The organism is Paenibacillus sp. CMM36 (genome assembly GCF_053570945.1).
Window position 1 is genome coordinate 173015 of sequence record NZ_JBSEDY010000003.1, and the last position, 57671, is coordinate 230685.

The window sequence follows — 57671 nt, forward strand, 5'->3', positions numbered from 1 at the left end:
GCCGTTAAAGTCATCTACAGCGGTACAGGAGAATGTGCAGCCTTCCACCCAGCCGGATGCGGGCAATGGTAGCACTAGTGCTGGACAAGCCTCTGCGGGTACAGAAAGTGGACAAGCCGACCCAGTGATGGCGTTGCGGAGCCAGAGTGCGCTGCAAGCCACGGTTAAGGAAGAGGATGGAACCGCGATTGTCACCAATGCGACTTCGGATACAGTCGTTGTGAACAAAAAGCGCAGCTTGCCTGTGGGCTATGTCCCAGACGACCTGGTGGAGCCGCAGGTGCAATTTTCCTTCGAGGGACCGCACGAAAAGCGGCATTTGCGTAAGGAAGCGGCAGAGGCACTGGAGAAGCTGTTCGACGGTGCGAAAAAGGACGGCATCGAGCTGCGTGCGGTATCGGGATACCGTTCCTATAAGCGTCAGGTGTCTATTTTCGACAACAATGTAAAGACAAAGGGACAGGAATATGCCTCTAAAGTCAGCGCTGTACCGGGTACGAGTGAGCATCAGACGGGATTGTCCATTGATGTATCCAGCCCAAGCGTAGGTAATGCGCTGGAGCAATCCTTCGGAGCTTCCAAGGAAGGCGAATGGTTGGAACAACATGCACCGGAATACGGATTTATTATTCGTTATATGAAGGGTAAGGAAGATGTGACCGGCTACGTGTACGAGCCTTGGCATATCCGTTATGTGGGAATAGACATTGCGGAGGATGTAGCCAAGCAGGGGATGACGCTGGAGGAATATTTCGACGAGAACAATATCAAGCTGTAGCAGCTAAAATCAAGCCGTAATCCTAGGGATTGCGGCTTTTTGTCGTGTTTTTCTTCCAAATTGAACCTTTTCAAGGTAGAATCTCGTATAGTGATCAACGACAGAAGCGCTTTGATTTGTTGCAAACCTCATGACAGAAGCGTACAGGAAGGGAAGGGAATCATCATTTATTATTCATTAACGTATCGCGAATGGTCGGAAGACACTCAAAAGGAACTGCGCAGCCTGACACGGGAATCCGTATCGGGAGATGAGCTGTTTCTACGCAAGCTTGTAGACGCTACGCGTCTCCATGACAAACTATGGTCGCATATCTCGAATGAAAGTGAGGAACATACGGATCATTCCGTCTATGTGACTGAATTTACAGGGGAACGTGCAAAGCCTTACGGTGCGTCTATCACAGACCTCGTGCTTGCCAGTGAGGGAGGTTACACTTCCACATACAGTGCAATGTACTGGATATGGCATGAACCTGCATTCCGTAGTATGGATCAGCGGGAAGGTTCGGTATTTACTTTGGAGTTGGCCCAACGGCTATTAGATCACTATACAGTACTGGGTGGCAAAACATATGAATTTATATATTCGGTACTGGACCCTCAGCTGAAAAAGGTACATCTGTTTGTGAAGGAGGTCGATCTGTGATGGAGCATTCTTGGGAAAAAATGAAATCCAAGCCCGGCTCTCGTACACGGATGGCGGCCTTTGCCCTGATGTTGGCTGTCCCGGCCGCTCTGACGGGTTGCGGTGACGACGAGTATTATGACTGCGATGAGCTTCCTATATCGGAACAAACGGCGTGTCGGGATTCAGGCAGCAGTGGGTATTACTATGGCGGATCGACTTATTATAGTGGAGGCTCCTCATACCATAGCAGTCGTTCTTCTTCCAGCTCATACCGCAAAAGCTCATCCTCATCTTCCAGCTCACACAGCGGTTTTGGCAGCAGCGGCTCACGCAGCGGCTTTTTCTCTGGGGGTTAAGATGAGCATGCGCACGATTCGGCAATTGCCTTATGAACATGATGAGCTTTTTAAGGGTGAAATCAGCCGTATCATCCCGTATCACCGCATGTATGGCAAGCCCTATTGCGTGCCGGCCTTAACGGTATATCGGGAAAGCGAGCTGGCAGAGCTTCAGGTTGCTTCTGAGGCGGTACATCGTATTTATCGCAAGGTTCAGCAATTCGTTCAGCGCTATATGCCGGATGAATACCTGGTGGAACGGTTGGGGATTCATCCGGGCTTGCTGCGTGCTGCACGTATGGAGGCCGAGCCGGATGGGATAACCCGCCAGGACTGGATTGTGGGGGAAGCGGGTATCAAGTGCATTGAGAATAACACCGATACCCCAACAGGAATTCCCGAGGTGGCTTATCTCGAAGGAAAGCTGCTAGAGGTGCTGAGTAAGGGAGGAATGTCGGAGGATGACAATGCACTACATGGACCCTCAACTGGAATGGACGAGGCGATTCAGTCTGCCTTGACGGAGCTCATTCATTTTTATAGCCGCAAGGGATTAGGGACAAAGGTGTATTTCACTTGCTATGACTGGCACATCGAGGATCAGACGAACACCAAATATATTATGCGTTTATGTGAACAAGCCGGATTCGAAGTCGTTTATGCTCCTTTGGAAGAACTGGAGATTATCCCGAATGAAGGATTGTATCACCGGGGAGAGCAAATCCGCATTCTCTATCGCCTGTATCCGCTGGAGTATCTAATTGATGACCGGGAGGAGAATACGGGGCTTGAGGTGGGGCAGGCGCTAATGGATATGGTGGCAGACGGGAAAATAGGATTAATCAACCCACCGCAGCATATCATTACCCAGAGCAAAGGGTTCACCGCAACCGTTTGGTCACTGTATGAGCGCAATGAGCAGACACCAGAGTTCTGTGGTTTTCGTTTGTTTGACGATCGCGAGCTGGAGGTGATACGAACCTACCTGCTGCCTACGTATTTTGAACCCTCGGTGTTTATGCAAAATAAAGAGCCCTATGTGGCCAAAGGTATATGGGGTCGGGAGGGTAAAGGGACGCACTTGATTGAACATACCGAAGACGAGGAGAGACTAGAAGGTGTCTTGGGAAAGGTTCAAAATGCGAAGACCGACCATCCTGATCTGCTTCACCAAGCTGATGCCCCACGAACGCCTGAGCAGGAGGAAGCCGCACATGTTGCCGCTTATTATGAAGGACAGCCTAAGATTTATCAGCGGCTGTGGCCGATGCAGACCGCAGAGGTACAGACCGAGGAAGGGCTATTTCACGGCTATGTGTTAACAGGCATATTTGTAATTGGGGGGCGTTTTGCGGGTGTCCTGCCGCGAATCGGTGAAAAGGTAACAGGTGATATGGCCTACTATTGCGCCGCCGCCGTTGCCACCGTACATCCTAATCCGCCGGTTGTATAAGCTAAATTGAAAAATATACAATATTCGAACATATCTGTTTCATTTTCACAAGTGAGGATTTTGCAAAATCCTGAAGTATCATAAGGAGGAAAAAAATTGGACTCTCATATCAGTTTGGGCAACGCACTGGGCAATGTAGGTATCGGCCTGCTTATCCTGTTTGCCATCTTAATCGTAGGTTATTTTGTGTTCAGCTTACTGACACGTTATAACGATAATCAAGAAATCGCACACGGCAATGAGGCGGCAGGCATCTATATGGGGGCAAAGCTGCTAGGTCTGTGTATCATCGTGGGGATGGTGTCGTACAGCAGTCATTCATGGCTCGATATGCTGGCCTGGTCGGCTGTGGGCATTGTAGTGCTGTGTCTCGTCTATGTGATTTTTGATCTGGTGACGCCGCGTACCAAGGTGTGCGAGGAAATTGCCAAGGGCAATGTGGCTCTGGCACAGCTGCTGCGTTCAATCATCGTCGGGGTTTCTTTTGTGGTAGGTACATTTTTGATGTAGTCGATATAGAGAAGGAATACCAAGGATCTGCAACACCGGACAACGGAGCTGCAGATCCTTTTTTTATGAGACATTGTATTCACTACCGGCATCGGACTGTTGAATTAAGGGTTGCAACGATCACTTCCTGTGGGGACTATTCTACAAAGCAACGGGTGATACTGCATAGCAAAAGGAATTTGCTACAGAGTTCAAACCAAATTGAAGAGAAGGGAGTTCTGAACATATGAGTACCACCACCTTCCCAACCAAACAAATTCGGATGGGTATCATTGGCCTGGGTCTTATCGCTGAATATCACATGAGATCACTCCACACCATCTCGGGGGTATCTATTGTGGCCGTTAGTGATGTGAATCCCCATCGCCTTCAAGCCATCGGAGAACAATTGCAACTGCCTGCTTCCAAGCGGTACGCCCATTATGAAGCATTAATCCGTGACCCAGAAGTAGATGCGATTCTGTCGCTGACACCCAATGATGTGCATTTTGACATTATTCGTATTGCGCTGGAAAAACACAAAGCTGTACTGGCAGAAAAACCATTGACTCTCACATGGGAGGAAGCGGATCGGTTGAAAAAGCTATATACAGCGAATCCGGTGCCTTTGCTGGTTCACTATAAGCATCGCTACGGCGCGGCCTTCCAATATACCAAGCAACTGCTGGATGAGCAAAAGCTGGGTAAAATCTATAACATTCAATTTCGTTATCTAATGGATGCATTTGCGCCGTATCGTCAGCATCCGTATACTTGGCGTCACAATTTAGCCAAGGCTGGTTCTGGAGTAGTGGGGGATACAGCCTCACATATCATTGATCTGGCCCGTTTTTTGGTGGGTGAATTTAAAAGTGTCGCAGCGCTGCTACATACCATTACACCCGAGCGGCTCGATCCGATCACGGGCCTGCCTGTAAAAGTGGATGTGGAAGATCTCGCTGCCTTTCATGGCATCGTAGGCGACAATACCGTGGGAACCTTTATCACACATAAAAATGCCATCGGCATACGGCACGATATCGAAGTCGATATCTATGGAGAACTGGGTACGCTGCACGCCAGCCTCAGTAATCCGGAAAGTATCCGCATTGTGCTGCGTGACCTAGAACACCCGGATGCCGAATACGAGACTTGGACTGTCCCTGCAATCTATAATCATACGGCCTATGAAGATTTTGTTGAGCTGGCAAGGGGAGAGTCTGTGGATCGTGCCCCCTTATTCGAGGACGGCTACAAAAACCAGTGGGTACTTGAGAAAATACTGCAATCATGGAAAGAGAATGGACGTTTAGTAGAAGTGTAGGGACCCGCAAGAGGGTTCCTTGGAAAGAGCAGCCATCTTGCGGTTTAGCAATTCAATTACCTGTAAAGACATCTTTTTCATCATTTTCGCATCGCAACGCTTATAGGGCCTTCGCCTTCACACTCCTTTACCATCAATTTTGTTCCGCATGCATAGTAATGTTTCATGTGAGCTCCACCCTTGTATCCCATTTTTAAAATTGTAAATGTTACTCTTTATCCCTTTTCTTGCTGCGTTCTTACCCGTCTAGCCCCGATCAGCCGCCAGCCTGTTAACAATGCCGCCACAAGACAGATGGACGCAGACGTCATAAAGACTACATGCATGCCTGCCAGAAAAATTTCTGGATGACCCGGGACCAAGCCGGTGACCCGATAACCAGCCTCTTTACTCATAATATAAAAGAGGATTGATGTGGCCAAGGTGATCCCCACAACCATACCGACGTTGCGAACCAGCGAATTGACGCTACCGGCTGAGCCGAGCTGTGTGCGGGGTACCGTGGACATAATCAGCGAGTTGTTCGGCGATTGGAATAAACCACTGCCAATGCCCAGCATGGCAATCCACAGACCCACGAGCGGGATGGAGCTGCCTGCATGCAGTTGGGCCAATCCAATCTGGGCAATGACCATAACGACCAGCCCGGCGAATGTGAGCAGTTCAGACCCGATTTTATCGGAAAGCGCACCGCTGAGTGGGGCCACAATAACCATAGAGATGGGGAACAACATCAGCAGGAACCCGGCATGAAAAGGCGACAAGTTCAGCATATTCTGCGCATAAAAAGGTGAAATGATGTTAAAGCAAAAGTTAGCGACGAACACCAGAAAAGCACACAAAATACTGAGCGAAAATAACGGATTTTTGAATAGCGCGAGCTGTAGCAGTGGCTGTGGACGACGAAGTTCCAATCGAATAAACATGGCAAAAGCAACTACAGCCATCACCAGCGAAGCAACGATACGTTTGTCGCCATACCCGACCTGTTGTCCCAGCAACAATCCGACGAACAAAGTGAGAATAAAAATAGCAAATACCAAGCTACCGGGAACGTCAATTTTATCGTTCACCTTGATCAAATCCTTCGGCAGAAGCTTCCAGCCAAGAAAGACAGCGACCAATCCTATCGGTACATTGACCCAGAAAATGTACTGCCAGCCGAGCGAGGAGACAATAATACCGCCCAAGCTTGGCCCGGCGATACTACCTAGAGAAACGAAGGTTCCAATGAGGCCAAGTGCTTTGCCCCGTTCATTGGAGGGGAAGACATCTGTCACAATCCCCTGGCTGTTTGCCATGGTCATGGACGCCCCAATCGCCTGAATAATGCGGGAAATCAGCAGCATAGAGAGTGAAGAGCTAAGACCACACAATAGGGAGCCAAGAATGAATACGACTGTGCCGATTTTAAATATTTTGATTTTACCGACGATATCTCCAAGCTTGCCAAAAAATAAAATAGCGGTACATATCGCCATTAAATAGGCGGTTGTCACCCATTCAATCTGTGCTACGGGTAAATGTAATGTGCGAGACAACACAGGAAGAGCGATATTGACGATGCTTCCATCCAATGTGGACATAAATGTAAACAGATTCAAAACAATTAAAATCAGCCAACGTTTCTTCTGGACTTCGATATTCTCTTGATAGGTTGTAGCCGTTGTAGCAGTTGAACTCATCATTACACCTCGTTATCGTTGACAATTTTCATTTAGTTGCACGCGCAACTAAATGAACGGTTCTAGTGTACAGCAAATTAGTTGCGTGTGCAACAATATTATTGTAAACTTTGCTTTGGTCCCAACTGGGGATGTGTCATTTTTAAGCCAATGAGGTGTATTTGATGAGAAGAAAACAACCGATTGGAAAGCTAATTTCCCACCTGTACCGTCGTAATCAAAAAATATTGTCCAAAAAACTGACTCCTTACGGAATCGGCAGTGGAGGACAACACAGCTTTTTAAAGCTCATTTTGCAGCGGCCGGGCATTACACAAGAGCAGTTGACGAATGAACTTAAATTTGACAAGGCAACCACGGCGCGCTCTGTGAAACAATTGGAGGAATCAGGCTATATTGAACGGAAAACAGACCCAAATGACCGCCGTTCCCATCTTTTGTCTCCTACAGCCAAGGCGCTAGAATTTTCCCCTGTCCTACAAGGAATATTGGACGAGTCCAATGTCAGCCTTGTCCACAATCTATCCGAAGAGGAAGAGGACCTTCTGATCGACCTGCTGCAAAAAATTAGTATAGACCCTGACGAATAAACAAATCAGGAACTAGCCAGAGGATCGTGGCAGGTAAAAGAAAAAGCAGCCCTCACAGAGGATACTCTGTGAGGGCTGCTTGATGCCACGTCATTCAGTCCAAACCAATTCCTTTGAACGCATTCATGACTAATTGTCGTACATAGGAGTCGTCTAATGGATAACCGGTTACCAACAATCGATAAAAAACGGGCCCATAAATGAGATCGATACATAATTCAATATCGAGATCCTCCTTCAATTCTCCGCGCTCCATTCCGCGCTCAATAAGAAGCCTGGCCTCAAGTCGCCGAGGGTGGAAATATCGGGTCCGGTATGCCTCTGACAATCCTGAATCAAGTTGCCCTTCGCCTATTAACTCCGTAATGATTTTACCCTCTCGACTTATTAAGAACCGCACTAAATTTGTGGCATGAATGAGAATATCATCTAATACAGAGCCCGTGTCGGGCACGGGCAATCTTGCTATGGTGGCTGACAGGAAACCATCCATCACTACGGCAGCTTTGTTAGGCCACCATTTATAAATGGTGGCTTTGCTAACTTTCGCTCGTTCAGCAATTTTTTCTACCGTAACCGCCCCAAAGCCTTGCTCCAACAGTAAATCATAGGAAGCGTTAAGGATAGATTTATGCGTCTCGACATTACGTGGACGTCCTCTTTTGCTCTGCACTGGAATGCTCACCTTCTTAATAGATATAAGTAACCACAAAAAATAAACTATACGTTCAGTATATCAAATACCATATAAAAATAAAAAGTTGATTTTGCCTATTTACAAAACGAAACGTTCAGTATATTATTTAACTATCGAATTAATGAACTATACGTTTAGTATTTAAATTAATGAGGAGGATTATCATGCAAAGAGAACAACAAGCCTTAGAAAGTAACCGTATCTCAAATTGGATGATGTTTTTGTTAGCAGCCGCATGCGGCCTTATTGTTGCCAACCTGTACTATGCTCAAACCCTTGTAGGACCTATTCATATTGCTATGGGTCTTTCTTCTACAGCCGCGGGCTTCATTGTCACCTTGACTCAAATCGGCTATGTGGTGGGATTGCTATTTATCGTACCGCTCAGCGACATTATCGAAAATCGACGGCTCATGGTCGTATCGCTAATCATTACAGTCTGTGCATTGGTTGTTGCCGCTTTTGCTACCAATGCCCCGTTGTTCCTGACCGCATCCTTGTTCATTGGAATTGGATCTGTGGTAGCCCAAATACTGGTGCCGTACGCCACCTATTTAGCATCCGAAGAGCAACGCGGCCGCGTTGTTGGGAATGTCATGAGCGGACTCTTGCTAGGCATTATGTTCGCACGGCCAGTAGCAAGCTTTATCACCAGCATCTGGGGGTGGCAAGCCGTATTTATTTTGTCAGCCATTGTCTTGACGCTGTTGACGATTCTGCTCTCGCGAGCTCTTCCAGAACGCAAGCCTGTGCCTACGGTATCTTACAGTAAATTGATTTTCTCGTTAGGTACTCTTCTAAAACAAACGCCTGCATTGCGTCGCCGTGCCCTCTATCAAGCCTGCCTATTTGGTGCATTCAGCCTATTTTGGACTGTTGTTCCTCTACGTTTGGCGGATGATTTCGGAATGTCCCAACAAGGGATTGCATTGTTTGCTTTAGTAGGCGTAGGTGGTGCGGTAGCTGCTCCGATTGCCGGGAGATTGGCGGATAAAGGCTGGAGTAAAGTATTAACCGGGTTAGCTATGATCATTGCAGCCTTGTCTTTTTTACTCATCTATCTTTTTCAAAGTCATTCGACGGTTGCACTCGTACTTCTCTTTATTTCAGCGATTACACTGGATATGGCTGTATCGGGAAATCTTGTACTTGGACAGCGTGTGATTTACTCCTTGGGAAGTGAAGCGAGAGGGCGTTTGAATGGATTATTCATGTCTATTTTTTTCATAGGCGGAGCGATTGGATCATCATTAGGTGGTTGGTCGTATGCGTTAGGAGGTTGGAATTTCAGTGCTCTGATTGGAGTCGTCCTGCCTGTGCTGGCTTTGCTGTACTTTTTCACTGAGAAAGAAACGAGTGGAGATGTGCGAAAGAAACAAACCACCTGATAGAGGTCAGCTTTAAGTTATGCCGTACGCAAAAACATAATGATTAAAATGGCTGTTCCCAAGAGAAAGCAAAGGGGCGAATAGAGCACACTGTCCCATTTTGCAAAAACGGTTCCTTTCTTTCTCTTGCAGAACCCTACCCATTTGAAATCTCCTATAGAACGTAAAATAAATACGCACGACAACAAGCCTGCACCGTAGGAATGAAAGGACCTGAAAAACAGGAATTGTGTAACTCCACCTAGTTCTAGGACGAACCAAGCGGCTAAAGCTAGTAAAATGGCAACGGTCGATGTCCCTATTTTGGAGGGTTTAAAGAGTAAATCCGTTCCCGTGCTTGGGATCGCTGCCTTAGCGCCTTTTTGTCCGCCGAATACCCAATATAAATGCATGCCGCTCAGTACCCATAGAATTCCGCCAACTGCCCATGTAAGTAATTCCAACATCCCACATCCTCCTTAATTGGGTTCATTCGAAATCCACTCTGTCCAAATCATGTGAATATGCTGTTGAATGGCTTCGTCACTTAATGTCTCTTGCTTGTGACGCTCATACCAGCCTAAGTAGTAATGGTACAACATCCATGATCTCTGAAAGGCTTTCTCTGCCTGCATTCCCTTCTGTATTAAAAGCTCTTTCATAAATTCCATTCTCATCTGTTCAACTTCATCGAGCAAGGAACGGTAACTATCATCCTTCAATGACAGTTTTCGCAGATAAAACAGAAAATCTCCTCGTTTCGTCTTCCCGAACATCTGGGTTAACAACTCTTTGATCCGCTCATCTGCAGCAGCATGGATGATGGACGCTGCAATCACCTGTTGTGTCGTCTGTTCCTTCCATGTCTCCACAATCTGTCTAATGTAGCTGCTGCGATTGTTAAAATACCAATAAAAACTGCTCTTACTGCACCCCAAAGAAACGGCCATTTTTTCAACTACGAGTTGATCAATTCCACCCTGTTCAAAACGTTCGATTCCTTTCCGAATCCATTGTTCTTCTGTGACAATAATTCTAGGCATCTCTCCTTCTCCCTTTCTGTACGGTGTCGTCTAGATAAGTGTATATTATAGTGTTTTCAGAGCTGTGTAAATATGGATACATAAACGCCCACTTGAAATACCTGCGAATTTGATCTATAATGCTGTAGCATATAGTGATATTCAAGGCATTGACCAAAGACATGATTTCCTTGAAGGGCCGTTCAGAGAGAAAAGACGAGGCTGAGAGCTTTTCCGGCAACCGCATGTGAAGTTACCCCTTTGTAGCCGTGACGTTGAACATGTAGCTGTGCAATCTGGCAGTGACATCAGTAAGCGCCTACCGCTTTATCCCCGTTAACGGATACCAATGGAGGGTCACGCATGTGTGCATGAGCATGTTCCGATGAACATGAATGTACGCACAGGAGCGGGCCGAACTAGGGTGGAACCACGAGCTGAACGCACTCGTCCCTTGAGGGAGAGAGGCGTTTTTTTGCGTTCAATTTTTGATATAGCACACAATTTGAATGGAGGCTTTAATCGTGAGTATTCAAGTGAAATTGCCGGATGGAGCCGTACGCGAGTACGAGCAGGGCGTAACGATCGCCGATGTGGCGGGTTCGATCAGCTCCGGGCTGAAAAAGAACGCCGTAGCAGGTAAAGTGAATGGGAAGGCTGTAGACCTGAACACCGTTTTGGACCAGAACGTTGACCTTGAAATCATTACGCTGGACGGTGCAGACGGTCTGGAAATTTATCGCCACAGTACAGCGCATTTGCTCGCTCAAGCGCTCAAACGCATTTACGGTGAGAAAAACGTGAAACTGGGTATCGGTCCGGTCATCGACAGCGGCTTCTACTATGACATTGATATTGAAAACCCATTGTCCGTTGACGACTTGGCCAAGATTGAGAAGGAAATGACGAAGATCGCACAGGAAAATCTGCCGATTACACGTCGTGTGGTCAGCCGTGAGGAAGCCACTCGTATTTTTGGAGAGTTGGAAGACCCACTGAAGCTGGAACTGATTCGTGATTTGCCGGAAGAAGCGGAAATTACAATTTATGACCAAGGCGAATTTTTTGACCTGTGTCGTGGCCCACATTTGCCATCTACTGGCCGCATCAAAGCTTTTAAACTGTTGAGTGTAGCGGGTGCATACTGGAGAGGCGATTCCAACAACAAGATGCTGCAACGTATCTACGGAACAGCATTCCCGAAAAAAGCACAACTGGATGAGCACCTGCATTTGCTGGAGGAAGCAAAAAAACGTGACCATCGCAAGTTGGGTAAAGAGTTGGAACTGTTCATGTTCTCCGAAGAAGCACCGGGTATGCCGTTCTACCTGCCTAAAGGTATGGTTGTCCGCACTGCATTGGAAGATTACTCCCGTGACATTCAACGTCTGCATGGCTATGAGGAAGTACGTACACCGCTGATGATGAACAACCGGCTGTGGGAACAATCGGGACACTATGAGCATTACAAGGAAAACATGTACTTCTCCGAAGTGGATGAAACTACATTTGCTCTGAAACCGATGAACTGCCCAGGGCATATGCTTGTGTTTAAAAATGAGCTTCATTCTTATCGCGATCTGCCAATTCGTATAGCCGAATTTGGACAAGTGCATCGCCATGAGCTGTCCGGTGCGTTGAACGGTATGATGCGTGTTCGTACATTCTGTCAGGATGATGCGCATATTTTTGTCACACCAGGTCAGATTGAACAAGAGATTTCAGACGTAATTAAGCTGATTAACGAAATGTATAGTGTGTTTGGCTTTGACTTCACAGTGGAATTGTCCACACGTCCAGATGACTTTATGGGCGAGCCAGCACTGTGGGATCAAGCGGAACAAGCTCTGCAAAACGTGCTGGATCACCTGGGCATCAACTACCGTATTAATGCGGGAGATGGAGCATTTTACGGTCCAAAAATTGACTTCCACATTCTCGATGCGCTCAAACGCAGCTGGCAGTGCGGAACGATCCAATTGGACTTCCAAATGCCTGAAAAATTCGACCTCACTTATGTGGGCGAGGACAACCAAAAGCACCGCCCAGTCGTTATTCACCGTGCCATCTACGGTTCAATTGACCGCTTCATGGGCATCCTGACTGAGCATTTTACAGGTGCATTCCCATTATGGTTGGCTCCTGTTCATGCGAAGCTGTTGCCAGTATCCGAGAACTATATCGAGACTGCTAATGAGATACAGGATGCGTTGCTGAAAGCGGGTCTGCGCGTCGAAGTGGATACTCGCAATGAGAAGCTTGGTTATAAAATCCGCGAGGCGCAACTAGAGAAGGTTCCATATATGTTCGTTATCGGGGAAAATGAAAAAACAACCGGTACTGTAGCGGTTCGTAAACGCGGCGAAGGCGATCTGGGATCACTCAGCATTGCGGACATCGTTGAGAAAATCAGCACAGAAATCCGTGAGAAACAGTAATATTTGATCGAAAAAATGTGTAAAAGAGCCATCAAAACCATGATGAACGTGGTTTTGATGGCTCTTTTTTTGTACATTACAGAATTCAGCGTAAGACTGAACCAACGTTTTTGCAGCCTCGACGGAATTCTTAAGTTATCTTACACACAAAAACTTAGCAGGTTTGTGGCCGTGAAGTGGCGTGATCTGCGGGGAGGGAGAGTGTCTTCATGGACGACTCTTCGGATGGTTTCTCCGGGGTTTCTTCCGCATCCTGTTCCTCGCTAAGCGATAAAATTTCGCCGCGCAACTTCAGCATTTTCTGATCCAGCTCGTAGGTTGCACGTGCGGCTTCGGTCAATCCATTAACGACATGTTCAGGCACTTTCTTATCGAACTTATAATACAAAATATGCTCCATACTGGCCCAGAAATCCATAGCCAATGTACGCAATTGAATTTCAACCTTGATCCAACGTGTGCCCTCAAACAGGATCAGTGGAATTTCCACAATGACATGCAGGCTCTGATAGCCGTTGGGCTTAGGATGGGCTATATAGTCCTTGACCTCCAGAATACGAATGTCTTCCCGAGTGTGTAGATGATCCATCAGACGATAAATATCTTTCACAAAGGCGCATACCACACGCATCCCCGCGATATCATGAATTTCACGCAATATATTGTCCAAGGTCACTTCATGCCCTTTGCGCCGAACCTTTTCCACGATGCTGTGGGGCTCTTTGATTCGGGTTTTAATATGTTCAATCGGGCTAAAACCGTCTAACAGCTTCCATTCCGTCTGGATCAGCTTAATTTTATTCTTTAATTCTTCCAGAGCCAGCTGATAAAGGACGGGAATCTTTCTCCACTCCTCTAGTTGCTTGGCGTCAACACTGTTTTGATCCAGCTGTAGCTGAAATTCCTGCAAGGGTAATGGGACAGCATTCAGGTGCTTCCAATCCGGTTCATTCACAGAGCATTCTCCTAAATGAGGCTTATGATGTCCTCGATCTTTTTCGTAAAAATGCATTATCGTATACATTGTACACTATGTCAAAACCTACAGGCAAAGGAGAGACGGACAAAGAAAAAAAGAAATACGACAAGAATTATAGTGGTAAAACCGAGTAATCCGATGTATAATTACAAAAATGCTGATTTGGAGCATTTAATTCTTTGAAAAAAATCACAAATGTAGAGTATCCATCATTAGATTAAAAATATAAATTACAGAAAAGAGGAAAAGAAAAATGGCAAAAGTAGAAAGTTTTCAATTAGATCACACGATTGTAAAGGCTCCTTATGTAAGAGCAGCGGGAGTAGAGCATGACGAAAAAGGAAGCACAGTACAAAAGTATGACTTGAGATTTTTGCAACCCAATGAAGATGCACTTCCGACAGCAGCTGTACATACGCTGGAGCACTTATTAGCCACGTATCTGAGAGATGAAATCAAAGGAATTATTGATATCTCTCCTATGGGATGCAGAACGGGGTTCTACTTGATTTTATGGAATGAACATGAGCCTGAGGAAATTGCACTCGCTTTGGAAAAAACCTTGAAAAGAATTCTGGAAACGACAGAGGTCCCGGCTGTTACTGCTTTGGAATGTGGGAACTACAAGGACCACTCCCTTTTCTCTGCGCAGGAATATGTGAAAATTGTATTGGAAGCAGGCATTAGCCGCGATCCTTTCGAAAGAGTATTTTAAAATCTATGATTTCGATTGACCTATCTCATCAGACAGCGGTAGTGACAGGCGGTAAGTCAGGCATAGGCAAGGGAATTGTAGAGCTTTTCATTCAAAGCGGAGCTAAAGTGATTTCTGCTGATATCTCTTATGAAGAGCCGTATAGAGTGGTCAATCCACAGTTGGTTGAAACTCAATTGGACATATCCAAACCGGATGATATCGAAAGATGGTGCGATTTACTAATCAGCGAAGCGGGAGTTCCTGATATATTGGTGAACTGCGCGGGTACTTCTACGATGGATTATGTCATTGATAGTGAGTTGGCTGATTGGGAGAAAGTATTTTCGATCAATTCAACCGGATTATATGTAACGTCCAAACGTTTTGCCAAAGAAATGGTGGCTGCTCGTAAAGCAGGACGAATTATTCAAATGGCTTCGCAGGCTGGAAAAAATGGATATCGGGCGATGGGCGGATATTGTGCTTCCAAACATGCGGTTCTCGGCTTGACCAAGGTGATGGCCATTGAGCTTGCCCGGCAAAATATTTTGGTAAATGCGGTCTGCCCTGGCATTGTAGAAACGCCGATGAAGCATCGTGAACGGATTGAAGGAGGCGTCATTCGCGGAATGACCGCTCAAGAAATATACGAAGAAGATTGTTCACAGGTCCCTTTGGGGAGAACGGCCGAGGTGGAGGATGTTGCCAATGTAGTGCTGTTTCTGGCAAGTCCGCTCTCTGCATACATGACAGGACAAGCGATTAATGTTACAGGTGGAATGACGATGCACTAGCATACTAGCATGATCTGGGGGAAAACAACATGAGAAAATCGTTCGTTTTACTATTAGGGATTAGTTTATTATTAATTGCCGCAGGATGTGGTACTAAAAGTTCGGACAGCAATGGCTCCGGCGCCGCTTCCGGTTCGGAAACGCAAAAAGTAGTCATCGGATCCATGGGCTCTGACGCCCAGATATGGAAGCATATTGCCCAGTCCCAGGCCGCCAAGGATGCCAAGCTGGACATTGAAGTGAAAGAAATTAACGGTGGAATCGAAACGAACAATGCAACCAAAGAAGGCGAAGTAGACGTGAATGCATTCCAATCATGGGCGTACCTGGTTAGCTATAACAAAGAGAGCAAAGCCGATTTGAAGGCGATAGCCACAACCTATCTGGAGCCGATGGGGATTTATTCGCAAAAATTCAAAAGCATCGATGAAGTGACTGACGGGGCTCTGGTAGCTTTGGCAGATAACCCGGCCAATACGGCAAGAGGTTTGAAGTTATTGGAAGCCTCCGGTTTGATCAAGCTTAAGGCTGACTTTAATGATGCCTTGGGTACAGTCAATGATATTACTAGCAATCCTAAAAACCTGAAATTTGAACTCATTGATGACAAAACAGGCCCACGAGTGATTCAAGATGTAGGCTTGGTGCTGATTGGGAATACGATTGCTTTAGAAGGGGGCCTGAATGTACTGAAAGATTCCTTGTTCCATGAGGAAATCAGTCAGGCAACCAAAAATAATATTAACGTTCTGGTGACTTCATCTGATAAGGCAAATAACAAAGGGCTGCAAAAGTTAGCGGATCTCTATCATAACGAGGATACTCAAAAATTCATTAAAGATGAATTTGGCGGTACCAAAGTAGAAGTTAAAGAGCCGGTTTCTTATTTGGAAGGACAAACTACAACAAAATAAACTTATGAGGTCAGCCAGTTTTTCGGGTTGACCTCTTTTGTTAGTAGTCGGCTTGAGTTTGAGCATGGGTTTCGATTCGATAGTGTTTGGGGGAGAATCCCTTTATCTTTTTAAAAATTTTCGAGAAGAGTAAAGGATCGTTATAGCCGACTGAACGGGAAATATCACCGATCGAAAGTTCAGCGTTTCCCATCATTTCACATGCTTTGTTGATCCTATAGCGAACCAAATAATCCTGAATGCTTGTGTTCACTTGTTGTTTGAATAACGAACATAAATAGCTCCGATTGAGTCCGATAAAATTTGCAATGTGCTCAATGGTAATCTTCTGAGCATAATTCATTTCGATAAAATCCTTCACTTTTTCCACGTAAATTTCCGCCCGGCTTTCCTTTTGTTCAGGAGGTGTTACCGGGCCGAACTCTATAAGCTCCGATAACATTAGGCATAGCAGACCGGTCAGTCTGGTTTCCCGAGCTTTATGGCATCCACTTGATTCGTTCATGAGCTGCAAATACTGATAAATCAAATGGTCTCCTTCAAAGTTGAGGATTGGACGCGTCATCGTTAGGCCTGCTTGCTTGAGGAGTGTTTCTGCCAGTACCCCGTTAAAACCAAACCAGCAATAAGACCAAGGATTCACCACATCGGCTTGATAATAAGTGATGACTTGGGGGCAGATTAGAAACCACTGTCCTTTCCGCAAGCGATAACTGAACCCGCCAACCTCGAAGGTACCCTCTCCGTCCAAAACATAATGGAGCAAATAGTGATCTCTTATCGCAGGTCCAAAAAAGTGACTGGGTATGCATTTCTCTATACCAAACTGAGTTAGATACAATTCAGAGTGCTGTTTACTACGTGGCAAATACTCTATCACGGTAAAATCTCCTTATGTAAATTATCAAGCATTATAACATAAATAGTGAGCACCATGCCATGTACTTCATATCTAAAATTAATATATGATTTCTGTAGAACCTGCTGCTATATTGTTGGATCTTATCAAGCTTTACACCATATGAGCTTAGTTGATGCCTGCTACATAAAGATTCTTCTAAGTGCCTTTTTGGTGTGGATCTCCGATGATTATTATCTAAGAGAGGGGTTATTTTCCCAATGGGTATCATTGTTCAAGAGCAAACGGGGCTGTTTCATCTACAGTCGTCGGGCATGAGTTATATTATTCAGGTTGTGGATGGATTTCCTGTGCATGTATACTGGGGAGATAGGCTGAAGCATCGCGAATCAACGGCCGATCTATTGCCTCACACTTCTGCGACGGCTGGATTGGATCGGCTTCCGCAAGAGTATCCGCAGTATGGGAGTGGAGACTTCCGTACCCCGGCGTATCAGGTAGAACTTGAGGATGGAACTCGTATTACGGAGTTGAAGTACGATGGTTACCGTATCATGAAGGGAAAGCCATCATTAAGCGGACTTCCGGCCGTATATACCGAGAATGAAGACGAAGCGGATACGCTGGAACTGGAATTAAAAGATGCCTTTTCAGGTCTTAAAGTGGTTCTTCTTTACACCGTTTTCGCGGATCGAAACGTAATCGCTCGTTCGGCTCGTTTGAGTAATGCGGGGGAAAAGAATCTTAGGCTCCTTCGTGCACTAAGTGCCAGTGTCGATTTTTCGGGTAAAAGCGATTTGGAATTCATGTATCTTTCGGGAGCATGGGCTCGGGAAGGGAATATTACCCGCAAACCAATTCTTCAAGGTGAAACCCGAATTGATAGTAAAAGGGGCATGAGCAGCCATCAACTCAACCCTTTTACTGCATTGGTCACTCGGGAGACAACGGAAAGCTATGGCGAGGCATTCGGCTTTAGCCTTGTGTATAGCGGGGGCTTTGAGGCGGGAGCAGAAATGGATTCATTTGGCTCCACACGGTTTAACATCGGCGTGAACTCCTTTGACTTTTCGTGGTTACTGAGCCCAGGGGGGAGTTTCCAAACGCCAGAAGCCGTTATGGTTTACTCCGGTCAAGGCCTGGGAGATATGTCGCGGACGTATCATCGCTTGTATCGGACTCGACTTTGCCGAGGGAAATATCGGGACGAAGAAAGACCTATTCTGGTCAACAACTGGGAAGCTACCTATTTTGACTTCAATGCAGATAAGTTGGTATCGATCGCGAAAGAGGGGGCTGAGCTAGGCATCGAACTATTTGTCTTAGATGACGGTTGGTTCGGAAAACGAGATTCCGACAATTCGTCTCTTGGCGATTGGTACGAGGATCGTCGGAAGCTGCCAGACGGACTTGCGGATGTCGCGAAACGTATCAATCAGCTGGGTCTTGAGTTCGGGCTCTGGTTTGAGCCAGAGATGATCTCTCCAGACAGTGAGTTGTACCGGGAGCATCCGGACTGGTGCCTTCACGTTCCGGGACGGAGGCGCAGCGAAGCCAGATGGCAACTAGTGCTGGACTATACCCGCAAGGAAGTGCGCGATTTCATCTACGATTCGCTGGCTGCCATTTTCTCCAGCGTGCCGGTTTCTTACGTGAAATGGGATATGAACCGCTGCCTGACGGAAATCGGTTCCGCTGCTCTGCCGCCGGAACGCCAATCCGAGACTGCCCATCGCTATGTTCTTGGATTGTATGAGTTATTGGAGCGCGTCACCACTGAATTTCCGCATATTCTTTTCGAGAGCTGTTCAAGTGGCGGAGGACGCTTTGATCCAGGCATGCTTTACTACATGCCTCAAGTCTGGACTAGTGATAATACCGATGCGGCGGAACGCCTGAAGATTCAATATGGAACTAGCCTTGTCTATCCTGTAAGCGCAACCGGGGCGCATGTCTCGGCAGTTCCGAACCATCAAGTTGGACGCATAACGCCCCTTGATTTTCGAGGTGATGTAGCCATGTCCGGGAATTTTGGATATGAGCTTGATCTCACGAAATTCACCGATGAGGAAAAAGAGACGGTCAAACGCCAAATCGCAGTCTACAAGCAGATTCGTGGTTTAGTACAGAAGGGTGACTTGTATCGCCTAAAGAGTCCGTTTGAAAATAACGAGTCGGCTTGGATGTTTGTTTCTGAAGACCAAGAGGATGCCATCGTCTACTATTTCCAAGTGATGGCTGTCCCGAACGCGCCTTGGCGAGCCCTCCGCCTTGACGGACTTAATCCAGAACTCGAATATGAAGTTCAGTCAGGAAATAGCGGGCAAAAGTCTATCCATGGGGGGGGATAGGCTTATGAAGTTGGGGCTTCCTCTTGTCTACAGACAGAAAGACTATGAAAGTGGATGGTTCAGGCTCCGGGCAATAAGGTCCGGCAAGGTCTAAAGGATCAGTACAACAGTAAACTGCCAAAAGAGAAAAAACAATCGATTAGGTTATGCCCCTTTTTATATGAAAAGGGGCATTTTGCGCGTAGCAGCCGCACTGATCTGAGAGGGGGGAAGCCTTGTTTTTTATACGAATGATGAATGACATGAAACTGAGGAAGAAGATGACACTTACATTCATTTCGGTAGCCGTTCTTCCCTTGCTGTTATGCGGCCTGTTTTTGACTGGGAAGCTTCGAGATATTGTCATTAAGGACGCCTTTATGCAAGTATCCAACAATGTTGAAAGGGTGCAAAATCGTACAGAAGAACTGATTAATGTGCCACTGGACATCTCGTACCGGCTAACCAATGACAATCGGATGAAGAGGGTGGCCAGTCAAAAGTACGAAAGCGATATCGAAGTCATCCATGCATACCGGGAGTATACGGATATTCGTGATTACCTCCAGTTGTACAAAGAGATATCCGGCATCCGTGTCTATGTCTCTAATCCAAGAGCACTTAACAACTGGGAATTTATCCAGCCGGACGATAGCATCACAACCGCAGATTGGTACAAGGAGGCCATAGAGCAGAAAGGCTTGGCCGGATGGAATTTAATCGAGGATGAGAGGGACGGTTCCAATTATCTCAGTCTAATTCGTTCATTTTCAGTGGATTCACTAGGGCGGAAAGGGGTTCTGGTCATGAATGTAAACAAGCGCCAATTAAATTCAATCCTAGAGCAGGAATCGTTCCCTACCTTGATCGTGGATAACCGAAATCAGATCGTTGCGTCCAATGAAGCAGAGTTGTTCGGGAAGAATCTTTCTGAAATTCATGCCGACGAAAATATACTTTTCAATCAGGAAGGAAGTTACAACACGTTTATCAACGGAAAAGCATCAAAAGTGGTTATCGCAAATTTAATTCCACAGAACAGCTGGAATGGGCTTCGGGTCATTTCTATCTTTTCCGTTTCAGAGATCACCCGCGATGCCAATCAAGTGATATGGCTTGGCGGAATCGTGATCACGGCCAGCCTGATGTTTGCAGTCTTACTTATCTATGCTTCTGCTTCGCTATTATCCAGAAGGCTTCTCCGCTTGAGCAAACATATGACCAAAGTTGGCGCGGGCTCATGGGAAACATTTCTCCATATCGACGGAAAAGATGAAGTCGGTATACTATCAAGGCAATTTAACGCGCTCGTCAGCAGCGTGAACAATTTGGTGCAGGAGGTCCAAGAAACGAATCGTCAGAAAAATCTCGTAGAGCAAAGACAAAACGAGATCAAATTTAAAATGCTGGCCAGCCAGATTAACCCGCACTTTCTCTTCAATTCGTTGGAGTCCATCAGAATGGAGGCCCACATTCGCAAACAGGACGATATTGCTGAGGCAGTATGGCAGCTGAGCACGTTGCTTCGCAGCAGTCTGGAGGCTGGTAATGATAAGATTCCGCTACGCAAAGAACTTGAGCGGGTTAGCTGTTATCTTGATCTTCAAAAGTTTCGATATGAAGACCGTTTGAATTATCGTTTAACGGTTGATCCGAATTTGGAGGAGATGTTGGTCCCGCCGTTGATTATTCAACCTTTGGTGGAGAATTCTATTGTGCATGGCCTGGATAACCGAGCAGAAGGAGCTGTCATTGAAGTGAAAGTAAAGGAAATCCTGGAGGGGGTCCGAGTTATGGTACGTGATAACGGGGCCGGTTTCACGGCCGATCGTCTCGCTCTTGTACGGGAAGAGCTTGCTGCATCCCTACATGAACAGGAGGTCCAGCGGATTGGATTGCGAAACGTAAACGATCGTCTCGTCTTACTGTATGGGGCTTCTAGTGCCTTAAAAATCGAGAGCGAGCCTGGGAAAGGCACTTGTATTCAGTTTTTCATTCCTGGAGGGAATCCAAATGATTAAGGTAGTGATCGTTGATGATGAACCGAAGCTTCGTCAAGGCCTTCAAACGCTGATTCCATGGGAAAGTCTCGGATTTACCGTTATTGCTGCGGCAGCTAATGGAAAAGAAGCATTGAAAGTCATTGAGGAAAAGACTCCCGATGTCGTAATTGTCGATATCCGCATGCCGGTTATGGATGGTTTACAGTTGATTGAGCACTTGACATCTGACGGTCATCATTTGCATTTTATGATTCTCAGTGGATATGCCGACTTCGAGTATGCCAAACAAGCGATCAAATACGGGGTTGTCGGCTATCTCCTTAAACCGGTGGACGTCGCTGAAATGTCGGCCAACTTAAAGCGGATACGCGAGCGGATTGAAGAGGAGCGACTTCAAGGAGAGTGGCGTGAGAGGGAGATTATGAGTCGTGATTTTTGCCTGCATAGCCTGCTCATCCCGCAAGAGAAAACTGAGGATCCTGCCAAATTGAGAAGTAAGGCAAAAGAAGCGGATTTGTTGTGGACCAGCTATGAAGTCGTAGTCGTCTACCCGCGTGTTTCTGAAGTGGATCGTGCCGATGTGGTAAATCGGCTTTCGATTGAGTTAAAACCAAAGATAGAAGGGCAGATGATGGGGCTTGTAACTGTGATTCCCCCGTATACGGTTCTTCTGCTCAACGAGCTGCTGCGCGGGAGAAAACGACGTGAAAGTCTGTATAACGAGATTCGTAACGCCGTGGGTAATGTACGGTTCGTTGCTGCAACCGGAGGGGGAGTGTCTGTTCCCCAAGATATTTGCAAATCTTTTTTTAAGGCCCAGAAAGCAGTAAAACAAGCTTTTTTCAGCGAGAAGAACCGACTGATAGATCCGTATCCTCTCTTTTCGTCCTCGCTGGATTCTCCCCGATTGTCCGTCAATAAAGCCGAAGAAATGATGGAGGATTTCATCTTCCGCCTGTATTACAGTCTGGAGGTAGGAAACCAGGCTATAGTACTATCGTTGTTGAAAGAGGCGGCAGCATTTTTTCTCAAACAGGGGCAAGATGAGAAATCTGTTAAAGAATCCTTCTTCTTTCTGTCCAATGCAGTCATTCACAAGCTGACCGCGGGTTTCTGCATTGAGTTGAAAGAGACGGAAGCAGTTTCCCGCTTTTTGAATGGGATATACCAGCATGATAACCTAGATGATCTTTTGGAAGAGACCCACCGTTTCCTACTAGCATTGGGAAAAGACTCCGAACACCGTGGAAAGGAGCAGGAATTCAAGAAAATGATCGACTTCATTCATAGGCATTATGCGGACAATCTGAGGCTGGAAACGCTAGCCGGACTACTAAACTACAGTACCGCCTATTTAGGCCAGCTTTTCAAGAACAAGACTGGGGAGTACTTCAACACCTATCTGGACCGAGTCCGCATCCAAAAGGCCAAGGAGCTGCTGGATCAGGGAATGAAAGTATACGAAGTCGCTGAAAGCGTGGGCTATACAAGCGTCAACTACTTTTACAGCAAATTCAAAAGGTACGAAGGCCGTTCACCGTCGGAATATAGAAATCCATAATTTGTGTATGATTTTTTCCGAAATCCGTTGTATGGGCGCGGACTCCTCTCTGTTTTATGATGGATTTTAAGAGAGGGGATGAAAAAAATGAAAGCGGTAACAGTGGTTTCGGAAAAGGCATACAAAAAGACGGAGAGGAATGCTTGGAAGGTATTTAAAAGCCAGAGGTATCTTTACTACATGTCCATTCCGTTTGTTATTTGGGTTTTTGTCTTCCAGTATTTGCCGCTATGGGGCTGGACAATGGCCTTTCAAAAATATAAACCCGGTTTGAGTTTTTTTGAGCAAAAGTGGGTGGGCTTGGAGCATTTTCGTACTTTGTTCCGAGATGATCATTTCTACCAAGTGCTGCGGAACACGCTGGCTATGAGTCTTATGGGACTGATCGCCGGTTTTATCGTGCCGGTTGTCTTTGCTTTACTGCTCAACGAGGTTCGTATCCAGGTTATAAAACGATTTGTTCAGACGGTATCTTATCTGCCGCACTTTGTTTCATGGGTGGTTGCTGCAGGCATTGTCACCAAAATGCTTTCAGCGGATGGCGGTGTCGTGAATGATATGTTCATGGGTCTAGGCATCATCGAACAGCCGATCCAGTTTATGGCCCAAGGTAAATTATTTTGGTGGGTTGTAACCTTCGGAGACATCTGGAAGGAAACAGGTTGGAACGCCATTATTTATCTGGCTGCCATCGCCGGTATTGGTCCTGAATTATACGAGGCTGCGCGGGTCGACGGCGCTAGCCGATTCCGGCAAATGTGGCATATCACGCTGCCAGGGATCCGGCCGACCATTATCATCCTCCTGATTATGTCTATTGGTCATTTGCTCGGTACGGGATTCGAGAAACAATTTTTGCTGGGCAATCACCTGGTCATTGATTACTCTGAAGTACTTGATTTGTATGCGCTTAATTATGGTCTGGCGATGGGACGTTACTCTTTCGGAACGGCAATTAATATCTTTAATTCGGTGATAAGCCTGATCCTATTGTTTGCGGCTAACGGAATCTTTAAGCGCTATACCAACGAGAGTATTATGTAGGGAGGATAAAGGACATGGAGGCTGTCAAAAGCAGTACGCCAGTCGGCCGATTAAACAACTGGCTTAAGGCGAAATCACCACAAGATCGAATCTTAGAAGTCGTTGTTTATCTTTTCATGATTGTGGTAACCGTTCTAACAATCTATCCGTTCTTAAATGTACTGGCTATCTCTTTTAATGATTCGGTAGATACCATTAGAGGGGGAATCACCATCTGGCCAAGACAATTTACGTTGAAGAATTACGATTTGATTTTCACCTATGAGGGGTTAATCACTGGATTCAAGATATCCTTTCTGCGGACCGTCATTGGCACCGTAGCGGGCTTGGCCAGCGGTTCGATGCTTGCGTATACGCTTGCACGAAGTGACTTTCAAGCTCGAAGGTTCATCTCAATCTTTCTTGCCGTCACCATGTATGTTTCCGGGGGATTAATCCCAGGTTTTATCTTGATGAAGGAATTGCATTTGATTGATACATTTGCCGTCTATATTTTACCCGGCCTTGTAAGTGCGTTTAATGTCTTCATTATTCGTTCCTTCATTGATGGTCTGCCTTATGCGTTGCAAGAATCAGCTAAGCTAGATGGTGCCAACGATTTCACGATATATTGGCGCGTTATTCTTCCTCTTTGCAAACCAGCATTAGCGACCGTAGCGCTCTTCTTGGCAGTAGGGCAATGGAACTCTTGGTTCGATACTTATCTGTTTAATGGGTCTAACGAATCGTTGACGACCCTGCAATATGAATTGATGAAAATTTTGCAGAGTACTACAACGAGCGCAACCAATTCTCAGGATGCTGCCAATATGGCTGAGCGTATGGCACAAGTGTCTCCGGAATCGGTCAAAATGGCAATCACCATCATTGTTACAGTCCCGATTCTTATCGTCTATCCTTTTCTACAAAAGTATTTTGTTAAAGGTATGACGCTTGGAGCGGTAAAAAGCTAAAACGAAGCAGCAAACATTCATTATACAGGGAGGTTTCGCTCCATGAAGTCAAGAAAAAACAGAATGATCGTATCTTTCGTAATGTCACTGACTTTAGTGGCGACCCTTGCAGGGTGCAGCGGTAATAATCCGTCCGAGGCTACCAAGGCCGTAACAACGGGTGACATCACGCTTACTTATTTCTCGGAAGACTCCAGCACAAACTGGAATAGCATGAAGGATGAAGTCGGTAAGGTCATCGCTGAAAAAACGGGAGTAACCCTTGATGCTGAATTCGCTGTCGGTGACCCGGTCCAAAAGATTTCATTGATTGCTGCCACAGGAAACTATCCTGATTTAATCGCTGCTAAGGCGGATGTTGGCAAACTTGTCGATGCTGGCGCAATCATTGATCTGACGGATTTGATCGACAAGCATGCACCAAACATCAAAAAAATGCTGGGTGACAAGCTTGTTCGAACAAAGTACAGTTTGGACGACCCATCAATCTATGTGATTCCAACTTGGTCTGCTGTCGAAGAGAAAAAAATCAAACCCGACGTAGGATTTAAACTCCAACACCGTGTCGTCAAGGAAGCGGGATACCCAGACATTCGTACGGTACAGGATTTTGAAAAAGTCATTAAGGACTATCTAACCAAGCATCCGACGGATGAAAATGGCAACAAAAATATCGGACTGTCCCTAAATGCGGACGATTGGCATATGTACCAGGTAACGAACTCAGGATTCCAAACAACAGGGGGACCAGACGATGGTGAATACTACATCGATCAAAAAACACACCAAGCGACTTATCATTTCCGTCGACCGGAAGAAAAAGAATATTTTCGCTGGTTGAATCACATGAATGCCATTGGATTACTTGATCCGGAAAGCTTTGTGCAAAAGACTGACCAGTTTAAAGCGAAAGTGGCTTCAGGTCGCGTACTGGGCCTGGCCGATCCGGAATGGGACTATGGCGACGGACAAAATGCGCTGAAGGCGGAGGGCAAATTCGATCAGACTTACGGTCATTATCCAGTTACCATGAGCAAGGAGTACAAGGATACCAACTTCTGGCTGCCTGGTTTTGATGGGGGGTACGGAATCTCAATCTCTAGCAAATGCAAGGATCCGGTACGCGCTATCCAGTTTCTCGACTTTCTAGCATCGGAAGAGGGGCAAGTCCTGAATAACTGGGGAATTGAAGGAAAGCATTACACGATGAAAGACGGCAAACGGACGATTACTCCGGCTGTACTTGAACGGATAAACAATGACAATGCGGCTTTCCAAAAAGAGTCTGGAATCGGCCTATATTGGAACTTGTCGGTCCATTATGGTGATGGCATCGAGGACTCAACCGGCAACTATTTCACTCGTAGTTATCCAGAACTGCTGACAGCGACTTACAATAAGTCGGAGAAGGAAGTTCTTAAGGCTTATAAGATCGAGCACTGGAAAGATCTATTCCCGAAGGAAGAGGAATTTCCGCCTAGAGCATACGGAGCAGCATATACAATGTCTCTTCCCAATGACGATCCGGCTGTTATTCTTGGAGCCAAGATGAAGGATATTACATGGAAACGAATTCCGGAAGCTGTCATGACTAAACCGGAAAACTTCGACAAGGTTTGGGATGCCTATATGGCAGAACTAGAGAAAGCTGGAGTGCAAGAAATGGAACAATCCTTTACCAAGCATATCCAAGACCGAATTAAGCTGTGGTCCACGAACTAACTCGTTTCGCATAAAAGAACGGGGCCGTTTCCACTTTCCTGCCGGAGAGGAGACGGTCCTTTTTCATAATGTTCTCTTGGTTAGAAAAGTAGCTACATTAACGAAACGGGAGAATAGAAATATGGAGCATTTGAGGTACAAATAAACAGCGGCTACCCTGGTTATTTTCAGAGGCGGCCGCTGTTTGTTAGAGGAAGACTACTTCGTTACTTTACGACGCTGGATGGGACGGTATAGTTACGGATACGTTTAAAGTAATTTACTCCGCTTCATTTTTGGACGAAGTAAATAGGTCTTGGGGAAGCTCATCCCTCGTGATCACGTAATCGCTGTTGAACACTTTTATGAGATGATCCAGGGAGTTATATTGTCCGTTGCGGATGAAGTCGCCTGTCCATGTGGTGAAAAAGAGCCAATGCGCTGAATATGTTTGAAATAATTCAGGATCGCCAATCGGACCGTTTTCGGACAGACCAACCAGCTTCTTGCCTTGCACGAGATTCACCAAGCTGTCATACTTGCCGATACTTGGGCTATAATTAGCCGCCTGGTTGTAGATATCCACACTTACAATATCGATGACATCGTCTCCCGGATACCACTCGGGGCTCTCGGAGTTCCATACCCAGATCAGGTTGTTCAGGTGATGGTAGTTTGTTAGGCGGTCGTACATGATATGGTACAGTTGCTTGGCGGAGTCTGGCCCTTGGGCGCCCCACCAGAACCATTTGCCCTCCGCCTCGTGCAGCGGTCTCCACAGCACCGGAACGTGAGCGTCTTGGAGACGTTTCAACTGAGCAGCAATAGCATCGATATCCCTTAGGATAAGCTGATACTCTTCCGACTCGGGATGAGTGAGCGCATATTGAACGTCGAATGTAGTAGCGTCCTTGTAAAACCCGCGCCACCATTCTTTGCCGGGAATATCATGCAGTCCCTTAGGAGCATTCCAGTGCCATGCGAATGTGACAATTCCACCTTCTTTGGCCCATTGAATCGCCTTTTCCACTTCAGTTGAGGTGGCGCCATGTTCGATGCGAGAGGGGGAATAATCCATCATGTCCGTTGATAACATCGCAGGATACTTTCCAGTTTGGTCTTTAATCCACTGGGCATCCTCAAGAGTGTGCTGACCGGAAAGAATATTGCTGCCGTAACTATCGACGAGATAACCCATAAGTGCCTTGGTTTCCGCAGTCGCATTCGGGTTTACTGGCTTTTTCTCAATCTGATGCAATTTCGGGGGGGACACTGCTGACAGCTTGACGTAGTCGATATGATATTGGTCCGAATCGACATTGAACTGTATGGTATTGTTTCCCGCACTCAGCATCAGTTTACCGCCAGATACCTCTGTGTAGCTTGCTGTTGTCGGGAGTGATGTTTCGCTGGTCTGGCCATTGACCACCAATTGAGTCTTTTTGTCTCCATTGGGGTTACTGTAACCGATTGCAAGATTGTAAAGCCCGCTTGAGGCTGCGTTATAGGCAAAGGTTAACGACCCTGTGCCTTTAAAGGCTGCGTAACCGGTACCGGAATAACCCGTATCAGCAGCTTCGATGCTGACCTCACCAGTAATGGCTCCTTCTTCGGCTTCCATTTTGCTTATGGCAGCAGGCAGATTGGCGAATTCAACCTTCACATACTCGATCCCGTAATATCCCCAGCCTCTTGAAAAAGTCAGCTCGTTTGTGCCAGCATTCAGCATGATCTTAGTTACCATTTTCTCGTTCACCGCCGCACCTTTCGGAGGAGCAGCCAGCGTTACGTTTTCAGCCATTGTGCCATTGACCTTGATGCTGGTATCCTTGGAGCCGGTGTCCGCCGGAATGTAGTAGCCGAGGCTCAGCCTATAAAGACCTGCTGTAGGCACGTTCACTTTAAACGTAGCCGTCCCGTCAGACTTTCCTGAGTTTGGGTCATAGTCATAAAAGAAGGATACATAGCCATCGCCTTTATAAAGCGTATCGCCGGTATAGGGTATATCCCGTTTTTCTACCCCGTAACCTTGAAGAATTGCATTTTTGGAGCTGACGACTATAGGAAAGGGGCTACCGTCAGTGACCAAGTGAGCTGATTCTGCTTTTGCTAGGCTTGGAATTAAACTGAGAGATACCAACAAAAAGGATAAGAGAACAAAACTGAGAATACTGAGAAACCTTTTTTTCCATGGGTCTGGCATATGACTCACTCCTTGAATTAGATGTTAACGCCTTAGTTAATCTGCAACGCATCGTACAGAAAACGCTTTCATAAGTGTGTACATATTAAGTACACTTTGAAGTAATCGATGACAGGTGATTAAGGACCAGCTTGCACTTTTAAACATTCCTTCTTCATTTGTATGCGTTTTCAATATTTGTCATTAATTTTTTCAGTGCCTCACCTCTCTTTTATTTCATCATAAATTAGACGCGAGGCAGGAACCATACAATGAATTTCGGGAAAAATCATCCTTAAATTATGGATTTTTATACTCCGGCGGCAAACAATTTATCTTTATAGAAATGTATAACCCAATATTTTTTAAGGCTATATGGAATAAGCGGGAAGAATAGTTTCAATTTGTGGTATCATGCCAGTAGGTATTCCACGCATAGGAAAAGTATGACTAATGAAAGGGACTAATAAATGATTTCTCATCGATTGCTTACCTACGAAACAATTAGTCAATTAACTGACCAGATTAATAGAGACCAACACTTGTTATTCTATAGCTATTTAAGTCAACGTAAGGAGCAGGCTAAATTTGTTGGTCAATATATAGACGACAAGCTGACGGCGGTCTTAGCATACTTTTGGGGGCTATCCTTCCCTGCTTTTTCTTTCCATTGCATAAATCGCGAGAAACTTAACTTTCCAGCTCTTATTACTTTTACTGAGGAAATCATTCAACTTAAGAAAAATACTGTTTGTGGTACAATCCTCTGTAATCGTGACCTTCAACTTTTTCGATCTCATGGTCTTATAATGGGTAACCCACAACGTTTTTTAACAATGAAGCATATGGATCAATCGAAACTGCTCGATTCAAACTGGACTGAGCTAGTTAAGGAAAATGACCTTTCAGATATAGTGGATTTATTACGAAATGGCGGCATGAAATTTTTTACGAGGAGCGAACTCGAACAATATCCTTTCCTTGGGATAAAGGAATGTGGTCATTTTATTGCCGTGGGCGGCTTCCACTTTTATGATTCTAAACTCGTTGAGCTCGGAAACATATACACAAGCCCTACCCACAGAGGGAAAGGCCTAGCAAAGCACTTGACGAGCCAACTTACAAAACTGGGCAGATCACTTTCATCAGATATCTACCTGGGAGTACTGAAGGAGAACCAAGCCGCTGTATATCTTTACGAGGGCTTAGGCTATGAGATCACGGCTGAGCAAACTATTGTTGATTTTAAGCTATCTATTGATTGACGAATTAGGCCGCTGTCGCGCGCCGATTGAGAAGTACAACGGAATATAGGTGACTGTTGGTATTAGAGCGGTATCACGCAACCAGAAAAGAAATAGCCCTTAATCCTTGATTTCATTTCTAAATTTCCGGAAATTTTTAGGTGTTCTTTCATGATGTTTTTTAAAAGATTGAATGAAGTGATTTACATGATTGAACCCCACTCTGTGGGCTATTTCAGTTATTGTAGAATCTGTTGAAATTAATAACTCGCTGCTTTTCTTGATACGGTACTTAATTAAATAGTCGTAAGGTGTCATATGAATGGTTCTCTTAAAACTACGAGTGCATTCCGAAATACTTAAATGTGCTACTTCAGCAATTTCTTGCAGTGTTATATTGTCTGAATAGTTTTGATGGATAAAGCTGAGCATCAATTGAAGTCTTTCCTGTTGCAGTTTCATGTGTTTAGGTGCTTCCTCCGAAGAAAGCGAAATGTTAGAAATTATGATGAACCATAATTGTACTGTTTTAATAGAAACCTCATATTCCCATCCCCAGTTTTTTTTCATATCAAATTTCTCTTTCATATCCCAAAGCATTTGCAGTATTTGAATTTGCCATTCAACATCTCCTTTGATTACTAATGACAATAAGAGAGAGTTTGTATAAGGCAGTACATAGTTTTTTTCCATCGCACTATCTGCATAAAAGGCCAGCAGCTTCTCCGGGAAATTAAAACTGACATATTGGCCGTTATGTGTAAGGTGCGTAGTAACGTGAAGAACACCTTTATTAATTAAAATGGCCTGACCTGTTTCTAATTCATGATCAATCCCGTTAACTTGGATTACTAGCTTCCCTTTGGTAACCAAAGTGATTTGTAGTTCCTCATGCCAATGTAGATCGTTAAATCCTCTACCTTCAGGACTACTTGCATGAATAGTATGGGTGTACATGATGTATGGAAATGAAACATCGGGATATAGAATGGTCTCATGCAATTGTTTTTCCATTTTAGCGAGGTCCTTTCTGATGACGATATTTCTATATAAATTAAAGATATAGTTACACAAAATAAATAAAAGTGGTGATATTATTATACCAGATCTTCGGCTTATCATTACAATCCTGTGCACAGGCGATTGGATAAGACCTCTTGGAGGCGTACATGTGAAAATAAATCAATCGTCGTTACCGTTTCATCCGTATATTTTGCTTTTAATCAGCATACTGTCTGTCTCTATCTCATCCATCATGATCAAATCCTCAGATACTCCAACCTCTGTGGCTGGGATGTACAGATTGTATATGTCAGTACTCATAATGCTTCCTTTTGTACCTTGGAAAATGTTCCGTACCTTAGCAATGAACAAAAAAGATTGGATTACCGTTTTCATAGCCGGTCTTTTTCTCGGGTTGCATTTCTTATTCTGGATGGAATCTTTAGTATATACCTCAGTTGCGAGCTCCATGGTCATCTTATCCTTACAGCCTTTATTTGTAATGATGGGTTCATACTTTATGTTCAGAGACCGAACCAACATATTAACCATACTTTGTTTGATCGCCGCTCTTGTCGGTTCAATCACTATTGCTTGGGGAGACATAGGGATTTCGAGAGAGGCATTGATCGGAGATGGATTATCTTTATTGGGAACAATTTTGGTTTCAGCATATATGTTGGCAGGACAGAAAGTAAGTCACAAAATAAATGCAAATTTATATAGTGTTATTGTTTTTTTTATTGGTGGCAGCGTCTTGCTGGTCTACAATTTGTTGAATCATTATTCCTTGATTGAATATGACTCGTCGGAATGGATGTATTTCTTGTTACTTGCAGTAATCCCAACTATTTTTGGACAATATATTTTTAATCTGTTGTTGAAATCAATGGGTGCAACTACGGTCTCAGTTGGTATTATTGGAGAGCCTGTTCTTGCCATAATTCTCGCCTACTTATTCTTGGGAGAAATCATTTCTGCATTTCAATTCATAGGTGGAATCATGACTTTATTCGGTATGGGAATGTATTTTTGGGCAAAATCTTTAAAGTATACTACAGTTGCAAAATATTAAATTTGAAATTGATTTTGGCAAGATATCGGTGTAAAAACTTCGAGTGCGCAAATTACAGAAAGATATGTGGCTGAAGATATTATAGGGGAACAAATTATAGGTGTAGTCAACTTTCCACCTCGACGGATAGCAGGCTTTAACTCAGAGGTATTGGTTCTTGGAGGAATACCCGAAAAGGGGGATGTGATTCTATTGAAACCAGATATCAAACTACCTGATGGAACACCTATTGGGTGATAGAACGCTTGGATAATCTAACGGGACATGATCGTTCAATAGCAAGTTAAAACAGATAGTGGCAGGCTAGGGCTTTATTTTTAAGTCCTAGTCTGCCACTTTTTTATTTGGTCTGTCCAAATTTTATTTGATTTATTATTGGTCTGCACAATTCTCCATACCAGCTATACGCCGTATCCCTATCTGGCTGGGATGCTGCGTGTCCCCTCTGTCATCGGGGAGGCGCAGAGCGGGCACACTGGCGGCGTGCTTGTGCTAGCCGCGCTTGTACGGCGTCCGCTTGTTGTGTCGCGACGCATCCACGCTTTGCAAGCGCCGTCGGTACATTTCCACACGGGCACGCTGATGCGTGGCTCCGCCGGAGACCCTGCCACCGACGAGGTTGTCCGTGCCGTAGCGCTGCCTGGTCCCGGCCTGCTGTTCACGCGGGTCGCTGTGCCAGACGCTGGCGATCCAGCGCCAGCACGGCTGCCATACCCGGAAGCACCCTTCGCTTGGCCAAAGCTACTGCGGCGTGTTTCTGGCTTGGAAGCCTCAGGGGTGACCCCATAGGCTTCCAGCAGGAAGCGTGACACGGCGGCAGGCTTGCCATGATTAGAGGCGGGGGAGGTGATGTATAGCAACTCCTTCGCCCGGGTGACGGCCACGTAAGCGAGGCGGCGCTCTTCTTCAAGCGCTGCATCGTTATCCACAGCTGTAGTTGGGGCGGCGCCTGCCCGCCGATCCTCCGGCAGCTCGCTGTGCAGCGCCGAGCTGTGCGGCAGAATGCCTTCGCTGGCTCCGATCCAATATACGCAAGGGAATTCCAATCCCTTGGCGCGGTGGATCGTCATGAGCCGAACAGCATCGCTGTCTTCCTCTCTGCGCAGCGATTCCATTTGGCGGTGACGCTCGGAAAGCTCGTCCGCAAAGCTGACGAACGCCTCCACAGTGTCAAACCGCTTGGCTGCCGTTTCGAGCTCCTCCAGACTTTCTTGCATCGTTTCCTTATAATGAGTCCACGCGCCCGTATCTCCACTTTCCAAATATTTGTCATAAAAGACGCGCCGCATTTCTTGAATGGCATAGGCAGGTTTCATGGTAGTGAGACTGCGAATCAGACGAATACGCTCTTTCACTTGTTCACGCTGAAAATCACGTAGTCGATCCCAGCGGCTGAGATGAATCAGCGGGTATTTTTTAGCCTGCTGTTTCTCCTCGCGCATAATCCATTCCATCCCAGCCTCACGCGAGACGTACAGCGGCCCAAGGGTGCTCGGAATGGATTCCATACGTCGGGGATTTAGCGACAAGCGCAGGTGATCCATTAAAGGACGAATCAGGGACTGGTCATAAAATACAGCCCCTGCTCCGTACTGAATAAATGGGACATCCCGCATAATTAATTGCTCAAAAATAGATCGGCTTCCGCTGGCTGTCCGGTGCAAAATAGCGATATCCCGGTAGCGAAGACGACCTTCTTCTACCTGCCCGAGCAGATGAGTAACAATATGTCCCGCCTCTTCCTCAGGCCCAGATGGGGTGGCAAACTGTGGCGGCAAGCCCTCACGCCCGGCAGCCGCAAGACGTTTGGAGCGTCGATGAACATTTTTGGCGACGATGTTGGAGCCCAGCCCCAAAATGCGTGCATCACTGCGATAATTAATATCCAGAGTAATGACCTTTGCATCCTTATAGACCTTGTCAAACTCCAGAATGGATTCCTGGCGTGCCCCATTAAAGGTATAGATCGTCTGGTCATCATCCCCCACAACCATCAGATTGCGATGTCGGGCAGCCAACCGCTGCACCATCTCATATTGGAGGGCATTCGTATCCTGAAATTCATCGACCATGATATGTGAAAAACGTCGCTGAAGCGGCTGAAGCACATTCGGGTCACGCAGTAGTGCGGAGGCACGCAGCAGAATATCGTCAAAATCCATTTTATTGCGCTCCTGTTTCCACGCTTCATAAGCGAGCATGGCACGCTTGGCATCCGATTCCTCGCGCACGGTTTCCGGCAGCTCGTCCGCGCTGCGGCCTTCCGCTTTCCAGGCGGAGAGGGCAGACAGCAGGCTTTCCGGCTGGAAAGCTTCGCTGAGCCCAAGCTGCCGCAGCATCATTTTCATGACGGTATGCTGGGCCTGCGTTTCACCGAACACATCATCTTGCACGCCGCGATGACGCAGCATCGCCAAAGCGAATGAGTGAAACGTGCGTGCCTGAACTGCACGTGCAGCGGCAGGGCGCACACCGGGTAATCCCGCGATGCGCAGTTTCATCTCGGCAGCTGCCTTGCTGGTGAAGGTCACCAGCAGAATGGACGATGCAGGAACATCCCGCATCGCCATCAGGTAGCCTGCACGGGCAGCCAGCACTGTGGTTTTGCCGCAGCCAGCCCCTGCAAGGGTCAGTAGGGGACCTTTGCCGTGGCGGACGGCCTGAATCTGCGGGCGGTTCAGGTGAATGCCGGCGTTCTCTAAAGCACGAAAATAGGCCGAGTCTTGGTCGGTATCGGGTACCAGCATCATACTGGTATCCATGGAAGCACGACGTGCCTGAGGGCTCGACGTTGAATAAGGAACCCCGATGGGTCGGGGGTAAAAAGAAGGATTTGGGTCCATAATCCTGAAACCCCTTTCGTTCTTAAAATCTTCCATTTTCACAAATGGGGGTAGTTTTTGGTATGATAGAGTTCTAGTCAGCTTTAGCTGACGATAAGAACAAGGCGATGGACTAAAATAATGCTGAAATTCATGCGGATCTTGCCGAAGCGTCAGAACATCAATACGTTGACGCCAATGCCTATAGCCTTCAAACAGGCGATATGACCGCATTCCATTATACAGGAGTTCGAGGTTTGCCAACAGAAAAAAACTTTGGGATATACGGACGGTACAGTGAAATCCGGCTGGATATGGGGAGGAAATAACGATGAAGCTGATTCAACGTATAAAGGAAGGCGCTAATCGCGCAACAGAAAAGGCGCAGCATGCTGTCGAGATTAGTAAGATCAATTCACAAATTACAACGATCCAGCAGGAAATGGATGTTCATTTCTTGCGAATGGGTCAAATCTTTTACGAAGGTTATCGCGCATCCGACATGTCGGTGGCAGAAACCGAGATGACACAGCTATCCACTGCTTGTGATGAGCTTCAGGATGAAATTGACGAGCTGCGCAGTAGAATTGCAGAATTGAAGAACGCTCATTTATGCACCTGTGGAGCGGTTGTGCCTCTGGATGCGAACTTTTGCCCTAAATGCGGACGCAAGCTCAATGAAGGACAGGCTGCTTCCAAACAAGTAGCTGCTGTGCGTGAAGAGGTGCCAACGGACGTCTATTCTTTTGATCTGCGCAAGCCAGAGGTAGCGAAGGATGCTGCGCCTGCTTACACGGAGTATGCAGAACATGAAGTAGTCGATCGACATGAACAGGAACAGGATGAGCGGTATGAAACACACGAACCAGCGGGACTAGACCGCGATTATACAGTGTCTGATTTTACACCGGAGGAAAAAGCGGCATTCGACGCTGAGTGGGAGCGCCGTCGTCAGGAAGATCTGGAAAAAGAACACCGTCGTCTTGAAGAATTGGCACGTGAGCGTGAGCGTCAGGAGGAGCTGGACGAGCGGATTCGATATTGGAAGGCCAACAACTCCGGGGCTGAGAAACCGGCAACGCCGTCTGCACAAGTACGTGAAAATGTAAAATGCCAAATCTGCACCGCAGAACTACCCAAAGGGTCCAAGTGGTGCCCGCGTTGCGGAGCTGAACAGATTTAACGCAGCCGAACAGGCTGCTGCAGGACACAGACATAACGCCGGGCAGCATAGGGGGAACAGAATATATGGAGCGTTTGCTGCATCATCTGCGGAATCTGGGTTTTACGGAAATGGAAGCCAAGGTTATGGTCGAGCTTTCGAGGCAAAATGCGGCTTCCGGCTATGAAGTGGCTAAGCGTCTGGGTGCATCACGCTCCAACGTGTACGCGGCTTTACAGCGTTTGGCCGGGCAGGGATACCTCAGAACCAGTGCGGGAGAGCCTGTACGTTACAGCATGCTGCCACCGGCTGAATTAACCCGGATGATCGAAGGACAAATGCAGGAGTCTCTACGTGCAGTGGAGAAAGAAATGCCACGAACAGAACCAACCAAGCCGACCTTTTATAATGCGGAAGGCGATCGGAAGGTACTGGAAAGTCTGACCCGTGAGTTGGAACGGGCAGAGCATGAGATTGTGTTGGACTTGTGGCGCGAGGAAGCCGAACTGCTGCGGACAGAGTTGGAGAAAGCCGAGAGTCGAGGTGTGCGTCTGCTCTGGTCCTGCGATAACGGAGAAAGCATGATGGGACCGTGGTTACCGCTTAGGTCTGGTACAGACGGACAGGAACCAGCAGGGCGTAAGTTTTCTTTTGTTATTGATCGGCGTTGGTGCATGCTGGGGATGCGGGGAGAGAATTGCCCGACACAGGCGCTTATTACCGAGCATCCGGTAATGACAGGCCTGCTGCTTAATCATTTTGCTCAGGATCTTATTCTGTATGAGCTGGAGCATGATATGGGCAGAGAGCTGTCGACCCGGTATGGCTGGCGGTATGAAGGCATTATCGGCAAATATATGTCAGCTGGGGAATAGCTAAAGATTACCGGGTAGGAAGTTCCATCAGTGCCCGGCATATAGATGTAATATAGCCCGCCTTATGAGGCACGAATTGATCCGATGTGATCAGGCGGCGAGTTTTTTCTGGGTTCGGCCCTGACGTAATGCCTTGGGCTTCGATAAAGGGAATATAGCCTTCAAAAAGGGCCAGTGCTTGGTCAAGATCCGCTTCGTACAGTCCGGCTACTTCTTCTTGCTGGAGATGATAAGCTTCCAATGGCTGGTTCGATAGCAGTCCAAACACCGAGCTAACCTCCCGATCCCAAAAAGAGGTGCCCTGGGCGGTACCTTTGCTTTCATACCGAACGGTCATCAGCGGTGTTAATGAGGTAAAGGGAACATGAATGCCCAGTTCTTCCTCCAGCTCGCGAGCCGCCTGAGACATATCTTCGCCTGCCGTCAAATGACCGGCTGCTGTAATATCGTAGCATCCGGGGAAGGTATCCTTCGTATCCTGACGCTGTTGGAATAGCAAGCGACGGCCTGTAGAAGTGTCTCGTGCTAGCCAGCAGTGAAAGGTATGGTGCCAGTATCCCTTGGCATGTGCGTCTCGTCGGGAGGCTGTGCCAAGGGGGTTGTCTTCATCGTCGTAGATATCCAGAAGCTCGCTATTCATCGTGGTTCCTCCTATAGTAAGCAGAAATCAAAGGTCTACTTTACAGTATAACGTGTTTTCTGTCCTAACGATATGAAGGCGGGTGTGGAATGTGGAGTGGCATTTGGGGTATGCTGGGAACATAAGGATTTGAAACATCACATAGATTTATGATTGAAAGGAGCGATTTTACATGGAATGTATAGTACATTTTCGAGTCATGCATCCGGAGGAACCCAAGGAACTTCGCGGGTTGATTATGCTGGAAAGCGGGGGCAAGCCGGGGATTGATCAAATCACGGATATGTTCAAAAATATGGGCTATGATGTCCGCCCAGACAATCCGGAGGAATTGATTTTTAAACCAGTCGATGTCAGAGCCAATTATACATATATCCGGGTTATTGAGCTGGATACGGGTGAGGAAGTCTACCAGGAAGATAGGGATTTGCGCGCGATTTTGGAAACTTTGCTGAATAAACGTTAAACGTTAAAGACCAGGAGAACTAATCGATGAAATGAGATAAAGCGATCCTGTCGCCATTCATAGGAACGGAGAACAATGATGAGATTGTATATTATCCGACACGCAGACCCCGATTACCCCAACAACACCATAACGCCGGAGGGGCATTTGGAAGCCCAGGCACTAGCCAAGCGACTTTCCAGTCACGGACTGGATCGAATTTATGCCTCTCCTTTGGGGAGGGCTTTGGATACGATGCGCTACACCGCCGACTCTCTGGGTATGACTCATGAAGTAGAACACTGGACGCAGGAGCTGGCTCTAAAGCTGGAGGAAACCCCATACGGCCGTCTTTCCCATTGGGATTTGCCTGGTGAAGTGATCCGTTCCGAGTTGCCCCTGCCGACTCATGACTCTTGGCAGGAGATTTCCTATTATCAGGGAACGCAAAGCCCTGAAACCTTCGAGCGGCTGAAGCTTCATTCCGATGAGTTCCTGAAACGGCAAGGCTTTGAGCGGGTGGAGGGCAGGTACCGGATTCTGAAGCACACTGAAGATCAGGTGGCGGTATTTTGTCATGGCGGCTTCGGGCTGACCTGGCTTGCTCATCTCTTGGAGTTGCCATTGGCCTTGGTCTGGTCCGGTTTTTGGATGCCGCCTAGCTCCGTAACCACGATCTTGTTTGATGAGCGCTCCCAAGAATGGGCAGTTCCCCGTTGCATCGGCTTCGGTGATGTTTCCCATCTGTACGCTGAGGGCTTGCCCGTTAGACCCCGTGGCATTATCACCAATTTCAACTAATTGAATTTTCCATACATGCCAAAACGGCTTAAGACGATAGAGCGTCTTAAGCCGTTTATTGTAGTCATATAAGTGGGTTGAGTCAGCGTGCTTCCACGTACCCTTCCAGCTTGGAAGTGCAATGTGCGCAACGGGTAGCGGCTACAGGAATTTCGGATAGGCAATGTGGACATTCCTTGATCGTTTTTTCCTGAGGAGGTTTTTCTTCCTCTTTGCGTTTCAGCATGTTAATCCCTTTGACCAGCATGAACACACAGAAGGCCACGATCAGAAAGTCCAGCAGGACGTTAATGAACTGACCATAGGCGAGGACCGCGATCCCTGCTTCTTTGGCCTGTGCCAAAGTCTTGCGTGTACCGTCACCATTTAAAGGCTCAGCAGCTTGTAAAGCTACATACAAATCTGGAAAATTCATACCTCCCAGAAGCTTACCAATCGGAGGCATAATAATATCGTTTACCACAGAAGTGACAATTTTGCCAAACGCTCCACCGATGATAACACCGACCGCAAGGTCAATCACGTTACCCCGTACAGCGAATTCCTTAAATTCTTTTATAATACCTTTTCCGCTCATGTGAGTGCTCACCTTCTTTGCATAAAATCATTTATCTATAATACATGCTATGTCAATTGAGGGCAATTCCCAATTGATGTATTGCACTTTGTCACAAAATCACATGTTCATTTGTCTTCTATATGTAAACCAATAATGGAGGCGATGTATCGTGAGTTTAAGATTCAATCACAGAACAGTGAGTCCTAGTACGTTCAAGGCGATGATGGAGATGGAGAAATATATTTCCGGTCGTTTTACAGACAAAGTATTGTACGAACTACTGAAAATTAGAGTATCCCAAATCAATGGATGTTCCTATTGTCTGGATATGCATGCGAAGGATCTGCTCAAGCTGGGGGATTATGCTGACCACATTTTGCAGCTAGCCTTATGGCGGGAGGTTCCTTTGTTCACGGAAAAAGAACGTGTTATGCTTGAATTAGCCGAAGCGGTTACTCGTATCTCAGAACAAGGGGTACCTACAGATTTGTATAATCGGGTCAGAGAGCATTTTACCGAGGAAGAATACGTAGATTTGATAACCGCAGTTAACGTGATTAACAGTTGGAACCGGATTGCAATTGCAACGGGCATGTATCCGGGCATTCTTTAATGAACAGGGGGCTATGCTTTGTCTGGCAAAGAACATAGAATTGAACAAGAATCGGTGGATGTAAGTCTGGAAGAGCTGTATCAGAAATATCGCAAATATTCTTTTGCCATTGCTTATCGCATGCTTGGAACGGTTACAGATGCCGAGGATGTCGTTCAAGACTGCTTTGTCGAGCTGAAGGATAAGCCCCTGGATAATATACACAATCCCAAAGCCTATGTGGCCAAAATGACGATGAATCGGTGCCTGAATCTACTGAACTCTGCACGTAAGCAAAGAGAGACATATGTAGGACAGTGGCTGCCGGAGCCGTTGGGTGAAAGCGCAGATCTCCCTGCGGATTGGTTAGAGCGTAAAGATATGATATCTTACGCTTTTCTGGTTTTGCTGGAGCAGCTAAAGCCGATAGAGCGGGCTGTTTTTGTGCTGAGGGAAGCTTTTCAATATGATTACAAAGATATTGCGGAATTGCTGGGGAAGACGGAGAGCAACTGTCGTCAGTTGTTCAGTCGCTCCCGTCGTATTCTATCTTCCGGAGAATCTCCTCTTGAGGCTCAGTCCAGTCGCAATGTGAATAACTCATCCCGAATAAAACTACTAGAACGTTTTACAACAGCTTTTCTTGCCTACGATGTGACTGCTATGCTGGAACTACTGGCTGAACAACCTGTATTTGTGTCAGATGGCGGAGGTAATGTGCATACGGTGATGAGGCCGATGGTTGTACGCAAAGGTGTTCTTGCCCTGTTGACTTCTCGTCGGGTATTAACCGTTTTACGAGAAAGAGATGTGTGCCATACCGTCATCAATGGCGAGGTCCAGCTGGCATTTCTGGAAGACGGAAAAGTGAGAGAAACCCTATGTCTCATACTGACACCGGACGGGGAGCATATTCAGAATTTTTATTTAATGGTTAATCCAGATAAGCTGGGACACATCCATATAGACGAGGATTTTGCAAAAATCCCATAAGCGACTTCCAATGAATAAGATATAGATCGAAATGGTTTAGTTCGTCTATATCTTGCACTCCGGAGCGACTGGAATCGAATTTTTCAAAATCCTGATAGGACAGAAGAAGCTAGTGTAAAAAAATGAACTGCCCAAACATAAAAAACCTTGATTCCTTGCTTAGGATCAAGGTTTTTTGCTGTTTTCATAACTGCCGGGCTTGATGAAGAGCCAGATCGCCTATCCAGGGAAGCTTGAGCCACTTTCCTTGTCCCGCACGAATTAACAAGATAATCCACAAGGCAAGGCCTGCCAGCGTTAGCAGGGAAGCGAAGAAAGGACCGAGTAGGGGGATGAATCCTACCAGCACATGTCCGATCATGAGGGCTACAAAAAGAAGTATGGATTGCAGTGCGTGAAATAATACGAATCGGCTTTTCTTTTCCAGCATGACAAAGGCCAGCGCGCCAATAAAGGCGAACAAATAGCACAGGACAGCTGCTATATTTTCATCCAATCCTGTGGAAGACTTATAGACTGACATGTCAGGCATATCCTCCTTTATAAAAAGATTCAAGCTAAGTCTCCGTACTATACAAGCTATGAGGACAGGATTGAAGGATATGCCCGATCTCGGTAAAAAAAATGGCTCTACACAAAGGATAAGCGGTCAAGCGAGTGGATATACTCGAATTTGGCGATAACCTTTGGACTGCGCTTCTGTCGCATCGCCCACAAGCTTCGCAGATTCGATGTTCGACTGTAGCCAGACGAGCTTGCAGACTCATTGAACCACTTCCACCTTACGAATTGCCTGATAGTCTTTCCCGAGAATCCGTTTCGGTTCCCGCCAAACGTTTTAGAAACGTATTTCTCCAGTTTAAGGACAATTCTTCAACTTCAAGAATTTGCTTAATACCCTCGATATGATTCTTCTCTTGATGCATAATTCGATTGGCAAATGAAACCGTAATTGCTTTCGGATGGCGATGAAGGAGGGATAGTCCGTCGGCTTTAGAGGCAACTCCCTCTTCTAGAACGCGGAAGTAGAATCCCGTGTGGCCTGTTTGCTGTACCTTCAAGGGCATGTCCGGTACGCCGTACTTGATGGACAACTTGTAGCAAGGCTGTCTCGGTTGGCTAACTTGAACGATAGCTTTGCCAAGCTTAAAGACGTCTCCAATGCAAACGTCGGATTCTAGCAAACCCTTTATCGTTAAATTTTCCCCGAACGCGCCGTAATCGAGCGGTCTCCGTAATTCATTTTCCCAGAACGGATAGTGCTCGTAGGGATAGACGCATACAGCTTTCTCTTTACCCCCGTGATGAACTAGATCGCCCTGCCCATCCCCTTCGAAGTTTAGATAAGATAAATACAAATATTCATCTGTGGCCGACTTGAATATCCCCGTAGAAACGTTCTTCTGATTAAACTGGATCTGCTTGGGCATGCCGACATTAAGTGAAAGGATTTTAATAGATGCCATTCGGATCACCCCTACTCCAAATTTTGGTCAACGAGTTTTGCTAGATGCTTCTATATACCGCGTTCCTGCATATGTTCGCCCGCCTGAAGCGAGAATTTCTATGATGACTACGCCTTATTACATTTCGGTAATTCCTCTTTTGACTCTGTTCGTCCTCGTTTCCATTTTACACTCCTCTATGCGCTATTTGCGAATTTTCGATGAGTCTCCGTTAATGGGATAGAGTCCTTTTTGGGCAACTCATCGTTCCGGGAGCGATTTTTCGTTCGAACATACCCGATCTCGGTAAAAAAATGAATTAGAGAATGTGTATAAAAATACGAAAAAGGCTGAACGAAAAGAATTCGTTCAGCCTTTTAAACGGTTATGCACATGTTTTGCACATGTTGTATACACTTTATCCACCACATATTAATGTTTATCCACAGAAATAACATTATTTATACACAAGTTGTGCACAGTCTGTAGATAATATTACGATAATTTATACTTTGCACACAGTTTGTCCACAAACTATCAACATATTGGGTGTAATTGTGGATATACTTTCGTAATTATCGGTCACCAGTTTTTAAATGGCGGCGTGGATGTGTGATTTTACCCATTTTATTCTTGTCATCCTCTTTGGGGATAAGTCGTTCATCGGTACGTCCCTCGTGATGGTTATCAAAGGCATATTCGGTCATTTTCCACTCGGAAGTACCCAAAACTACATCAGCGGGAAAATGCTGGCCTCTGTGCAAATGCTGCTCATGTCCATCCTCATCAATATAAACACCGTCCACTTCTACCTTATCACCCGTTAGTGGGAGTAAATCCTTTCCTTTGCGTTCCATTGGTATCCCCTCCGTCTGGCTTATTCTCCGTTAATTTGTCCGGACGGAGGTTCTTTTATCCACAAGCTGATGCAAAATATCCTCGGCAATTTGGTCTGCGGGATGAGGTTTGCGAAGTAGCTTAATCGCCTGCGTCATCTCTCCAGCAAGAGAGGGGATGGAAATCAGGTCGAGACAATGCTGAATCAGCTCCTCCGTAGTGCGAGCAATCCGAGCAGCTCCTTTTTGCTGCAAATATAGAGCATTATTTAGCTCCTGACCGGGTACGGGCTTGAACACAAGAATAGGCAAACCGGATGCAATGCTTTCTGAGAGTGTAATGCCGCCCGGCTTCGTAATCACCAGATTGCTCGCACGCATAAGTGCTGGAACAAAGTCCACGAATCCATAGGTGTAAATGTCCGGGTAGTCTGCATACAGCGCATCCAATTCTGCCTTCAGTTGCTGGTTACGACCGCAGACGATGAGTAGCCGCAACTGAGGAAGCTGGCTTAATTGCTGACAGATATCCATTATGCCGGATAGCACACCATAGGCGCCAGCCATAATGAGTAGCGTAGTAGTCTCAGCCTGTAGGGGTGGGATTAGCTGTTCTTGAACAGGCGCTTCGTCGGCAGACATGTTATAAAAAGAAGCGTGGATCGGAATGCCCGTCGCGGCAATGCGTTCGATCGGTATTCCCCGCTGGGCAGCTTCCTGCTGCATATCCTCAGTGGCTACATAGTAGCGGTCAATATCGGGATGCAGCCAGCGCCCATGCAGATCGAAATCCGTAACCACGTTGACAATCGGCAAATGCATTCCCATTTTGCGACGTAACGCCGGAAGCGCGAGCTGCGGGAATGTATGTACTACGAGGTCGGGCAACTCCTTTTTCAGTGTGAGCGTAAGTTGACGCATTCCGAATGAATGCAACACATGGCCGAAGGCCGATGTAGCCTGCATACCGCGCGTGATGTTATAGACCCATCCGTAAAGCTGTGGAATGGTTTTGAAGCTTTGCATATATACAAATTTGGTCAGACTGTTCAACCAGGGATGAGATTCAGCCATTAGGTCAAGTAGTCGTACCTCGCAGTGTCCGAGTCTTCGCAAACTGTCCTTAATTGCCCGGGCGGCCTGTACATGGCCTTCCCCGTAACTGGCGTACAATATTAGAATTTTTGGTGGTAAGACTTCCATGATTGTTTAGCCCCCTATATTCAATAAGCACATTGAAGCTCATTTCAGGAACGTTCCAAGTTGAGGGAGGATACGGCTGGCAAAACGTAACGCTCCAGCAGTGTTCGCGGACTTTTCCAACGGCTCACCTTGCTGTCTGCTGTAAATACCGCGACTGCGTTCGCTTCTGGCACAAGATAAATTTGCTGTCCTCCATGTCCGTGTGCACACGCGTAGTTGATGCCGTGGAGTCGTCCTGTCCACCATTGGAATCCGTAATCCCCGAATTCTGGATAGCCTTCGACCTGTCGCTGTGTCGCCTGATGCAGCCAATCGGCCGGTATCAATTCTTTTCCGTTCCAGCTGCCTTGATGAAGGCAGCAGTCGCCGAATTTAGCCATGTCACGCGATGTCAGATATAGCCCGATATGTCCCATGGTGTAGCCCTCTGGATCTTGTGCCCAACCACTTCTCCCAAAACCTAAGGGTTCGAACAGATGCTGGAGAGCGTACGTATAGGCGTCAATCCCACAACAATGGGTCAGTAGCACGGACAACAAGTGCGAATCAACACTGCGATATTGGAATACACCGAGTTGATCCTCCTGTACAGGTAAGCGCAGGGCAAAGGACGGCCAGCTTTTGCTGCGATGAAAACGGTGGATAAAAGCTTCTCCGAGCTTTTTGCCTGTCTGCCAATACAAGCCAGATGTCATGGTCAACAGATGGCGAATCGTAATCTGCTCTAGCAGTGTTTCCTTCCGCCTAGGTAAATACTCAGGCAACAGCTTATGTACAGCCGTCTCTGGCCCGGGCATATCACCGCGAGCCATAGCTATGCCGATGAGCGTGGAAGTGAAGCTTTTGGTCGCGGATCGCAAATCGTTCAGAGAGCTTGCTTCATGACCGTTGTAATAGCGTTCCCAGATCAGTTTACCGTGGCGCAGCAGCAGGAAGCTGTGCATTTTAGGAAACTTGGCTTGAACTTCACGGTCTGCCTGATCAAGTAAGGAGGCATTGATGCCCTCCTCTTCACAAGTTCCTATGTTCAGGGCAGACATACGGGCAACAGGTGCAGTGAACAGCGGAGCATAGCGGCTCATCCTTTTCCCTCCTTGTTATGTTTATTTATTTTACCCCAAACACATACACTCCAAAAACCGATAAATAAGGTATACCCTCTGTGCAACAGCTGATGTAGTACCCCAAATGACATGATGCGTAAAAGATAGGTAAAATCAATGTAAATTTACTGGAAAGCTGAAAGCTGTATCTGAATATGTTATAATGGGGTAGTGATTCAGCCAAAAGAAAATCGGTTAATACAAGTGTCAGGTACATGCCTGCCTAAGGCGTTCCCGACCTAAGCTGCAATTAGACATACTACTTCACTGCATAAGGACATCAATACTTTTCGGCATTCTCTTCAACGGAGCACTTATTTTCAACGTTTTGGGAGGGAGTTACATGGCAACGAAAGGTCACAATGAAGTAAAGGAAAGTCTGCGGGAAATGACTCGAATTTTCCGGCCTAAGGATCCCAAAAAATTTGTAAAGGAATATGTGCGAAAATACCGGATTACAGGAGGGTATGAGGAAGAGTTGACCATGGTGGTGGAAAACGAACTCGGTCGCATAAATTCTTCAGTATCTTAAAGGGTTCGATTACCCGAAAAACTAGAAATACGACTTTTATAAACCGTCTATCCACAAAGGAGACGGTTTTTTTGTGTCTGCCCTGCATACAATGGGATAGGTTTAGTGTATTTGTATGCTCAAAGGAGGCGGATTCCAATAGAGATAGCGATACGAACACCGGAGGAAATCGGCTACATGAGGGAGGCCGGGCGTATTTTAGCAGATTGTCATCGTACGCTGGAAAGTCGTATTCTTCCGGGAATCACAACGCTTGAAATCGACGCTTGGGTGGAGCAGTTTTTAAACAAGCGCGGAGCCACGCCTGAACAAAAGGGCTATAAAGGTTTCCCTTATGCCACCTGCGCTTCGGTCAATGAGGTGGTGTGCCATGGTTTTCCCTCGGAGCGGGTGCTTCATGATGGGGATATTGTGACCATCGACATTGTGGTTAACAAGGACGGTTGGCTGGCTGACCGAGGATGGACCTATGCGGTAGGTAACATTAGCCGCCCGGTAGCGAGACTGTTGCGGCAGACCCATAAGGCACTGATGCGCGGTATAGAGGTTGCCCGCCCGGGGAGGACATTGGGGGATATCGGGCATGCTGTGGAAAAAGCGGCAGGCTGGCGGCGGTTCGGCAACGTCAAGCCTCTGATCGGGCATGGCATTGGCCGCCAAATGCATGAGCCGCCAGAGGTTCTGCACTACGGTCGTCCCAAAACGGGATTACCCCTGCGCGAAGGGATGGTGATTACCATCGAGCCGGTATTTACGCTAGGAACCGAGGGGGCCGTGCTCTGGGGGGACGATGGCTGGACCATCAGCACAGCAGACGGCAGTTGGGGAGCCCAATACGAGCACACGATTGCGATTACAAAGAACGGCCCTTATATTTTGACCTCGTAAAAGCGAGTTGTGCCATAGGGAGTCAATGTGCGGGTCCTTTGCATAAGGCTCTCTAGGTAAGTTTTTTTCAGGATGATGCATTCATCGGAAACAGCCATCACAATTCCCGCCACTTTGCCGTCCAGTCCTGGAAAAAAGCAGATACAGAGAATAAGCGCGAGAATTGCAAAGCTACAGAAAACAGCCTACCGATAAAGATAGGTTTGGTAGCATCACGATAATACGTATGACGAGCTGAATGTCATCCATGCCGTTCGGTGCTTGTTAATAATAAGTCCCTGATATATGTTACGGACAGCTACCCATATGTATAGTAAAGTAAGAACCTGAAATACGTTCTTGGTAGGTTCGATCAATTCCGGGGACATACCAAATACATATTGAAAGACCAGATTGCCTACGGGCGTCAACCCGATACTCCAGCCTATGATCAATACAGCTACAGCCACGAACGTACATAAAATGAAACAATTTTATTCAAGTCGAATCCTTCAGGAATGAATGAATAGCAGTGAACATTTTTATTATAGATCAAGATTCGGATCGTCGGTATATGGAAAGTATAATATTGGAAACTAGGAGTGGAACTCACATGATCATCAGGGAAGCAACGATATCAGATGCCGAGGGCATCGCCAAGGTGCACGTAGATTGCTGGAGGACGACGTACAAAGAAATAATGCCCGCCCAGGTTCTGGAACAGATTTCCTATGAGCAAAGAACAGAACTGTGGAATGGGAATCTATCCAGTGAAGACGGTCATCGGGTATATGTTGCTGAAAATGAGAAGGGGGAAATCATCGGATTTGTGAGTGGGGGTCCGGAAAAGTCAGGTGAATATCCCCCGTATGGGGGAGAAATAACGGCAATTTACGTTTTGAGTGAATACCATAGTTTAGGCTTGGGGAAGAGACTATTTTTACGTCTGCTTCAACATTTCAATAGTATGGATATTCACTCTGTGATCGTATGGGTGCTAGCAGATAATCCAGCATGTACCTTTTATGAAAGGTTGGGAGCCAAACTTATAGTAGAACAACATATTATAAGTTTGGGTGGCAAAAATCTGAACATGGTGGCTTACGGTTGGATACTATTCGGATAGAATACGCTTTTGTCCTTCCAAGGCACGAATGGGTGCGATATTTTGCGTAAATTCCAACGTTCCCAGATAGCGGCCCTCTGCATCACGGATGGCAAAATAACGAATGTAGACAAATTTATCCTTGATTGGAATCCAAAAATCTTCAACATCCTTGCGGCCTGCCTTAAAATCTTCCAGCAGCTTCTCAACGACATGCACGCTTTGGGGTGGGTGGCAATTCTGTACGGTACGACCAATGACGGCTTTCGTGCGCGCGAAGATTCGTTCCTTACCATGGGAAAAATAGCGAACAACATCATTTTCATCGATAAAGGTCAGGTCAACAGGTAGATGGTTCAACAGCAGTTCCAATTGTTGTACGGATACAATCCCTGTCTCGAATCGCACGAAGCCTTGCGGTGTTCCTGATGTGCCTTCCGTTTGCTCAAGGGCTTCTGCAGGCTCCTCTGCCCGTTCGGGTATCCATTCGCGTTCGGGGGCGGTCAGGCAGAATCCAATTTCCTCGCTTTCCCGGGCTATTTTCAGCCATTCATCCTCTGTCAGCTTACTGAGTGCCATCGGCAGCAAAATATTCTCTTCCTTGAATATCATTTCATTTACTTCACTCATGATATGGGCAAGCGCCTTCCCAATCTGTTCACGATCCCCGTTATATTCGGCGAGCAGACTCTTCGCTTCCTTAATCGCGGCACGAATGCCGTCGTCCACACCCCACATGACTTTGGTCGGGCCAAAAATTCCATAGCGTTCTAGATAAGGAAAGACCAAGTTTTCTTTACGACTGTAGTGCTTGTCGAGATCCATTAGCAGACTTAAATCCTCAAGCAGCTTGTAAATAACCTTGGGACTGTCCTCCTTTTGAAATTGCTCTGCATGCAATGCCAACTTAAAGTTGACCAGTCGTTCGATCTCCCGATTTTCCAGCTTGAATGTGTGGACAGGATGTCCCGGTTGTTCCTCCGGTCCTGAAGGACGGTGAATATCCTCGATGGAGCCCTTGAAGATCGAAGTATGCACGGAACAGAGCCGCTGAACTTCCGATACGGGAATTCCCTCCTCGGTCATCAGTGCGTGCTCCATAGCTGAAATTTCCGCCACACTTACTCCGCCAACAGCCTCTGCAAAACGCGCTTTCACCTCTTCGACGCTTTTCCCGGCATGTAATTCTTTTATAATTTCCTTCAGTGTTCGTTGACGTTCTGTTAATTCCTGTGCTGTATGTTCACGGTTGTTAATTAGCTCGCTCATGATCGTTAGCTCCTTTATTTTTGAATGGTAAAACCATGTTGCAAAAACGTGCGTTCCACGGTTTCCATAGCTACTTTTTTCAATGCAATACCTTTGGACAATGTCATAAAACGACCTGCGGTTTGTAACATGCCAGGCTTGGCGATATCATGAAAACCCAGCTCTACCATAATGTCCTTCACTTCGGGATAACGGTTAACAAGGTTAAAAATCGGTTCATCCCAGTGCAGTATCTTATCCATTTGTTCATCCCCTTGATTGAGAACGTTTATCATTTACAGAGTATCATAGGTCCTGACGAGCTATTGTGATTGTACGCACAATTTACATTCAGGTATTGACAGTTGTAATTCATGGTTTATATACTGTGTATAAAGATATATACAGTAATAACACTGATTACTTTAATAATAACTTCGTATGAAGAGAGAACGAGGTCGTCATTACAGGCAGTGCAGAAGGGATCAGGATAAGAAAATGACAATCATCAAGCAGGCATGGAAGATTACCCGGCAGGATTTTCGCAACAATCCATATGTTATGCTGTGGACATTGCTGTTTATTGCGTATTTGGGATTTACCATGAGTTTTGCTGTAAGTGTGCATTGGGATGAACGTGGAAACTTGAGTCCGGTAGCCGATTTTATCATGCTGGTGTTGATTCCGTTTCTCGGATACATTTATAACCGCCGTGCATTTAAATATCTTCAGGAAGATTCCTATACGCATATGCTAGCCTTTTTCCGCACCTTGCCTATACCGATGAATGCGGTGATTATGAGTCGAATTCAACAGGCGCTTTTGGCGTTTGTTGTGAATAGTGTGATATTTTTCACTCTATTGTTTACGTTGTCAGCTACGTTTCGGGTATATGCCAGTACAGGTTTCTTTGTATCGTTTGCACTTACCTGGATAGGCTACGGAATGCTGATTCAAGCCATTTATATTCATTTGGAATTTCTTAAAAAAGGTAAATCCTACTTTTGGCTATCCATTGTCATCATGCTAATTTGTGGGATAGTTACGATTATAGTTCGAGTATGTGGGGCCAATCTGGTATCGATAACGGCATTTTACAGCAAGGAATGGCAGCTGTTGTCTCCGGTGATGTGGGGAGCGCTGCTGGCAGGAGCTCTGGGTATGTGGATGTCCTACAGGGTGACACAGCGTAAGCTTATGAAACGGGATTTAACTTAGCGGTATGTGTACAAAGATAGATAAAAAGGGGGGAGAAGCAGGTGAATATACCAGTGCAAATTGATGAGAATAGCGCGGAACCGCTGTATGCGCAGATTGAAAAGCAACTTCGCTCACTCATCGTAACCGGACAGATTGCAGCGGGAACGCTGCTTCCCTCCATTCGGGAGTTCGCAGGGACGCTCCGCTGCAGCGTCATCACCGTCCGGCGGGTCTATCAGGATTTGGAGAACGAAGGCTTGCTTCGTACCCGGCAGGGAATGGGCACCTTCGTAGCTCTGGTCGAAGACGATAAGCGCTCAGGTTACCGCCTTAAAGCAGTGACCGAGGCGTTGGAAACGGCGATTGACACAGGCATCGCTGTACAGATGACAGAACAGGAATTGTTGGAGCTTTTCGCAGAAATGGTGAAGAGAAGGTATGAAGTCCAAGTGAAGGAGTGACGCCCGTGAAAAACGATGTAAACCATCATGTGGAAGTTCCTATGGGGATACAGATAAAAACACCCATTATTGAGATGAGCCAAGTCTATAAAACTCGAGGTAACCGGGAAATTGGACCGATTAATCTAACCATTGAACCGGGATATGTAGTCGCTTTGGCTGGACATAACGGATCGGGCAAAAGTACATTGATTCATCTGCTGACTCAGCTTATCCACCCGGATTCCGGTGAAATACGTTGGTTCGGTCAAGCGTATCCGGACGGCATGCCGGCAGATACACGACAATGGGTTGGGTATATGTCAGAGCAGCCGACCCGTGAGGAAGATCGACTCACAGCAGAAGCAGCAGCGGCGTTTCGAGCCTTGTGGTATCCCGGCTGGGATGAAACACGTTTTCAGCGTCTGATGGAACGATTTCAGGTTCCTCAGCATACGAAATTATCGCGCATGTCCAAGGGAGAGCGCCGTAAGTTTGAACTGGCTGCAGCCTTGGCGCCTCACCCTCGTTTGTTGCTGCTGGATGAGCCTTCGTCGGGTTTAGACCCTTTTGCCTGGAAAATCATGCTGGAGGAACTGCGGGATTGTATGGAGAACGGCAAAACGACGGTCATTATTGCCACTCATATCATAGACGAGATTAAGCGTTTGGCGGATTATATTGTCCTGATGCATGATGGCAGGCTGCTCGGCAAGCTGGAAAAAGACCATTTGCTCGAAAATAGCAAAGAAATGTGGTTTGAAGGCACACCGGAGGAGGCATCGGAACTTCCGGGTGTTGTAGAGATGGAGAGCGAAGGCGGATTGCAGCGAATTGTAACGTTGGCAGCCGGAGAGACCAGCGCCATCTTGGAACAAGCGGGCATCCGCCCCATCCGTGTGCGGCGTTTGGAACTGGATGATATTTTAGTATATTGGTCTGCGGGACAACTATCAGAAGATGCGGAGACATACACGCAGAAAAAAGGAGCGGAGTAATCATGAACATGCTGGAATTGAAAGAGGTCGTGAAGCAATATGGGAACCACACGGCGGTGAACGGAATTTCGCTGAATGTGAACGGTGGGGAGATTTACGGACTACTGGGAGGCAATGGAGCAGGCAAAACGACAACGATGCGCATGGTGCTCGGTCTGATTTACCCTGATGGAGGTAACATTCAATATGAGGGCAAGCCCTACAGCAAGGAGCTACAGCGGACGATGGGCTATTTGCCCGAGGAGCGAGGGTTGTACCCCAAGGTGAAGGTGAGCGAGCAAATTAACTATTTGGGCAGGTTGCGCGGAATGTCGGCTAAGGAGGCGGACAAAAGTCTACGCTACTGGCTGGAGCGCTTTGGGGTGCCCGAATATTACGACAAGCGGATTGAGGAGCTATCCAAGGGAAATCAGCAGAAAATGGGCTTTATTGCCGCCGTTGTGCATCGCCCGACGCTGCTCATTTTGGATGAGGCCTTTAGTGGGCTTGATCCGGTAAACGTTGAATTGCTTAAGGATACGGTGAAAGAGCTGCGGGACGATGGGGCTGCGATTTTATTCTCGACCCACCGCATGGAGCATGTGGAGGAACTGTGCCGCCATATTACGATTTTGCATCGCTCAAATACAGTTGTGCAGGGAAGTGTGCAGGAGATTAAGGGCCGTTACCCGCGTGAAAAAGTTCGTCTCATCACTACAGGTGAAGTGAACGGACTGGAACAGCTGCCCGGCGTGCGCCGTGTAGAGCCTATGGATCGCGGCTGGATGCTGCATATTGAGCAGCCGAATGCGGCGAAGTTGGTATTACAAACGGCGTTGGAGCAAACGGATGTAGAGCATTTTGAGATCAAGGAACCTACGCTGAACGAGATTTTTATAAGAGAGGTGGGTGATTCCCATGAATAGACTGGGTACGGTAATCGGTTTTACGTTTCGTCAGAAGGCGAGAACCAAATCTTTTATCATTACAACGCTGGTACTGGCCTTGCTCATTACGCTTGGTATGAATCTGCCATATTTGATTTCTTTGTTTAAAGCAGATGGGACAGGAGGTTCGGGCACGACGGCAGCCGAGCATCATCGCTTGGGACTGATTGCCGGGAGCCGGATAGAAGTGGCGAATCAACTGGAGAAATTCACCAAGGAGCAATCCAACCCGGCAGCCATCTGGAAGCGTTATGACAACGTACAAACACCAGCCATGCAGCAAGCCTTGAAAAATGGGGAGCTGCAAGGTTACGTACAGTTCACGGAGCCTACCGACAAGGGAGACACGTTTCCTAAAGTGGAATATGTCTCTGTAGAAAAAGAGCCATCTCCTGCTGTAATTACATTGTTGCAGACGGGACTTCAGGAAGCTAAGGTCAAAGCCATTATGGGCGGCAATGCATTGACCAGTGATCAAATTCGTGAGATTAGCACACCTGTAATAGTGGACAGCAGGGAAGTAGACGGTTCGTCTGAGGCAGGGGGAGCTGTGGGGACAGAGGAAAAAGAGACCTCTATGATTAACTATGGTTTGGTCTATGTACTGATGATTTTATTCTTCACCTCCTCCATGATGACGGGGAATATGATTGCTGCAGAGGTGACATCGGAAAAAAGCTCACGTATCATGGAGATTCTCATCACAAGTGTCTCACCGTTGACCCAGATGTTCGGAAAAATTATCGGCATTTTCCTGGTCGGCCTGCTGCAAATTGCTGTCTTTGCAGCCGCTGTATGTGCCAACCTTATGCTGCCGCATAATAATGTCATTCTTAGCTCAGCCGGGCTGGATCTGTCGCAACTGAATATCGCGGTGTTGGGTTATGGTCTGGTATTCTACATCCTCGGCTACTTTCTCTACGCAGTACTGTTCGCCGCGGTGGGCTCCATTGTTAGCCGTACCGAGGAGTTGGGACAGGCGATCATGCCGATTACCGTGCTGTCACTAGCAGCCTTTTATATCGGTATCTTCAATATCGCCGCATCTGATACGATTTTCGTAAAGGTTGCCGGGTACATCCCATTTTTCTCGCCAACCGTCATGCTGTTGCGGATTGGTCTGGAACGGGCGAGCCTGCTGGAAATCTGGCTGTCACTTGGTATTCTGGTCGCCTCCATTTTGATGTTCGGTTGGCTGGCCGCCAAGATCTACCGTACGGGTGTCTTAATGTATGGTAAACGTCCTTCGTTCAAAGAGTTAAGAAAAGCTATGAAGGCTTACAAGATTTAAATTTTTAGCAATACATGTGAGTGTGTGAGTAATGTCTATAAATGAGACCGATTTTATTAATAAATGAGAATTTTATATCGTATAAATGATATCTTTTTTAAAGCCGGTAAGCTTAAAAGCTTGGTACTACTGGCTTTTTTTCTATTTTAGCAGAATTAGAATAAAGTATTCACATTAAAGAGTAATTTTCTGAAAGGGAAAAATAGTATATCTATAAATGAGTATTTTCAGTATACTTACCTTTAAGGCATTGGTTGAGCTCTTTCTTATACACAGATATATAGTATTGAGATGATAGAATTTCATCTATCTCAGTATCTAATTTTGACGTGTTAGTAAAAGTCAATGTAATCGAAATGTTCTTAGTTATATGTATGTATATGGATTGAAATGACTGGGACGTTTATCGTGAATGATATTTTGTAAGCATGGAGTGATTATATGCATTGGAGTAATAAAAATTGGAAAAAAGAAGATGAGGCTTATTTTCCAAAGAGGAAAGTAAATAACAAAGGAAGTCATCGACATCCTCATCTTATTGGAAGTTTTTATAGTCGCACAAATCAACGCGTTGTGGAGTACGAATCATTAAATGAGAGATTATTTTACTATTATTTAGAGTTAGACTCGCTAGTTGTTCGTTATTATCCACAACCGTTACGAGTATTAATGAAAACGGATAACAGGGAGTGGTTTCACATCCCGGATGTTTTAGTTTTTAGAGAGGGAAGTAAACCCTTACTTTACCAAATTAAAGAACACCCTAATGACAATTTTTTAGAAAAAACAAAACGATGCAATGAAGCATGTGAATTAATTGCAATCCAAAATGAATGGAACTATAGTGTGATTTTTCCTAAGACACTTCCAGAGCCTTTACCTCGAAATATTAACTTCCTTTCAGGATTTTTAAAACCACGCCAATATTATAATGAATGGTACCAGCAAGTAATTAATCGGTTGCAGTGTATTGAGCCAGTCTCCGTAAATCATCTTGCAAATAGTTTCTTAGAAGTAATGGATCCGCTCTTTATAAAGCCGCTCATATATCACCTTATTGCTAAAGGGGTTTTTTTAGTAAATGTAAATCTCCTTATAGGTACAGAATCTTTAATTACTTTAAATAGTCAAATGGAGTCATTAATCTCAATAAAACAAGGGGGAATGATGTAGTGTCCATTAGCAGGCTAATTTTAAATTCTGAATGTGAATTATATGGGAAGCCCCACAAAGTGGTAGCTGTTGACCCTCCCCACGTATGGTTGAAAAGACCTGACGGAGAAAGTATCCAGTATGATTACATGACATTGGTTACCAATTCTTCTTTTATCCCTGGTAAGTCAATGATCACTAGGAGAAACGAAGTTAATCAAAATCATAACGTATTGGAGAAGTTGAAAGAAAATAAAAGAGAAGAAGTAAGTCATCGTTTTGAAATTATTCGCCCACTGCTATTACTCGAAAAAATTAAGCAAGGGGATATACAATCGGTTCAATTTTTTAAAGATAAATACCCGAATTTACTTCAGGAGGAGGAAGATATATATTTACTTAAACAAAAAGATCTCCTACCCCGAATTATCAAGTTGCATAGGATCTCGAAGGCTACGATTTTAAGGTACCTAAGAGATTTTAGAACTTCAGAATTAGATAACAATAATGGATTGGTTGGACTAATATCTCATAAAGGAAAGGGACAGAGCGGACGAAAAGACAATAAGACACTGACGATTTGTAACCCGGAAAATTCGGAACTCATTTTAGACACTTTATCTGTAAGACTCAGTGATAAACAAATTGAAATACTCAAAAAAGCAATTGAAAAACATTATTTAACAAAATTGAGAGTGTCAAAGGCAGCCATTCATCGTATAGTTGAAAGAATGTGCGGGGAAGAAGAGATACCAGAAATTAAATATATAACTATATGCGGAATTATAAATAGAATTGATGAGAAAGCAAAAGAGATGTTTCGCAATTACAAAAAGGCAAAAAAGGTCTATGACAATGTTGCCCGAGGCTATGCGGATCGTGAGGCACTGGGAAGATTAGATATCATACAAATCGATCATACCCAATTAGATATGCAAGTTATTGATGACGCAACAGGATTAGTTATTAATCGGCCCTGGTTAACCTTGGGGATTTGTGTGCATTCAAGGGAACCTTGGTGCATGTATTTATCTCATGAAGGTCCAGGCGCAAATGTAGTTCGAAAGGCTATACAACATGGTGTATTTATTAAAAATACAATTAAAGAATTTGGAACACAAACAGAATGGGCGGCTTTCGGCGTGCCTAATATTATTTATGTAGATAATGGAATGGATTTTAAAAGTAGTGACATTAAAAGATTAGTAAACGATACTTTGGAAAGTGAACTTCGGCATCGACCTGTTCGGCTGCCTTATTATGGAGCAGTAATTGAACGTTTATTCGGAACAATAAACAGAGAGCTAATTCATAATATTGAAGGAACAACCAAAAGTAATATTTTTGATCGTGGTGAACTGGATCCAGAGGAGGAGGCTTTTCTTACGTTAAGTCAATTACGTAAAATCCTTATTTATTATTTGACAGATATATATCCATTTAAACCTCATAGAGGATTGGGTAACCATTTGACACCAAGACTTAAATATATTGAAAGCTTGCAAGAAATGGGATACCCGCACACTCTATTTGAAGATGAGAAGGAAAGATACAAAATTGACTTTCTATTCACAGACAAAAAGTCCTACACTCGGGATGGTGTACGTTGGAATAATCGTATTTACAAATCAGATAAATGTTCAGACATTATAGGAACGAGTAAAATTAAATATATTGTTAAGTATGATATCGATGATATATCCAAGATTTACTTATTACATCCCAAAACAAATGAATTTATGGAATTGTATTGTGAGTCACCGCCTTATGAGTCTGTTGTTGGGATAAACCAGTATACTTATAAAGTAATTCAGAAAAAAGCCCGTAAGGAAGGTGAAGTTAAATTAAGAGCTATTCTAACAGGGGAACAAGTAAAAAAAGGCTGGAGTAAAATTGCAGAGGAAATAGAGGAGGCTTACACTAAACGAAAATCAGTTAGAAAAAGTATGGCCAAGATGGGAAATATAAAAGTAGAGGTTGTGACAGCCTATACAGAACAGCAAGCTTCACGAACAGAAAGAAAAAAGCAAGAAAATAAGATAGAAGAAGAGCTTTTCATGCAGGCTAAGCGAGCTGAGGAGCGAAGAGGGGGAGGGAAATGAGTCGTGAAGAGGTTGAGATGTTTCGAAATAGGATTCAAAAATTGTATCTGGAACACAAAGAAGTAAGACGACTTTGGTCTAAATTTGATTCACTTCGTATGTGTAACACAATGGTAGAAGAAGATGAGGATACGGATGAAAGAGATCCTCGGAGCTTGTTTGTAACCGGGCTTTCAGGAACAGGG

55 protein-coding genes and 2 pseudogenes (2 of these 57 running past the window's edge) are annotated in these 57671 nt (G+C 45.8%); 38 read left to right on the forward strand and 19 right to left on the reverse strand.

The features are described from left to right. The 6 genes from ACWA2B_RS08115 to ACWA2B_RS08140 all read left to right on the forward strand — a co-directional run. Nucleotides 1–778, forward strand: partial view of a M15 family metallopeptidase gene (locus ACWA2B_RS08115; protein ID WP_029515983.1) — the 3' portion only. It extends 128 nt beyond the left edge of the window; only the last 778 of its 906 coding nucleotides appear in the window; its start codon lies off the left edge, out of view; its stop codon occupies nucleotides 776–778. A 90-nt stretch (nucleotides 779–868) separates the two neighbouring features. After that, nucleotides 869–1426, forward strand: coding sequence for a hypothetical protein (locus ACWA2B_RS08120; protein ID WP_238794842.1), 558 nt, complete (start codon nucleotides 869–871; stop codon nucleotides 1424–1426). After that, the gene (locus ACWA2B_RS08125; protein WP_069010810.1) at nucleotides 1426–1764 is read left to right on the forward strand and encodes a hypothetical protein; all 339 of its coding nucleotides are present in this window, start codon (nucleotides 1426–1428) and stop codon (nucleotides 1762–1764) included. Before ACWA2B_RS08120 ends, ACWA2B_RS08125 begins: the two co-directional genes overlap by 1 nt. Nucleotide 1765: 1 nt before the next feature. Beyond that, complete coding sequence (locus tag ACWA2B_RS08130; RefSeq protein WP_449291891.1) at nucleotides 1766–3199, forward strand: glutathionylspermidine synthase family protein; 1434 nt, start codon at nucleotides 1766–1768, stop codon at nucleotides 3197–3199. 96 nt (nucleotides 3200–3295) lie between these two features. Beyond that, nucleotides 3296–3709 carry a DUF350 domain-containing protein gene (locus tag ACWA2B_RS08135; RefSeq protein ID WP_029515979.1) on the forward strand — a complete coding sequence of 138 codons (414 nt, stop codon included), beginning with the start codon at nucleotides 3296–3298 and terminating at the stop codon, nucleotides 3707–3709. 226 nt (nucleotides 3710–3935) lie between these two features. Further along, nucleotides 3936–5012: a Gfo/Idh/MocA family protein gene (locus tag ACWA2B_RS08140; RefSeq protein WP_340954026.1), complete on the forward strand. Its 1077-nt coding sequence runs from the start codon at nucleotides 3936–3938 to the stop codon at nucleotides 5010–5012. Nucleotides 5013–5227: 215 nt separating this feature from the next. Here the strand turns inward: ACWA2B_RS08140 and ACWA2B_RS08145 are convergent, their stop codons facing one another. Next, nucleotides 5228–6697: an MFS transporter gene (locus tag ACWA2B_RS08145; protein WP_449291892.1), complete on the reverse strand. Its 1470-nt coding sequence runs from the start codon at nucleotides 6695–6697 to the stop codon at nucleotides 5228–5230. 164 nt (nucleotides 6698–6861) lie between these two features. Between ACWA2B_RS08145 and ACWA2B_RS08150 the strand changes: the two genes are divergently transcribed. Further along, entirely contained in the window at nucleotides 6862–7287 is a 426-nt protein-coding gene (locus ACWA2B_RS08150; RefSeq protein WP_449291893.1) for a MarR family winged helix-turn-helix transcriptional regulator, read from the forward strand. Nucleotides 7288–7381: 94 nt separating this feature from the next. Here the strand turns inward: ACWA2B_RS08150 and ACWA2B_RS08155 are convergent, their stop codons facing one another. Further along, nucleotides 7382–7960, reverse strand: coding sequence for a TetR/AcrR family transcriptional regulator (locus ACWA2B_RS08155; protein ID WP_029515974.1), 579 nt, complete (start codon nucleotides 7958–7960; stop codon nucleotides 7382–7384). A gap of 188 nt (nucleotides 7961–8148) precedes the next feature. Between ACWA2B_RS08155 and ACWA2B_RS08160 the strand changes: the two genes are divergently transcribed. After that, nucleotides 8149–9372 carry an MFS transporter gene (locus tag ACWA2B_RS08160; protein WP_029515973.1) on the forward strand — a complete coding sequence of 408 codons (1224 nt, stop codon included), beginning with the start codon at nucleotides 8149–8151 and terminating at the stop codon, nucleotides 9370–9372. Nucleotides 9373–9389: 17 nt separating this feature from the next. Here the strand turns inward: ACWA2B_RS08160 and ACWA2B_RS08165 are convergent, their stop codons facing one another. Continuing rightward, a complete protein-coding gene (locus ACWA2B_RS08165) occupies nucleotides 9390–9818 on the reverse strand; it encodes a DUF3995 domain-containing protein (RefSeq protein WP_029515972.1) in 429 nt (142 codons plus the stop codon). 12 nt (nucleotides 9819–9830) lie between these two features. Continuing rightward, nucleotides 9831–10394, reverse strand: a complete 564-nt coding sequence (locus ACWA2B_RS08170) for a TetR/AcrR family transcriptional regulator (RefSeq protein ID WP_165148092.1) — start codon at nucleotides 10392–10394, stop codon at nucleotides 9831–9833. A 503-nt stretch (nucleotides 10395–10897) separates the two neighbouring features. Here ACWA2B_RS08170 and thrS point away from each other — a divergent pair. Beyond that, a complete protein-coding gene (thrS, locus tag ACWA2B_RS08175; RefSeq protein WP_029515969.1) occupies nucleotides 10898–12811 on the forward strand; it encodes a threonine--tRNA ligase in 1914 nt (637 codons plus the stop codon). Between the two features lie 154 nt (nucleotides 12812–12965). Here the strand turns inward: thrS and ACWA2B_RS08180 are convergent, their stop codons facing one another. After that, entirely contained in the window at nucleotides 12966–13766 is an 801-nt protein-coding gene (locus ACWA2B_RS08180) for a GTP pyrophosphokinase (RefSeq protein ID WP_029515968.1), read from the reverse strand. Nucleotides 13767–14043: 277 nt separating this feature from the next. Between ACWA2B_RS08180 and ACWA2B_RS08185 the strand changes: the two genes are divergently transcribed. Genes ACWA2B_RS08185 through ACWA2B_RS08195 form a run of 3 tightly spaced genes read left to right on the forward strand, consistent with a single transcriptional unit; the run spans nucleotide 14044 to nucleotide 16195 of the window. Next, nucleotides 14044–14505, forward strand: coding sequence for an S-ribosylhomocysteine lyase (locus ACWA2B_RS08185; RefSeq protein ID WP_007428584.1), 462 nt, complete (start codon nucleotides 14044–14046; stop codon nucleotides 14503–14505). 5 nt (nucleotides 14506–14510) lie between these two features. Beyond that, nucleotides 14511–15281 carry an SDR family NAD(P)-dependent oxidoreductase gene (locus ACWA2B_RS08190; protein ID WP_029515966.1) on the forward strand — a complete coding sequence of 257 codons (771 nt, stop codon included), beginning with the start codon at nucleotides 14511–14513 and terminating at the stop codon, nucleotides 15279–15281. A 29-nt stretch (nucleotides 15282–15310) separates the two neighbouring features. Beyond that, the gene (locus ACWA2B_RS08195; protein ID WP_029515965.1) at nucleotides 15311–16195 is read left to right on the forward strand and encodes a MetQ/NlpA family ABC transporter substrate-binding protein; all 885 of its coding nucleotides are present in this window, start codon (nucleotides 15311–15313) and stop codon (nucleotides 16193–16195) included. A gap of 40 nt (nucleotides 16196–16235) precedes the next feature. On the opposite strand, the gene ACWA2B_RS08200 is transcribed toward ACWA2B_RS08195, so the two are convergent. Continuing rightward, nucleotides 16236–17075 carry an AraC family transcriptional regulator gene (locus ACWA2B_RS08200; RefSeq protein WP_165148101.1) on the reverse strand — a complete coding sequence of 280 codons (840 nt, stop codon included), beginning with the start codon at nucleotides 17073–17075 and terminating at the stop codon, nucleotides 16236–16238. Between the two features lie 239 nt (nucleotides 17076–17314). Between ACWA2B_RS08200 and ACWA2B_RS08205 the strand changes: the two are divergent. The 6 genes and pseudogenes from ACWA2B_RS08205 (at nucleotide 17315) to ACWA2B_RS08230 (ending at nucleotide 26667) form a co-directional block, all read left to right on the forward strand. Beyond that, nucleotides 17315–19499 (forward strand): annotated as a pseudogene (locus ACWA2B_RS08205) (alpha-galactosidase). 121 nt (nucleotides 19500–19620) lie between these two features. Then, entirely contained in the window at nucleotides 19621–21405 is a 1785-nt protein-coding gene (locus ACWA2B_RS08210; RefSeq protein ID WP_341038627.1) for a sensor histidine kinase, read from the forward strand. Then, complete coding sequence (locus tag ACWA2B_RS08215) at nucleotides 21398–22948, forward strand: response regulator transcription factor (protein WP_449291894.1); 1551 nt, start codon at nucleotides 21398–21400, stop codon at nucleotides 22946–22948. The genes ACWA2B_RS08210 and ACWA2B_RS08215 overlap by 8 nt, the downstream gene beginning before the upstream one ends. An 87-nt stretch (nucleotides 22949–23035) precedes the next feature. Then, on the forward strand, nucleotides 23036–23992 hold the full coding sequence (locus ACWA2B_RS08220; protein WP_029515960.1) for an ABC transporter permease: 957 nt from the start codon (nucleotides 23036–23038) through the stop codon (nucleotides 23990–23992). 14 nt (nucleotides 23993–24006) lie between these two features. Next, nucleotides 24007–24945 carry a carbohydrate ABC transporter permease gene (locus ACWA2B_RS08225; RefSeq protein WP_029515959.1) on the forward strand — a complete coding sequence of 313 codons (939 nt, stop codon included), beginning with the start codon at nucleotides 24007–24009 and terminating at the stop codon, nucleotides 24943–24945. 42 nt (nucleotides 24946–24987) lie between these two features. Then, nucleotides 24988–26667, forward strand: a complete 1680-nt coding sequence (locus ACWA2B_RS08230; protein WP_342425599.1) for an ABC transporter substrate-binding protein — start codon at nucleotides 24988–24990, stop codon at nucleotides 26665–26667. 259 nt (nucleotides 26668–26926) lie between these two features. Here ACWA2B_RS08230 and ACWA2B_RS08235 read toward each other — a convergent pair whose 3' ends face one another. After that, nucleotides 26927–28849: a glycosyl hydrolase gene (locus tag ACWA2B_RS08235; protein ID WP_342425600.1), complete on the reverse strand. Its 1923-nt coding sequence runs from the start codon at nucleotides 28847–28849 to the stop codon at nucleotides 26927–26929. Nucleotides 28850–29298: 449 nt separating this feature from the next. Here ACWA2B_RS08235 and ACWA2B_RS08240 point away from each other — a divergent pair, with 449 nt between their 5' ends. Then, a complete protein-coding gene (locus tag ACWA2B_RS08240) occupies nucleotides 29299–30093 on the forward strand; it encodes a GNAT family N-acetyltransferase (protein ID WP_029515956.1) in 795 nt (264 codons plus the stop codon). A 99-nt stretch (nucleotides 30094–30192) separates the two neighbouring features. On the opposite strand, the gene ACWA2B_RS08245 is transcribed toward ACWA2B_RS08240, so the two are convergent. After that, entirely contained in the window at nucleotides 30193–31086 is an 894-nt protein-coding gene (locus ACWA2B_RS08245) for an AraC family transcriptional regulator (protein WP_029515955.1), read from the reverse strand. A 157-nt stretch (nucleotides 31087–31243) separates the two neighbouring features. Here ACWA2B_RS08245 and ACWA2B_RS08250 point away from each other — a divergent pair, with 157 nt between their 5' ends. Next, nucleotides 31244–32149 carry a DMT family transporter gene (locus tag ACWA2B_RS08250; protein ID WP_449291895.1) on the forward strand — a complete coding sequence of 302 codons (906 nt, stop codon included), beginning with the start codon at nucleotides 31244–31246 and terminating at the stop codon, nucleotides 32147–32149. Further along, a pseudogene (locus ACWA2B_RS08255) lies at nucleotides 32145–32386 on the forward strand (tRNA-binding protein); the annotation flags it as partial. The gene ACWA2B_RS08250 and the pseudogene ACWA2B_RS08255, both read left to right, overlap by 5 nt. A 179-nt stretch (nucleotides 32387–32565) precedes the next feature. On the opposite strand, the gene ACWA2B_RS08260 reads toward ACWA2B_RS08255, so the two are convergent. Further along, nucleotides 32566–34992 carry a UvrD-helicase domain-containing protein gene (locus ACWA2B_RS08260; RefSeq protein ID WP_449291896.1) on the reverse strand — a complete coding sequence of 809 codons (2427 nt, stop codon included), beginning with the start codon at nucleotides 34990–34992 and terminating at the stop codon, nucleotides 32566–32568. 310 nt (nucleotides 34993–35302) lie between these two features. Between ACWA2B_RS08260 and ACWA2B_RS08265 the strand changes: the two genes are divergently transcribed. Beyond that, nucleotides 35303–36154 (forward strand): zinc ribbon domain-containing protein, encoded by an 852-nt coding sequence (locus ACWA2B_RS08265; RefSeq protein WP_029515952.1) that lies wholly within the window; start codon nucleotides 35303–35305, stop codon nucleotides 36152–36154. A gap of 65 nt (nucleotides 36155–36219) precedes the next feature. After that, complete coding sequence (locus tag ACWA2B_RS08270; protein ID WP_029515951.1) at nucleotides 36220–37008, forward strand: TrmB family transcriptional regulator; 789 nt, start codon at nucleotides 36220–36222, stop codon at nucleotides 37006–37008. A 7-nt stretch (nucleotides 37009–37015) separates the two neighbouring features. Here ACWA2B_RS08270 and ACWA2B_RS08275 read toward each other — a convergent pair whose 3' ends face one another. After that, complete coding sequence (locus ACWA2B_RS08275) at nucleotides 37016–37648, reverse strand: NUDIX hydrolase (protein WP_029515950.1); 633 nt, start codon at nucleotides 37646–37648, stop codon at nucleotides 37016–37018. Nucleotides 37649–37820: 172 nt separating this feature from the next. Here ACWA2B_RS08275 and ACWA2B_RS08280 point away from each other — a divergent pair, with 172 nt between their 5' ends. Both ACWA2B_RS08280 and ACWA2B_RS08285 read left to right on the forward strand, forming a co-directional pair. Then, the gene (locus ACWA2B_RS08280; protein ID WP_029515949.1) at nucleotides 37821–38114 is read left to right on the forward strand and encodes a hypothetical protein; all 294 of its coding nucleotides are present in this window, start codon (nucleotides 37821–37823) and stop codon (nucleotides 38112–38114) included. 78 nt (nucleotides 38115–38192) lie between these two features. Continuing rightward, on the forward strand, nucleotides 38193–38894 hold the full coding sequence (locus tag ACWA2B_RS08285; RefSeq protein ID WP_029515948.1) for a histidine phosphatase family protein: 702 nt from the start codon (nucleotides 38193–38195) through the stop codon (nucleotides 38892–38894). Between the two features lie 82 nt (nucleotides 38895–38976). Here ACWA2B_RS08285 and mscL read toward each other — a convergent pair whose 3' ends face one another. Beyond that, nucleotides 38977–39471 (reverse strand): large conductance mechanosensitive channel protein MscL, encoded by a 495-nt coding sequence (mscL, locus tag ACWA2B_RS08290; RefSeq protein ID WP_039270406.1) that lies wholly within the window; start codon nucleotides 39469–39471, stop codon nucleotides 38977–38979. A 151-nt stretch (nucleotides 39472–39622) separates the two neighbouring features. Between mscL and ACWA2B_RS08295 the strand changes: the two genes are divergently transcribed. Next, nucleotides 39623–40066, forward strand: coding sequence for a carboxymuconolactone decarboxylase family protein (locus ACWA2B_RS08295; protein ID WP_039270408.1), 444 nt, complete (start codon nucleotides 39623–39625; stop codon nucleotides 40064–40066). A gap of 18 nt (nucleotides 40067–40084) precedes the next feature. Further along, nucleotides 40085–41038 carry a sigma-70 family RNA polymerase sigma factor gene (locus ACWA2B_RS08300; RefSeq protein ID WP_449291897.1) on the forward strand — a complete coding sequence of 318 codons (954 nt, stop codon included), beginning with the start codon at nucleotides 40085–40087 and terminating at the stop codon, nucleotides 41036–41038. A 184-nt stretch (nucleotides 41039–41222) separates the two neighbouring features. Here ACWA2B_RS08300 and ACWA2B_RS08305 read toward each other — a convergent pair whose 3' ends face one another. The 5 genes from ACWA2B_RS08305 to ACWA2B_RS08325 all read right to left on the reverse strand — a co-directional run bounded on the left by ACWA2B_RS08305 (nucleotide 41223) and on the right by ACWA2B_RS08325 (nucleotide 45604). Continuing rightward, nucleotides 41223–41561: a DUF4870 domain-containing protein gene (locus tag ACWA2B_RS08305; protein WP_029515944.1), complete on the reverse strand. Its 339-nt coding sequence runs from the start codon at nucleotides 41559–41561 to the stop codon at nucleotides 41223–41225. A 259-nt stretch (nucleotides 41562–41820) separates the two neighbouring features. After that, nucleotides 41821–42504: an MOSC domain-containing protein gene (locus ACWA2B_RS08310; protein ID WP_029515943.1), complete on the reverse strand. Its 684-nt coding sequence runs from the start codon at nucleotides 42502–42504 to the stop codon at nucleotides 41821–41823. Nucleotides 42505–43058: 554 nt separating this feature from the next. Next, nucleotides 43059–43340, reverse strand: coding sequence for a hypothetical protein (locus ACWA2B_RS08315; protein ID WP_029515942.1), 282 nt, complete (start codon nucleotides 43338–43340; stop codon nucleotides 43059–43061). A gap of 30 nt (nucleotides 43341–43370) precedes the next feature. Beyond that, a complete protein-coding gene (locus tag ACWA2B_RS08320; RefSeq protein WP_029515941.1) occupies nucleotides 43371–44522 on the reverse strand; it encodes an MGDG synthase family glycosyltransferase in 1152 nt (383 codons plus the stop codon). A gap of 44 nt (nucleotides 44523–44566) precedes the next feature. Then, complete coding sequence (locus tag ACWA2B_RS08325; protein WP_341071606.1) at nucleotides 44567–45604, reverse strand: serine hydrolase domain-containing protein; 1038 nt, start codon at nucleotides 45602–45604, stop codon at nucleotides 44567–44569. A gap of 364 nt (nucleotides 45605–45968) precedes the next feature. On the opposite strand from ACWA2B_RS08325, the gene ACWA2B_RS08330 reads away from it, so the two are divergent. Together ACWA2B_RS08330 and map are read left to right on the forward strand one after the other, a co-directional pair. Next, complete coding sequence (locus ACWA2B_RS08330; protein WP_007428354.1) at nucleotides 45969–46157, forward strand: hypothetical protein; 189 nt, start codon at nucleotides 45969–45971, stop codon at nucleotides 46155–46157. Nucleotides 46158–46262: 105 nt separating this feature from the next. After that, nucleotides 46263–47045 (forward strand): type I methionyl aminopeptidase, encoded by a 783-nt coding sequence (gene map / locus ACWA2B_RS08335; protein WP_080658580.1) that lies wholly within the window; start codon nucleotides 46263–46265, stop codon nucleotides 47043–47045. A 212-nt stretch (nucleotides 47046–47257) separates the two neighbouring features. On the opposite strand, the gene ACWA2B_RS08340 is transcribed toward map, so the two are convergent. Then, nucleotides 47258–47494, reverse strand: coding sequence for a hypothetical protein (locus ACWA2B_RS08340; protein ID WP_141695467.1), 237 nt, complete (start codon nucleotides 47492–47494; stop codon nucleotides 47258–47260). A 143-nt stretch (nucleotides 47495–47637) separates the two neighbouring features. Here ACWA2B_RS08340 and ACWA2B_RS08345 point away from each other — a divergent pair, with 143 nt between their 5' ends. After that, the gene (locus tag ACWA2B_RS08345) at nucleotides 47638–48150 is read left to right on the forward strand and encodes a GNAT family N-acetyltransferase (protein WP_340931274.1); all 513 of its coding nucleotides are present in this window, start codon (nucleotides 47638–47640) and stop codon (nucleotides 48148–48150) included. On the opposite strand, the gene ACWA2B_RS08350 is transcribed toward ACWA2B_RS08345, so the two are convergent. Continuing rightward, complete coding sequence (locus tag ACWA2B_RS08350; RefSeq protein WP_029515937.1) at nucleotides 48139–49398, reverse strand: DUF438 domain-containing protein; 1260 nt, start codon at nucleotides 49396–49398, stop codon at nucleotides 48139–48141. The genes ACWA2B_RS08345 and ACWA2B_RS08350 overlap by 12 nt on opposite strands. A 14-nt stretch (nucleotides 49399–49412) precedes the next feature. Continuing rightward, a complete protein-coding gene (locus ACWA2B_RS08355; RefSeq protein ID WP_029515936.1) occupies nucleotides 49413–49640 on the reverse strand; it encodes a DUF1858 domain-containing protein in 228 nt (75 codons plus the stop codon). 235 nt (nucleotides 49641–49875) lie between these two features. Between ACWA2B_RS08355 and ACWA2B_RS08360 the strand changes: the two genes are divergently transcribed. The 8 genes from ACWA2B_RS08360 to ACWA2B_RS08395 all read left to right on the forward strand — a co-directional run. Further along, entirely contained in the window at nucleotides 49876–50595 is a 720-nt protein-coding gene (locus tag ACWA2B_RS08360) for a hypothetical protein (protein WP_029515935.1), read from the forward strand. A gap of 41 nt (nucleotides 50596–50636) precedes the next feature. After that, nucleotides 50637–51038 carry a GntR family transcriptional regulator gene (locus tag ACWA2B_RS08365; protein ID WP_029515934.1) on the forward strand — a complete coding sequence of 134 codons (402 nt, stop codon included), beginning with the start codon at nucleotides 50637–50639 and terminating at the stop codon, nucleotides 51036–51038. 41 nt (nucleotides 51039–51079) lie between these two features. Then, the gene (locus ACWA2B_RS08370; protein WP_069010966.1) at nucleotides 51080–52015 is read left to right on the forward strand and encodes an ATP-binding cassette domain-containing protein; all 936 of its coding nucleotides are present in this window, start codon (nucleotides 51080–51082) and stop codon (nucleotides 52013–52015) included. A gap of 2 nt (nucleotides 52016–52017) precedes the next feature. Beyond that, a complete protein-coding gene (locus ACWA2B_RS08375; protein WP_029515932.1) occupies nucleotides 52018–52920 on the forward strand; it encodes an ABC transporter ATP-binding protein in 903 nt (300 codons plus the stop codon). Next, nucleotides 52913–54232 (forward strand): ABC transporter permease, encoded by a 1320-nt coding sequence (locus ACWA2B_RS08380; protein WP_029515931.1) that lies wholly within the window; start codon nucleotides 52913–52915, stop codon nucleotides 54230–54232. Before ACWA2B_RS08375 ends, ACWA2B_RS08380 begins: the two co-directional genes overlap by 8 nt. Before the next feature lie 441 nt (nucleotides 54233–54673). Then, nucleotides 54674–55405, forward strand: a complete 732-nt coding sequence (locus ACWA2B_RS08385) for a hypothetical protein (RefSeq protein WP_449291898.1) — start codon at nucleotides 54674–54676, stop codon at nucleotides 55403–55405. Then, the gene (locus tag ACWA2B_RS08390) at nucleotides 55405–57486 is read left to right on the forward strand and encodes a Mu transposase C-terminal domain-containing protein (protein WP_449291899.1); all 2082 of its coding nucleotides are present in this window, start codon (nucleotides 55405–55407) and stop codon (nucleotides 57484–57486) included. Before ACWA2B_RS08385 ends, ACWA2B_RS08390 begins: the two co-directional genes overlap by 1 nt. After that, nucleotides 57483–57671, forward strand: the 5' end (the start) of a protein-coding gene (locus ACWA2B_RS08395; protein WP_449291900.1) for a TniB family NTP-binding protein. The gene runs 750 nt beyond the window's last position; 189 of the gene's 939 nt are visible here — the first part of the coding sequence; its start codon is at nucleotides 57483–57485; its stop codon lies beyond the right edge, outside the window. The genes ACWA2B_RS08390 and ACWA2B_RS08395 overlap by 4 nt, the downstream gene beginning before the upstream one ends.

Excerpts from the sequence above, each read along its gene's own strand:
- ACWA2B_RS08125 (WP_069010810.1), top strand. The coding sequence starts at position 1,426 with ATGGAGCATTCTTGGGAAAAAATGAAATCCAAGCCCGGCTCTCGTACA.
- ACWA2B_RS08130 (WP_449291891.1), top strand. The coding sequence starts at position 1,766 with ATGAGCATGCGCACGATTCGGCAATTGCCTTATGAACATGATGAGCTT.
- ACWA2B_RS08140 (WP_340954026.1), top strand. The coding sequence starts at position 3,936 with ATGAGTACCACCACCTTCCCAACCAAACAAATTCGGATGGGTATCATT.
- ACWA2B_RS08145 (WP_449291892.1), bottom strand. The coding sequence starts at position 6,697 with ATGAGTTCAACTGCTACAACGGCTACAACCTATCAAGAGAATATCGAA.
- ACWA2B_RS08150 (WP_449291893.1), top strand. The coding sequence starts at position 6,862 with ATGAGAAGAAAACAACCGATTGGAAAGCTAATTTCCCACCTGTACCGT.
- ACWA2B_RS08160 (WP_029515973.1), top strand. The coding sequence starts at position 8,149 with ATGCAAAGAGAACAACAAGCCTTAGAAAGTAACCGTATCTCAAATTGG.
- ACWA2B_RS08165 (WP_029515972.1), bottom strand. The coding sequence starts at position 9,818 with ATGTTGGAATTACTTACATGGGCAGTTGGCGGAATTCTATGGGTACTG.
- ACWA2B_RS08170 (WP_165148092.1), bottom strand. The coding sequence starts at position 10,394 with ATGCCTAGAATTATTGTCACAGAAGAACAATGGATTCGGAAAGGAATC.
- ACWA2B_RS08185 (WP_007428584.1), top strand. The coding sequence starts at position 14,044 with ATGGCAAAAGTAGAAAGTTTTCAATTAGATCACACGATTGTAAAGGCT.
- ACWA2B_RS08190 (WP_029515966.1), top strand. The coding sequence starts at position 14,511 with ATGATTTCGATTGACCTATCTCATCAGACAGCGGTAGTGACAGGCGGT.
- ACWA2B_RS08195 (WP_029515965.1), top strand. The coding sequence starts at position 15,311 with ATGAGAAAATCGTTCGTTTTACTATTAGGGATTAGTTTATTATTAATT.
- ACWA2B_RS08215 (WP_449291894.1), top strand. The coding sequence starts at position 21,398 with ATGATTAAGGTAGTGATCGTTGATGATGAACCGAAGCTTCGTCAAGGC.
- ACWA2B_RS08220 (WP_029515960.1), top strand. The coding sequence starts at position 23,036 with ATGAAAGCGGTAACAGTGGTTTCGGAAAAGGCATACAAAAAGACGGAG.
- ACWA2B_RS08225 (WP_029515959.1), top strand. The coding sequence starts at position 24,007 with ATGGAGGCTGTCAAAAGCAGTACGCCAGTCGGCCGATTAAACAACTGG.
- ACWA2B_RS08230 (WP_342425599.1), top strand. The coding sequence starts at position 24,988 with ATGAAGTCAAGAAAAAACAGAATGATCGTATCTTTCGTAATGTCACTG.
- ACWA2B_RS08235 (WP_342425600.1), bottom strand. The coding sequence starts at position 28,849 with ATGCCAGACCCATGGAAAAAAAGGTTTCTCAGTATTCTCAGTTTTGTT.
- ACWA2B_RS08240 (WP_029515956.1), top strand. The coding sequence starts at position 29,299 with ATGATTTCTCATCGATTGCTTACCTACGAAACAATTAGTCAATTAACT.
- ACWA2B_RS08245 (WP_029515955.1), bottom strand. The coding sequence starts at position 31,086 with ATGGAAAAACAATTGCATGAGACCATTCTATATCCCGATGTTTCATTT.
- ACWA2B_RS08260 (WP_449291896.1), bottom strand. The coding sequence starts at position 34,992 with ATGGACCCAAATCCTTCTTTTTACCCCCGACCCATCGGGGTTCCTTAT.
- ACWA2B_RS08265 (WP_029515952.1), top strand. The coding sequence starts at position 35,303 with ATGAAGCTGATTCAACGTATAAAGGAAGGCGCTAATCGCGCAACAGAA.
- ACWA2B_RS08270 (WP_029515951.1), top strand. The coding sequence starts at position 36,220 with ATGGAGCGTTTGCTGCATCATCTGCGGAATCTGGGTTTTACGGAAATG.
- ACWA2B_RS08275 (WP_029515950.1), bottom strand. The coding sequence starts at position 37,648 with ATGAATAGCGAGCTTCTGGATATCTACGACGATGAAGACAACCCCCTT.
- ACWA2B_RS08280 (WP_029515949.1), top strand. The coding sequence starts at position 37,821 with ATGGAATGTATAGTACATTTTCGAGTCATGCATCCGGAGGAACCCAAG.
- ACWA2B_RS08285 (WP_029515948.1), top strand. The coding sequence starts at position 38,193 with ATGAGATTGTATATTATCCGACACGCAGACCCCGATTACCCCAACAAC.
- mscL (WP_039270406.1), bottom strand. The coding sequence starts at position 39,471 with ATGAGCGGAAAAGGTATTATAAAAGAATTTAAGGAATTCGCTGTACGG.
- ACWA2B_RS08305 (WP_029515944.1), bottom strand. The coding sequence starts at position 41,561 with ATGTCAGTCTATAAGTCTTCCACAGGATTGGATGAAAATATAGCAGCT.
- ACWA2B_RS08310 (WP_029515943.1), bottom strand. The coding sequence starts at position 42,504 with ATGGCATCTATTAAAATCCTTTCACTTAATGTCGGCATGCCCAAGCAG.
- ACWA2B_RS08315 (WP_029515942.1), bottom strand. The coding sequence starts at position 43,340 with ATGGAACGCAAAGGAAAGGATTTACTCCCACTAACGGGTGATAAGGTA.
- ACWA2B_RS08320 (WP_029515941.1), bottom strand. The coding sequence starts at position 44,522 with ATGGAAGTCTTACCACCAAAAATTCTAATATTGTACGCCAGTTACGGG.
- ACWA2B_RS08325 (WP_341071606.1), bottom strand. The coding sequence starts at position 45,604 with ATGAGCCGCTATGCTCCGCTGTTCACTGCACCTGTTGCCCGTATGTCT.
- ACWA2B_RS08330 (WP_007428354.1), top strand. The coding sequence starts at position 45,969 with ATGGCAACGAAAGGTCACAATGAAGTAAAGGAAAGTCTGCGGGAAATG.
- ACWA2B_RS08345 (WP_340931274.1), top strand. The coding sequence starts at position 47,638 with ATGATCATCAGGGAAGCAACGATATCAGATGCCGAGGGCATCGCCAAG.
- ACWA2B_RS08350 (WP_029515937.1), bottom strand. The coding sequence starts at position 49,398 with ATGAGCGAGCTAATTAACAACCGTGAACATACAGCACAGGAATTAACA.
- ACWA2B_RS08355 (WP_029515936.1), bottom strand. The coding sequence starts at position 49,640 with ATGGATAAGATACTGCACTGGGATGAACCGATTTTTAACCTTGTTAAC.
- ACWA2B_RS08360 (WP_029515935.1), top strand. The coding sequence starts at position 49,876 with ATGACAATCATCAAGCAGGCATGGAAGATTACCCGGCAGGATTTTCGC.
- ACWA2B_RS08370 (WP_069010966.1), top strand. The coding sequence starts at position 51,080 with ATGGGGATACAGATAAAAACACCCATTATTGAGATGAGCCAAGTCTAT.
- ACWA2B_RS08375 (WP_029515932.1), top strand. The coding sequence starts at position 52,018 with ATGAACATGCTGGAATTGAAAGAGGTCGTGAAGCAATATGGGAACCAC.
- ACWA2B_RS08380 (WP_029515931.1), top strand. The coding sequence starts at position 52,913 with ATGAATAGACTGGGTACGGTAATCGGTTTTACGTTTCGTCAGAAGGCG.
- ACWA2B_RS08385 (WP_449291898.1), top strand. The coding sequence starts at position 54,674 with ATGCATTGGAGTAATAAAAATTGGAAAAAAGAAGATGAGGCTTATTTT.